Source organism: Rhizobium changzhiense (genome assembly GCF_013087625.1).
Taxonomy (GTDB): Bacteria; Pseudomonadota; Alphaproteobacteria; order Rhizobiales; family Rhizobiaceae; genus Rhizobium; species Rhizobium sophorae.
Window position 1 is genome coordinate 113,150 of record NZ_JABFCQ010000001.1, and the last position, 56,406, is coordinate 169,555.

General features: G+C 60.3%; 54 protein-coding genes, 3 tRNA genes, 2 pseudogenes and 1 riboswitch (2 of these 60 only partly in view). Of the genes and pseudogenes, 20 read left to right on the plus strand and 39 right to left on the minus strand.

Features of this window, described 5'->3' with window-relative positions:
- The 16 genes and pseudogenes from nuoK to G9X68_RS00645 all read right to left on the minus strand — a co-directional run.
- Window positions 1–284 carry the 5' portion of an NADH-quinone oxidoreductase subunit NuoK gene (gene nuoK, locus G9X68_RS00570; protein ID WP_027685143.1) on the minus strand. Its footprint begins 25 nt before the window's first position, so the window shows 284 of its 309 coding nt (coding positions 1–284); its start codon is at window positions 282–284; its stop codon lies beyond the left edge, outside the window.
- A gap of 23 nt (window positions 285–307) precedes the next feature.
- Window positions 308–922 (minus strand): NADH-quinone oxidoreductase subunit J, encoded by a 615-nt coding sequence (locus tag G9X68_RS00575; RefSeq protein WP_033180330.1) that lies wholly within the window; start codon window positions 920–922, stop codon window positions 308–310.
- Window positions 923–1,063: 141 nt separating this feature from the next.
- Entirely contained in the window at window positions 1,064–1,555 is a 492-nt protein-coding gene (gene nuoI / locus G9X68_RS00580; protein WP_003547385.1) for an NADH-quinone oxidoreductase subunit NuoI, read from the minus strand.
- Between the two features lie 40 nt (window positions 1,556–1,595).
- Entirely contained in the window at window positions 1,596–2,639 is a 1,044-nt protein-coding gene (gene nuoH, locus G9X68_RS00585; RefSeq protein ID WP_018241596.1) for an NADH-quinone oxidoreductase subunit NuoH, read from the minus strand.
- Window positions 2,640–2,651: 12 nt separating this feature from the next.
- Window positions 2,652–4,733, minus strand: coding sequence for an NADH-quinone oxidoreductase subunit NuoG (gene nuoG, locus G9X68_RS00590; RefSeq protein ID WP_171600871.1), 2,082 nt, complete (start codon window positions 4,731–4,733; stop codon window positions 2,652–2,654).
- Window positions 4,734–4,951: 218 nt separating this feature from the next.
- Window positions 4,952–5,671: a 5' DNA nuclease gene (locus tag G9X68_RS00595; protein WP_171600872.1), complete on the minus strand. Its 720-nt coding sequence runs from the start codon at window positions 5,669–5,671 to the stop codon at window positions 4,952–4,954.
- A gap of 2 nt (window positions 5,672–5,673) precedes the next feature.
- Window positions 5,674–6,978, minus strand: coding sequence for an NADH-quinone oxidoreductase subunit NuoF (gene nuoF / locus G9X68_RS00600; protein WP_003558451.1), 1,305 nt, complete (start codon window positions 6,976–6,978; stop codon window positions 5,674–5,676).
- 10 nt (window positions 6,979–6,988) lie between these two features.
- Window positions 6,989–8,155, minus strand: a complete 1,167-nt coding sequence (locus G9X68_RS00605; RefSeq protein ID WP_171600873.1) for an NADH-quinone oxidoreductase subunit E — start codon at window positions 8,153–8,155, stop codon at window positions 6,989–6,991.
- 16 nt (window positions 8,156–8,171) lie between these two features.
- On the minus strand, window positions 8,172–8,444 hold the full coding sequence (locus tag G9X68_RS00610) for a hypothetical protein (RefSeq protein WP_025394095.1): 273 nt from the start codon (window positions 8,442–8,444) through the stop codon (window positions 8,172–8,174).
- Window positions 8,444–9,634: an NADH-quinone oxidoreductase subunit D gene (locus G9X68_RS00615; protein WP_025394094.1), complete on the minus strand. Its 1,191-nt coding sequence runs from the start codon at window positions 9,632–9,634 to the stop codon at window positions 8,444–8,446. Before G9X68_RS00615 ends, G9X68_RS00610 begins: the two co-directional genes overlap by 1 nt.
- A gap of 60 nt (window positions 9,635–9,694) precedes the next feature.
- Window positions 9,695–10,080, minus strand: a pseudogene (locus tag G9X68_RS00620) (four helix bundle protein).
- A 46-nt stretch (window positions 10,081–10,126) separates the two neighbouring features.
- Window positions 10,127–10,729, minus strand: coding sequence for an NADH-quinone oxidoreductase subunit C (locus G9X68_RS00625; RefSeq protein WP_003558447.1), 603 nt, complete (start codon window positions 10,727–10,729; stop codon window positions 10,127–10,129).
- An 18-nt stretch (window positions 10,730–10,747) separates the two neighbouring features.
- Window positions 10,748–11,332 carry a NuoB/complex I 20 kDa subunit family protein gene (locus G9X68_RS00630; RefSeq protein WP_003547368.1) on the minus strand — a complete coding sequence of 195 codons (585 nt, stop codon included), beginning with the start codon at window positions 11,330–11,332 and terminating at the stop codon, window positions 10,748–10,750.
- Window positions 11,323–11,688 (minus strand): NADH-quinone oxidoreductase subunit A, encoded by a 366-nt coding sequence (locus G9X68_RS00635; protein WP_010055493.1) that lies wholly within the window; start codon window positions 11,686–11,688, stop codon window positions 11,323–11,325. Before G9X68_RS00635 ends, G9X68_RS00630 begins: the two co-directional genes overlap by 10 nt.
- Window positions 11,689–11,934: 246 nt before the next feature.
- Window positions 11,935–12,011 (minus strand) — tRNA-Asp (locus tag G9X68_RS00640).
- 84 nt (window positions 12,012–12,095) lie between these two features.
- Window positions 12,096–12,172 (minus strand) — tRNA-Asp (locus tag G9X68_RS00645).
- A gap of 404 nt (window positions 12,173–12,576) precedes the next feature.
- Here G9X68_RS00645 and G9X68_RS00650 point away from each other — a divergent pair.
- The 3 genes from G9X68_RS00650 to G9X68_RS32255 all read left to right on the plus strand — a co-directional run bounded on the left by G9X68_RS00650 (window position 12,577) and on the right by G9X68_RS32255 (window position 13,847).
- Window positions 12,577–12,652 (plus strand) — tRNA-Val (locus G9X68_RS00650).
- Window positions 12,653–12,753: 101 nt separating this feature from the next.
- The gene (locus tag G9X68_RS00655; RefSeq protein WP_171600874.1) at window positions 12,754–13,152 is read left to right on the plus strand and encodes a hypothetical protein; all 399 of its coding nucleotides are present in this window, start codon (window positions 12,754–12,756) and stop codon (window positions 13,150–13,152) included.
- A gap of 482 nt (window positions 13,153–13,634) precedes the next feature.
- Entirely contained in the window at window positions 13,635–13,847 is a 213-nt protein-coding gene (locus G9X68_RS32255; protein WP_342355307.1) for a hypothetical protein, read from the plus strand.
- Between the two features lie 111 nt (window positions 13,848–13,958).
- Here the strand turns inward: G9X68_RS32255 and G9X68_RS00660 are convergent, their stop codons facing one another.
- Complete coding sequence (locus G9X68_RS00660; RefSeq protein ID WP_064649098.1) at window positions 13,959–14,507, minus strand: glutathione peroxidase; 549 nt, start codon at window positions 14,505–14,507, stop codon at window positions 13,959–13,961.
- 133 nt (window positions 14,508–14,640) lie between these two features.
- Complete coding sequence (locus G9X68_RS00665; RefSeq protein ID WP_171600875.1) at window positions 14,641–14,994, minus strand: hypothetical protein; 354 nt, start codon at window positions 14,992–14,994, stop codon at window positions 14,641–14,643.
- Window positions 14,995–15,159: 165 nt separating this feature from the next.
- Between G9X68_RS00665 and G9X68_RS00670 the strand changes: the two genes are divergently transcribed.
- Complete coding sequence (locus G9X68_RS00670; RefSeq protein WP_171600876.1) at window positions 15,160–15,765, plus strand: class I SAM-dependent methyltransferase; 606 nt, start codon at window positions 15,160–15,162, stop codon at window positions 15,763–15,765.
- A gap of 109 nt (window positions 15,766–15,874) precedes the next feature.
- Here the strand turns inward: G9X68_RS00670 and G9X68_RS00675 are convergent, their stop codons facing one another.
- On the minus strand, window positions 15,875–16,276 hold the full coding sequence (locus G9X68_RS00675) for a (R)-mandelonitrile lyase (RefSeq protein WP_244956081.1): 402 nt from the start codon (window positions 16,274–16,276) through the stop codon (window positions 15,875–15,877).
- A gap of 235 nt (window positions 16,277–16,511) precedes the next feature.
- Here G9X68_RS00675 and G9X68_RS00680 point away from each other — a divergent pair, with 235 nt between their 5' ends.
- Entirely contained in the window at window positions 16,512–17,498 is a 987-nt protein-coding gene (locus G9X68_RS00680) for an aldo/keto reductase (RefSeq protein ID WP_171600878.1), read from the plus strand.
- A 75-nt stretch (window positions 17,499–17,573) separates the two neighbouring features.
- Here G9X68_RS00680 and G9X68_RS00685 read toward each other — a convergent pair whose 3' ends face one another.
- From G9X68_RS00685 to clpP, 6 genes are all read right to left on the minus strand, one after another.
- A complete protein-coding gene (locus tag G9X68_RS00685) occupies window positions 17,574–19,772 on the minus strand; it encodes an esterase-like activity of phytase family protein (protein ID WP_244956082.1) in 2,199 nt (732 codons plus the stop codon).
- A 95-nt stretch (window positions 19,773–19,867) separates the two neighbouring features.
- Complete coding sequence (ribN, locus tag G9X68_RS00690) at window positions 19,868–20,776, minus strand: riboflavin transporter RibN (RefSeq protein ID WP_425328632.1); 909 nt, start codon at window positions 20,774–20,776, stop codon at window positions 19,868–19,870.
- Window positions 20,777–20,859: 83 nt separating this feature from the next.
- Window positions 20,860–21,014: riboswitch (FMN riboswitch) on the minus strand.
- A 123-nt stretch (window positions 21,015–21,137) separates the two neighbouring features.
- Window positions 21,138–21,413 (minus strand): DNA-binding protein HupB, encoded by a 276-nt coding sequence (gene hupB / locus G9X68_RS00695; RefSeq protein WP_003558438.1) that lies wholly within the window; start codon window positions 21,411–21,413, stop codon window positions 21,138–21,140.
- 206 nt (window positions 21,414–21,619) lie between these two features.
- The gene (lon, locus tag G9X68_RS00700) at window positions 21,620–24,037 is read right to left on the minus strand and encodes an endopeptidase La (protein ID WP_003547341.1); all 2,418 of its coding nucleotides are present in this window, start codon (window positions 24,035–24,037) and stop codon (window positions 21,620–21,622) included.
- A gap of 404 nt (window positions 24,038–24,441) precedes the next feature.
- Window positions 24,442–25,719 (minus strand): ATP-dependent Clp protease ATP-binding subunit ClpX, encoded by a 1,278-nt coding sequence (gene clpX, locus G9X68_RS00705; protein ID WP_003547337.1) that lies wholly within the window; start codon window positions 25,717–25,719, stop codon window positions 24,442–24,444.
- A 303-nt stretch (window positions 25,720–26,022) separates the two neighbouring features.
- On the minus strand, window positions 26,023–26,652 hold the full coding sequence (gene clpP / locus G9X68_RS00710) for an ATP-dependent Clp endopeptidase proteolytic subunit ClpP (protein WP_003547334.1): 630 nt from the start codon (window positions 26,650–26,652) through the stop codon (window positions 26,023–26,025).
- A gap of 214 nt (window positions 26,653–26,866) precedes the next feature.
- On the opposite strand from clpP, the gene G9X68_RS00715 reads away from it, so the two are divergent.
- A complete protein-coding gene (locus tag G9X68_RS00715) occupies window positions 26,867–28,282 on the plus strand; it encodes a GGDEF domain-containing protein (RefSeq protein ID WP_171602122.1) in 1,416 nt (471 codons plus the stop codon).
- Window positions 28,283–28,341: 59 nt separating this feature from the next.
- Window positions 28,342–29,586: a cytochrome P450 gene (locus G9X68_RS00720; protein ID WP_171600881.1), complete on the plus strand. Its 1,245-nt coding sequence runs from the start codon at window positions 28,342–28,344 to the stop codon at window positions 29,584–29,586.
- Between the two features lie 95 nt (window positions 29,587–29,681).
- Here G9X68_RS00720 and pstB read toward each other — a convergent pair whose 3' ends face one another.
- The 7 genes from pstB to G9X68_RS00755 all read right to left on the minus strand — a co-directional run bounded on the left by pstB (window position 29,682) and on the right by G9X68_RS00755 (window position 37,608).
- The gene (gene pstB, locus G9X68_RS00725) at window positions 29,682–30,488 is read right to left on the minus strand and encodes a phosphate ABC transporter ATP-binding protein PstB (protein WP_171600882.1); all 807 of its coding nucleotides are present in this window, start codon (window positions 30,486–30,488) and stop codon (window positions 29,682–29,684) included.
- Window positions 30,485–31,342, minus strand: a complete 858-nt coding sequence (pstA, locus tag G9X68_RS00730) for a phosphate ABC transporter permease PstA (protein ID WP_171600883.1) — start codon at window positions 31,340–31,342, stop codon at window positions 30,485–30,487. Before pstA ends, pstB begins: the two co-directional genes overlap by 4 nt.
- 2 nt (window positions 31,343–31,344) lie before the next feature.
- Entirely contained in the window at window positions 31,345–32,322 is a 978-nt protein-coding gene (gene pstC / locus G9X68_RS00735) for a phosphate ABC transporter permease subunit PstC (protein ID WP_171600884.1), read from the minus strand.
- Window positions 32,323–32,407: 85 nt separating this feature from the next.
- A complete protein-coding gene (gene pstS / locus G9X68_RS00740; RefSeq protein ID WP_171600885.1) occupies window positions 32,408–33,430 on the minus strand; it encodes a phosphate ABC transporter substrate-binding protein PstS in 1,023 nt (340 codons plus the stop codon).
- Window positions 33,431–33,780: 350 nt separating this feature from the next.
- Window positions 33,781–35,910, minus strand: coding sequence for a bifunctional diguanylate cyclase/phosphodiesterase (locus G9X68_RS00745; protein ID WP_171600886.1), 2,130 nt, complete (start codon window positions 35,908–35,910; stop codon window positions 33,781–33,783).
- Between the two features lie 230 nt (window positions 35,911–36,140).
- Complete coding sequence (locus G9X68_RS00750) at window positions 36,141–36,485, minus strand: cupin domain-containing protein (RefSeq protein ID WP_425328637.1); 345 nt, start codon at window positions 36,483–36,485, stop codon at window positions 36,141–36,143.
- A gap of 553 nt (window positions 36,486–37,038) precedes the next feature.
- Window positions 37,039–37,608, minus strand: a complete 570-nt coding sequence (locus G9X68_RS00755) for a TetR/AcrR family transcriptional regulator (RefSeq protein ID WP_171600888.1) — start codon at window positions 37,606–37,608, stop codon at window positions 37,039–37,041.
- Window positions 37,609–37,885: 277 nt separating this feature from the next.
- Here G9X68_RS00755 and G9X68_RS00760 point away from each other — a divergent pair, with 277 nt between their 5' ends.
- Together G9X68_RS00760 and G9X68_RS00765 are read left to right on the plus strand one after the other, a co-directional pair.
- Window positions 37,886–38,413, plus strand: a complete 528-nt coding sequence (locus G9X68_RS00760) for a YkgB family protein (protein WP_171600889.1) — start codon at window positions 37,886–37,888, stop codon at window positions 38,411–38,413.
- Between the two features lie 140 nt (window positions 38,414–38,553).
- Window positions 38,554–39,501 carry a YeeE/YedE thiosulfate transporter family protein gene (locus tag G9X68_RS00765; RefSeq protein WP_342355308.1) on the plus strand — a complete coding sequence of 316 codons (948 nt, stop codon included), beginning with the start codon at window positions 38,554–38,556 and terminating at the stop codon, window positions 39,499–39,501.
- 140 nt (window positions 39,502–39,641) lie between these two features.
- On the opposite strand, the gene G9X68_RS00770 is transcribed toward G9X68_RS00765, so the two are convergent.
- Both G9X68_RS00770 and G9X68_RS00775 read right to left on the minus strand, forming a co-directional pair.
- A complete protein-coding gene (locus G9X68_RS00770; protein ID WP_171600890.1) occupies window positions 39,642–40,925 on the minus strand; it encodes an O-acetylhomoserine aminocarboxypropyltransferase in 1,284 nt (427 codons plus the stop codon).
- Window positions 40,926–41,042: 117 nt separating this feature from the next.
- Window positions 41,043–41,471, minus strand: a complete 429-nt coding sequence (locus tag G9X68_RS00775; RefSeq protein ID WP_171600891.1) for a CoA-binding protein — start codon at window positions 41,469–41,471, stop codon at window positions 41,043–41,045.
- 121 nt (window positions 41,472–41,592) lie between these two features.
- Between G9X68_RS00775 and G9X68_RS00780 the strand changes: the two genes are divergently transcribed.
- Together G9X68_RS00780 and G9X68_RS00785 are read left to right on the plus strand one after the other, a co-directional pair.
- On the plus strand, window positions 41,593–41,922 hold the full coding sequence (locus G9X68_RS00780; protein WP_171600892.1) for a hypothetical protein: 330 nt from the start codon (window positions 41,593–41,595) through the stop codon (window positions 41,920–41,922).
- 476 nt (window positions 41,923–42,398) lie between these two features.
- Window positions 42,399–43,236: pseudogene (locus G9X68_RS00785) on the plus strand (EamA family transporter).
- Here G9X68_RS00785 and G9X68_RS00790 read toward each other — a convergent pair.
- Together G9X68_RS00790 and G9X68_RS00795 are read right to left on the minus strand one after the other, a co-directional pair.
- Entirely contained in the window at window positions 43,237–44,067 is an 831-nt protein-coding gene (locus G9X68_RS00790) for an enoyl-CoA hydratase (RefSeq protein WP_171600893.1), read from the minus strand. It abuts the pseudogene before it with no gap.
- Between the two features lie 95 nt (window positions 44,068–44,162).
- On the minus strand, window positions 44,163–44,393 hold the full coding sequence (locus tag G9X68_RS00795) for a DUF1127 domain-containing protein (RefSeq protein WP_171600894.1): 231 nt from the start codon (window positions 44,391–44,393) through the stop codon (window positions 44,163–44,165).
- A gap of 73 nt (window positions 44,394–44,466) precedes the next feature.
- On the opposite strand from G9X68_RS00795, the gene G9X68_RS00800 reads away from it, so the two are divergent.
- From G9X68_RS00800 to G9X68_RS00835, 7 genes are all read left to right on the plus strand, one after another.
- On the plus strand, window positions 44,467–45,366 hold the full coding sequence (locus G9X68_RS00800) for a LysR family transcriptional regulator (protein WP_171600895.1): 900 nt from the start codon (window positions 44,467–44,469) through the stop codon (window positions 45,364–45,366).
- A gap of 313 nt (window positions 45,367–45,679) precedes the next feature.
- Window positions 45,680–46,144, plus strand: coding sequence for a 50S ribosomal protein L13 (gene rplM, locus G9X68_RS00805; protein ID WP_003558420.1), 465 nt, complete (start codon window positions 45,680–45,682; stop codon window positions 46,142–46,144).
- Between the two features lies 1 nt (window position 46,145).
- On the plus strand, window positions 46,146–46,613 hold the full coding sequence (gene rpsI, locus G9X68_RS00810; RefSeq protein ID WP_018241561.1) for a 30S ribosomal protein S9: 468 nt from the start codon (window positions 46,146–46,148) through the stop codon (window positions 46,611–46,613).
- Between the two features lie 306 nt (window positions 46,614–46,919).
- Window positions 46,920–48,107, plus strand: coding sequence for a CmlA/FloR family chloramphenicol efflux MFS transporter (gene cml, locus G9X68_RS00815; protein WP_171600896.1), 1,188 nt, complete (start codon window positions 46,920–46,922; stop codon window positions 48,105–48,107).
- Between the two features lie 222 nt (window positions 48,108–48,329).
- Entirely contained in the window at window positions 48,330–49,292 is a 963-nt protein-coding gene (gene speB / locus G9X68_RS00820; RefSeq protein WP_171600897.1) for an agmatinase, read from the plus strand.
- Window positions 49,293–49,352: 60 nt separating this feature from the next.
- A complete protein-coding gene (gene argC, locus G9X68_RS00825; protein ID WP_171600898.1) occupies window positions 49,353–50,285 on the plus strand; it encodes an N-acetyl-gamma-glutamyl-phosphate reductase in 933 nt (310 codons plus the stop codon).
- Between the two features lie 180 nt (window positions 50,286–50,465).
- On the plus strand, window positions 50,466–51,257 hold the full coding sequence (locus G9X68_RS00835; protein WP_171602124.1) for a sulfite exporter TauE/SafE family protein: 792 nt from the start codon (window positions 50,466–50,468) through the stop codon (window positions 51,255–51,257).
- Here G9X68_RS00835 and G9X68_RS00840 read toward each other — a convergent pair.
- The gene (locus G9X68_RS00840; RefSeq protein ID WP_171600899.1) at window positions 51,254–52,426 is read right to left on the minus strand and encodes an endonuclease/exonuclease/phosphatase family protein; all 1,173 of its coding nucleotides are present in this window, start codon (window positions 52,424–52,426) and stop codon (window positions 51,254–51,256) included. The two genes, G9X68_RS00835 and G9X68_RS00840, sit on opposite strands and share 4 nt — an antisense overlap.
- 137 nt (window positions 52,427–52,563) lie before the next feature.
- Window positions 52,564–53,667 carry a COX15/CtaA family protein gene (locus G9X68_RS00845; protein WP_171600900.1) on the minus strand — a complete coding sequence of 368 codons (1,104 nt, stop codon included), beginning with the start codon at window positions 53,665–53,667 and terminating at the stop codon, window positions 52,564–52,566.
- 114 nt (window positions 53,668–53,781) lie between these two features.
- On the opposite strand from G9X68_RS00845, the gene G9X68_RS00850 reads away from it, so the two are divergent.
- Window positions 53,782–53,991 carry a DUF2842 domain-containing protein gene (locus G9X68_RS00850; RefSeq protein WP_171600901.1) on the plus strand — a complete coding sequence of 70 codons (210 nt, stop codon included), beginning with the start codon at window positions 53,782–53,784 and terminating at the stop codon, window positions 53,989–53,991.
- 223 nt (window positions 53,992–54,214) lie between these two features.
- Window positions 54,215–55,456, plus strand: a complete 1,242-nt coding sequence (locus tag G9X68_RS00855; protein ID WP_171600902.1) for a GNAT family N-acetyltransferase — start codon at window positions 54,215–54,217, stop codon at window positions 55,454–55,456.
- Between the two features lie 107 nt (window positions 55,457–55,563).
- Here the strand turns inward: G9X68_RS00855 and G9X68_RS00860 are convergent, their stop codons facing one another.
- Window positions 55,564–56,406, minus strand: the 3' portion of a protein-coding gene (locus tag G9X68_RS00860) for an exopolysaccharide transport family protein (protein ID WP_171600903.1). It continues 1,332 nt past the right edge of the window; 843 of the gene's 2,175 nt are visible here — the last part of the coding sequence; its start codon lies off the right edge, out of view — the gene reads right to left on this strand; the stop codon is at window positions 55,564–55,566.

The window sequence follows — 56,406 nt, forward strand, 5'->3', positions numbered from 1 at the left end:
TCGACCGCGATCGAGCCGCGGTTGCGGTAGAAGACAACGAGAATTGCAAGACCGATCGCCGCTTCGGCAGCCGCGACCGTCAGGATGAACAGCGCGAAGACCTGGCCGACGATGTCGTTCAGGAAATGGGAGAAGGCGACCATGTTGATGTTGACGGCAAGCAGGATCAGTTCGATCGACATCAGGATGACGATGACGTTCTTCCGGTTGAGGAAGATGCCGAAGACGCCGAGCGTGAAGAGGATGGCGCTGACCGTCAGGTAGTGGGAAAGTCCGATGACCATGTTCTTTGTTCCTTGACCTGCCTTTAGACGCCCTGCCCGGGCTTGACCGAGACCACCTCGACGGCGGTGGCGGGCGTGCGGGCAACCTGCCGGGGAATATTCTGCCGCTTGATGTTGGTGCGATGCCGCAGCGTAAGCACGATCGCACCGATCATGGCGACCAGGAGCACCAGACCGGCGATCTGGAAGAAATAGACGTAGTTTGTATAGAGCACGTCGCCGAGGGCAGCCGTATTGGTGCGCTCGCTCAGCGCCGGGATCGGCATGGCGACGGACTTGGCGATCTCCGGCGAGATGACGCTGCCGCCGATGACGACGATCAGTTCGGCCGCCAGGATCACCCCGATCAGCCCGCCGATCGGCGCATATTCGAGAACCCCTGCCCTCAGTTCGGTGAAGTCGATATCGAGCATCATCACCACGAAGAGGAAGAGAACGGCGACGGCACCGACATAGACGACGAGCAGGATCATCGCCAGGAATTCGGCACCGGCCAGCAGGAAGAGGCCGGCCGCGTTGAAGAATACCAGGATCAGGAACAGAACTGAGTGAACCGGGTTCTTCGCCCAGATGACCATGAACGCCGACGCCACCGCGACAAAGGCGAAAAGATAGAAAAATAGAGCCTGCAGACCCATGTTGGTGCCTTTTTCATCTTCCCCCGGGCAGCCGGGAGTTTTTCTGCCCGATAGAACTTTGCGCGGCTGACCGGCAAAACTCCTGTGCATATTGACCGCGACCGAAGCGCTCAAGCTCCGTTACGGCATTTCAAAACTCGATCAGCGGTACGGCGAGTCGATCGCGATGTTGCGGGCGATTTCGCGCTCCCACCGGTCTCCGTTATCCAGAAGCCGCGCCTTGTCGAAATAGAGCTCTTCGCGGGTTTCCGTCGCGAATTCGAAATTCGGGCCTTCGACGATCGCGTCGACCGGGCAGGCTTCCTGGCAGAAACCGCAATAGATGCACTTCACCATGTCGATGTCGTAACGCACCGTACGGCGCGTGCCGTCGTTGCGGCGGGGACCCGCCTCGATGGTGATCGCCTGGGCAGGACAGATCGCCTCGCAGAGCTTGCAGGCGATGCAGCGTTCCTCGCCGTTCGGATAACGGCGCAGCGCATGCTCGCCGCGGAAACGCGGGGAGACCGGGCCCTTTTCGAAGGGATAGTTGATCGTCGCCTTCTGGCGGAAGAAATAGCGCATCGACAGAAAGAACGCGCCGACGAATTCCTTGAGAAACAGCGAGCTGATGGAGCCGGACAAGCTAGCCATCTTCAACCTCCAATTTTGCCGAAAACGAGAGCGGGCATCATCATGCCCAACCCGTCAGTTTCAGCACGAATGCAACGATGACGACCATGGCGAGCGACAGCGGCAGGAAAACTTTCCAGCCGAGGCGCATGAGCTGGTCGTAGCGGTAGCGCGGAACGAAGGCCTTGACCATCGCGAACATGAAGAACACCAGGCAGGCCTTCAGCGTGAACCAGATGATGCCTGGGACCCAGTTGAGGATCCAGATATCGACCGGGGGCAGCCAGCCTCCGAGGAAGAGGATCGTCGTCAGCGCACACATCAGGCAGACGGCCGCATATTCGCCGAGCATGAACATCATGTATGGCGAGGAGCCGTATTCGACCATGAAGCCGGCAACGAGTTCCGATTCCGCTTCCGGAAGGTCGAAGGGCGGACGGTTCGTCTCGGCAAGTGCCGAAATGAAGAAGATGATGAACATCGGGAACAGCGACAGCCAGTGCCAGTCGAGGAACGACGCCGGCAGGCCGAGCATGGTGCCGAGGCCGGTATGCTGCGCATTGACGATATCGGTCAGGTTCAGCGAGCCGACGCAGAGAAGCACGGTGACGATGACGAAGCCGATCGAGACTTCATAGGACACCATCTGCGCCGCCGAACGCAGCGCGCCGAGGAACGGATACTTCGAGTTCGAAGCCCAGCCGCCCATTATGATGCCGTAAACCTCGAGCGAGGAAATCGCGAAAATATAGAGGATGCCGACATTGATGTTGGCGATCACCCATCCGTCGGCAAGCGGCACCACCGCCCAGGTGGACAGCGCCAGAAGCACCGTCACCAGCGGAGCCAGCAGGAACACCGCCTTGTTGGCGCCGGCCGGAATGATCGGCTCCTTGAAGACGAACTTCAGAAGGTCGGCGAAGGACTGGAACAGGCCGAAGGGACCGACGACGTTCGGGCCGCGGCGCAGCTGCACGGCCGCCCAGATCTTGCGGTCGGCGAGCAGCACGTAGGCGATGAAGACGAGCAGGCAGACGAGAAGCAGCAGCGACTGACCGATCATGATGATCGCCGGCCAGACATAGGTCGAAAAGAAAGAATCCATAGTCCCCTGCCCTTACTCTGCCGCGACTTTGAAGTTGTTGCGGGCCAATGCCGAGCACTCCGCCATGACAGCCGAGGCACGTGCTATCGGGTTCGTCAAATAGAAGTCTTTCACCGGCGACGCAAACCCGGATTTGTTCATCTTGCCGGCTTTTTTCGCAACTGCGGCAATTTGGGCGCTATCGGTTTCGGCAATCTCGTCGATGGCAGCGAAATGCGGGAAAGCGGCATAGAGCCGGACACGCAATTCGCTGAGCGAATCGAAGGGAAGCTTCTTGCCGAGCACGTCGGAAAGGGCACGGATGATCGCCCAGTCCTCGCGGGCGTCACCCGGCGCAAAACCTGCGCGGTTGCCCATCTGGACGCGGCCTTCGGTGTTGACCCAGGTGCCGGACTTTTCGGTATAGGCTGCGGCCGGCAGGATGACGTCGGCATGATGCGCGCCGTTATCGCCATGCGAGCCGATATAGACGGTGAGCTTGGCCTTCTTGACGGTGAAGTCGAGTTCGTCTGCACCGAGCAGGAAGAGCACGTCCATCGCGCTCAGCATCTCGGCGGCATTGACGCCCTTGGCGCCCGGCACGAAGCCGAGGTCGAGGCCGCCGACACGCGAGGCAGCGGTATGGAGGACGGCAAAGCCGTTCCAGCCTTCGACGACCGCACCGACCGCGCCGGCAAGCTTGGCGGCACTGGCGAGAACGCCGGCGCCATCGGTGCGCGACAGCGCGCCCTGGCCGATGATGATCATCGGCTTGGCTGCGTTCTTCAGCACGTCCGCGAAGGCGTGGGTGCCGTCGACCAGATCCTTCAGCGTGTCGGGACCGCCGCCGAGGTAATCATAGTTGTAGCGCAGTTCGCCCGGCTCGCCGATCACGCCGATCGGGAACTTGCCGCGGCGCCAGCGCTTGCGGATGCGGGCGTTGAGGATGGCTGCCTCGAAGCGCGGATTGGCGCCGATGATCAACAGCGCATCGGCCTGGTCGATGCCCGATATGGTCGGGTTGAAGAGGTAGCTTGCACGGCCGAGCGACGGATCGAGTGCCGCCCCATCCTGGCGACAGTCGAGATTGACCGACCCCAGCGACTTCACCAGTTCGGAGAGCGCATACATTTCCTCGACGGAAGCAAGGTCGCCGGCGATTGCGCCGATCTTGTCGCCCGAGGTGGCGCCGACGGCGGCCTTGATGGCGCCAAAGGCTTCGGCCCAAGTGGCGGGCTGCAGGCGGCCGTCGCGGCGAACATAGGGCCGGTCGAGGCGCTGGGTCTTCAGGCCGTCCCAGATGAAGCGGCTCTTGTCGGAAATCCACTCCTCGTTGATCGCCTCATTGACGCGCGGCAGGATACGCATGACCTCGCGGCCACGGGTGTCGACGCGGATCGCCGAACCGACGGCATCCATGACGTCGATCGATTCGGTTTTGTTCAGCTCCCACGGGCGCGCGGTGAAGGCGAAGGGCTTCGAGGTGAGCGCCCCGACCGGGCAAAGGTCGACGACGTTGCCTTGCAGCTCGGAGGTCATCGCCTGTTCGAGATAGGTGGTGATCTCGGCATCCTCGCCGCGGCCGATCAGGCCGAGTTCGGAAATGCCGGCGACCTCGGTGGTGAAGCGGACGCAGCGCGTGCAGTGGATGCAGCGGTTCATCACCGTCTTGACGAGCGGGCCGATATACTTGTCCTCGACGGCGCGCTTGTCTTCCTGATAGCGCGAGGTGTCGATGCCGAAGGCCATCGCCTGGTCCTGCAGGTCGCATTCGCCGCCCTGATCGCAGATCGGGCAATCGAGCGGATGGTTGATCAGCAGGAATTCCATCACGCCTTCGCGGGCCTTCTTGACCATCGGGGTGTTGGTGAAGACCTCAGGCAGTTCGCCGTTCGGGCCGCCGCGGATATCGCGCACGCTCATGGCGCAGGAAGCCTGCGGCTTCGGCGGGCCGCCCTTCACCTCGACAAGGCACATGCGGCAATTGCCGGCAACCGACAGGCGCTCATGGAAGCAGAAGCGCGGAACCTCGGCACCGGCATCCTCGCACGCCTGCAATAGCGTGAAATGATCCGGAACTTCGATCTCGTTGCCGTCAATCTTCAGTTTTGCCATCGTCGCTCAGTCCTGTTTCCCGTTTGCCTGATGACGGCAAACAAACCTATTTTTGCAGCACTCTCATTGCCAAGCCGGATCTTTCGTCCTGCCGACATCTGATGTCGCCCAAATTCTCTGTCGCGCGTTCCAGGTCCGGAACCCGCACCGGCATCTTGAGGCCCCCGCCCGTCCGCCGATCTGCCCATTTTCCCGGCCGATTGACACGGCCGGACAGTTCATTTCTTTCTGCGGCCCCGCCCTGCCAGAACTTTCGCCTGGCCGGTCCAGTCGTCACGGCCGATACGGCCGTTGAAGCCGAGCTCGGCGTCGAACCGGGCGATTTCCTCGTCGGTCCAGGCGGCGATCGCAGCGAAGCTACGAATGCCCTTGGCGTTCAGCACCTGCTCCAGTTTTGGACCGATGCCGGCGATCAGCTTGAGATCGTCGGCCTTAACAGCCCGCGCAACCGGTTTCGCCTTCACGGCCGGCTTCGGCTGGCCGGGCTTCGTCTGGCTGACTGACTTCGTTTGGCTGACGGGCTTCGTCTGGCTGGCTGGGATCGGCTCGCTGACCGGCTTGACGACCGTCAGTGTCGGCCCTGCCTTCTTCTCTGCCGCCGGCTCGGTGAAAGCCTTGACGGCAGGGCGAATATTCTCCGGCCGGATATCGACATCGGCCGCCGGCTCGTCCGGCGGCGTGTCATCGAGGGCGGCAGCGACCTTGCTGGTGGCTTCCAGCGCGCTCTGCCAGGCCCCGAAGAAGGCGCCGGCCATCTGCGTCGAGAAACCGAAGCCGATCGCGGTTGCGGCGGCAAAGGCTGCAGCCGGATGCGCCATCAGCGGATGCACCGGCATTGCCTGTGCATTTTCAAGCATCTCGGCGGCAAGGCGGCCGAAACCCGCCGCGAAATCGGCGGCCTCTTCGTTTTTCCTACCCTTGGATGCAATGTCCGCCATGATTATTCAGCCGCCTCCAGAACCGCGCCGTGATCAAGCGCGCTTGCCGTATACTGGTCGATGCGCTTTTCGATCTCGGGACGGAAGTTACGGATCAGACCCTGCACCGGCCATGCGGCGGCGTCGCCGAGCGCACAGATGGTATGGCCTTCGATCTGCTTCGTTACCTGGAACAGCATGTCGATTTCGCGCTTCTGGGCATTGCCCTTGGCCATGCGTTCCATCACGCGCCACATCCAGCCCGTGCCTTCGCGGCAGGGCGTGCACTGGCCGCAGCTCTCATGCTTGAAGAAGGCGGAGATACGGGCGATCGCCTTGATGACGTCGGTGGACTTGTCCATAACGATCGCGGCGGCCGTGCCGAAGGAAGATCCGACGCCGCGCAGGCCGTCGAAATCCATCGGGCAGTCGATGATGTCCTTGGCCGGAACGATCGGGCAGGATGCCCCGCCTGGAATGACGGCAAGCAGATTGTCCCAGCCACCGCGGATGCCGCCGGCATGGCGGTCGACCAGTTCGCGGAAGGTGATGCCCATTTCCTCTTCGACCGTGCACGGCTTGTTGACGTGGCCGGAGAGCATGAACAGCTTGGTGCCGACATTGTTCGGACGGCCGATGGCCGAGAACCAACCGGCGCCGCGGCGCAGGATCGTCGGCGCAACGGCGATCGATTCGACGTTGTTGACCGTCGTCGGGCAACCGTAGAGGCCCATATTGGCCGGGAACGGCGGCTTCAGGCGCGGCTGGCCCTTCTTGCCCTCGAGGCTTTCGAGCAGTGCGGTTTCCTCGCCGCAGATATAGGCGCCGGCACCGTGATGGACGAAGATGTCCATATCCCAGCCGAGCTTGTTGTTCTTACCGAGCAGGCCATAGTCATAGCATTCGTCGATCGCCGCCTGCAGCGCTTCACGCTCGCGGATATATTCGCCGCGCACATAAATATAGGCCGCATTGGCGCCCATCGCGAAGCTGGCAACGACGCAGCCTTCGATCAGCGTATGCGGATCGTGGCGCATGATGTCGCGGTCTTTGCAGGTGCCGGGTTCCGATTCGTCGGCGTTGACGACGAGATAATGCGGGCGGCCATCGCTTTCCTTCGGCATGAAGGACCATTTGAGTCCCGTGGGGAAACCGGCGCCGCCACGGCCGCGAAGGCCAGACGCCTTCATCTCGTTGATGATCCAGTCGCGGCCCTTTTCGAGGATCTGCTTGGTGCCGTCCCAGTGGCCGCGGCTCATCGCGCCCTTCAGGGACTTGTCCTTAAGGCCGTAGATGTTGGTAAAGATGCGGTCTTTATCTTGTAACATGCTTCACCTCTTACCGCGGCTTCTTGCCGAAGACCTTGATATATTCCGCTTCCCCGCCCTTGGCGAGCGCCTTGGCCTGCTTGACCCAGTCATCGCGCTCGATGCGGCCGCGGAAGTTCAGATAGCCGTCGACCCATTCGCGTTCGGCCTTCTTCCAGCCTGCGACCTGCGCAAAGGTGAAGATGCCGATTTCGTTCAACGTTGCCTCGATCTTTGGGCCGACACCCGAAATCATCTTCAGATCGTCCGGCGCGGCGGGCTTTTCGATGCCGGCCGGACGGTTCTTGTCGGTCAAAGCAGGCTTTACCGTCGGAGCGGCTTCGGCCTTGACGGCAGCCTTCGGCGCCGGCTCGGCAGCCGCAGTGCCGGAGACCGGCTGCTCCTCGGCTGCCTTGGCGTTTTTCGCCGCCGCCTTCGGCGCCGTTGCCGGCGTCTTCAGGGCCGGGTTGGTCTCGGCATCCGTGCTCTTCGGGCGGGCGGCCTCGGAGGGCGGAACCGGCGCGGCGTCGACCGGAGCCGACACGGTTTCGGCATCGGCCTTCTTGGCGCGCGCCCTTACCTTCGGCTCTTCGGTCGTCAGCGAGGTCGGGCCGCCTTCAGGCGCCGAAAACACCCGGTCGATCTGCGTACCGGGCTTGATGCTGGCGCCATTGCCGGCGGCAAAAATGTCGATGATCTCTTCGAGACGCTCCGGCGTCAGATCCTCATAAGTGTCCTTGCCGATCATCACCATCGGCGCATTGACGCAGGCCCCGAGACATTCGACCTCTTCCCAGGAGAGCGTGCCTTCGGCATTACGCTCGAAGGCATGGGCATGGATCTTGCTCTTGCAGACCGACATCAGCGCTTCCGAGCCGCGCAGCATGCAGGGCGTCGTGCCGCAGACCTGCACATGGGCGCGGGTGCCGACCGGATGCAGCTGGAATTGCGTGTAGAAGGTCGCGACCTCGAGCACGCGGATATAGGCCATGTCCAGCATGTCGGCGATCTTTTCGATCGCCGCACGCGTGACCCAGCCGTCCTGCTCCTGCGCCCGCATCAACAGCGGGATGACCGCCGATTGCTGGCGGCCGGCGGGGTATTTCTGGATCGTCTTGTCCGCCCAGACCGCATTGTCATCGCTGAAGGCGAATGCGGCAGGCTGGAATTGATCTTCGGCTAATCGACGAACGGACATTCTTTCTCACGCCTTGTCAGTTTAGGGTTCCACACCGCGAAGCGGTCAAAGACTGCATTTCGCAGGCATAGGCCGACTGGTCTTTTTGCATAAACACCACGAATTTGCTGCCGTTCGGAATGGCAGCCTTGATCTGATAGCCCTTGGACAAAAGCTCGCCCATGGACGATTGCTGCGCCGGCGGCGTCTCCTCCTTGTGCCCCAGCGGCGTGCCAAGGCTATCGGACTCCTGAGCCGAAACCCCGGATGCCGAAAGAAGGATTGCGACGGCCAGCGGCAGAAGCTGCATCAGCGGTCCACCTCGCCGAAGACGATGTCGAGCGAGCCGAGGACAGCCGCGACGTCGGCAAGCTGGTGGCCGCGGCACATGAAGTCCATCGCCTGCAGATGGGCGTAACCCGGGGCGCGGATCTTGCAGCGATAGGGCTTGTTGGTGCCGTCGGAGACGAGATAGACGCCGAACTCGCCCTTCGGCGCCTCGACGGCGGCGTAAACCTCGCCAGCCGGCACGTGATAGCCTTCGGTATAGAGTTTGAAGTGGTGGATCAGCGCTTCCATCGAGCGCTTCATCTCGCCGCGCTTCGGCGGCACGACCTTGCCGTCGATCGACGAGAAGGGACCGGTCCTGGCATCCGAGAGCAGGCGGTTGACGCATTGCTTCATGATGCGGACCGATTCGCGCATCTCGATCATGCGGATCAGATAGCGGTCGTAGTTGTCGCCATTCTTGCCGATCGGGATGTCGAATTCGAGATCGGAATAACATTCATAGGGCTGGGCGCGACGCAGATCCCAGGCCGCACCCGAACCGCGCACCATGACGCCGGAAAAGCCCCAAGCCCAGCACTCCTCCAGCGAGACGACGCCGATATCGACGTTGCGCTGCTTGAAGATGCGGTTGCCGGTCAGCAGGTTGTCGATGTCGTCGAGCGCCTTCAGGAACGGGTCGCACCAGGCGCCGATATCCTGCACGAGCTGTTCGGGCAGATCCTGGTGGACGCCGCCCGGACGGAAATAGGCGGCGTGCATGCGCGAACCGCTGGCGCGCTCATAGAACACCATCAGCTTTTCGCGCTCTTCGAAGCCCCAGAGCGGCGGCGTCAGCGCGCCGACGTCCATGGCCTGCGTCGTGACGTTCAGGAGGTGCGACAGGATGCGGCCGATTTCCGAATAGAGAACGCGGATCAGCTGGCCGCGAATCGGGATCTCAATGCCGAGCAGCTTTTCGACGGCCATCGCATAGGCATGTTCCTGGTTCATCGGCGCGACGTAGTCGAGGCGATCGAAATAGGGCACGGCCTGCAGATAGGTCTTGGTCTCGATCAGCTTCTCGGTGCCGCGATGCAAAAGGCCGATATGCGGATCGACCCGCTCCACAATTTCGCCGTCAAGCTCCAGGACAAGACGAAGAACGCCGTGCGCCGCCGGATGCTGCGGTCCGAAATTGATGTTGAAGTTGCGGACGTTATGTTCGGTCATTTGCAACGCGCTCCGCTATTGCAGGCATAAGCCAGTGGGCAATAGGCAATAGTGTAGTTTTCAATTCTCATGTTCGTTCCGTCCATCCTGCAGGCGGCGAATGAGCGACCACAGCATCTTTCCTACTTCTGCGATCAAGGAAAGCGCCAACTGGGTTTGCGACACCGTGGCAATTCCTATTCGCGTCGAGAGTATCAGATGCGTTTCCAACTCCTTCAAAGACCCTTGGGCAATTTTCAAGTGGTGCACGTATCACCCGTTGATTCGCGTCCGTAACCTTCCGCGATGTTTGCCGCAATGGACGCTGCCGAACGTCTTACCTGGGAGGTAAGGCCATAAATTTCCTCTTTTGGAAATTCCTTTGTGAGGCCGTAACATTCAACCGCAAGATCCATGGACTGCTGCCACACCTTAAGATCCTGATAGGAATTAATCGCCGCCGCCATTCTCCCTTGTCACTACTGCCTGCTGGCTTCTGCCTGATGCCTAAGACTACTGCTTCGCCTTTTCATCCCCCGGCAGCACATACTCCGTGCCTTCCCAAGGCGACATAAAGTCGAAATTGCGGAATTCCTGTTTCAGTTCAACCGGCTCGTAGACGACGCGCTTTGCCGCGTCGTCGTAGCGTACTTCGACGAAGCCGGTGGTCGGGAAGTCCTTGCGCAGCGGATGGCCTTCGAAGCCGTAGTCGGTCAGGATGCGGCGCAGGTCCGGATGGCCGGTGAATAGCACGCCATACATGTCCCAGGTCTCGCGCTCGAACCAGTCGGCGCCGGGATAGACGGGGCAGGCCGAAGGAACCGGCGTATCTTCATCCGTTGCGACCTTGACACGGATGCGCAGGTTCTTCTTCGGCGACAGCAGGTGGTAGACGACGTCGAAACGCAGCTCGCGCTGCGGCCAGTCGACGCCGCAAATATCGATCAGGTTGACGAAACCGCATTTGGCGTCGTCGCGCAGGAAGGTCAGCAGCGCGACCAGGTTTTCACCCGTCGTCGTCAACGTCAGTTCGCCATACTTCATCTGCGATGCGGCGATCAGGTTGCCGCGCGCTTCGCCAAGGTAGGACGCAAGCTCAGTCAGGGCTTCACTCATATGCCTTGTCCTTAACCCTTAGCGTTCGATCGTACCGGTACGCCGGATCTTCTTCTGCAGCAAAAGCACGCCGTAAAGCAGCGCCTCTGCCGTGGGGGGACAGCCCGGCACGTAGATGTCGATCGGCACGATGCGGTCGCAGCCGCGCACGACAGAATAGGAATAGTGATAATAGCCGCCGCCATTGGCGCAGGAGCCCATCGAGATGACATAACGCGGCTCTGGCATCTGGTCGTAGACCTTGCGCAGAGCGGGCGCCATCTTGTTGGTCAGCGTGCCGGCGACGATCATCACGTCGGACTGGCGCGGCGAAGCGCGCGGTGCAAAACCGAAGCGCTCGACGTCATAACGCGGCATCGACAGCTGCATCATTTCGACGGCGCAGCAGGCAAGACCGAAGGTCATCCACATCAGCGAGCCGGTGCGGGCCCAGTTGATCAGCTCATCGGTCGAGGTGACGAGGAACCCCTTGTCGGCAAGCTCATTGTTGATCTCGCCGAAAAATGGGTCGTTGCTGCCGATCGGCTTGCCGGTCGAGGGATCGATAATCCCCTTCGGCTGCTGCGCAACAAGCGGCTGATTGCTCACAGGGGCTACTCCCATTCCAGGGCTCCCTTCTTCCATTCATAGATAAAGCCGATGGTCAGCACGAGAAGGAAGACCATCATGGACCAGAAGCCGAACCAGCCAATGGCACCGAAGGAGACGGCCCAGGGGAAGAGGAAGGCGACTTCGAGGTCGAAGATGATGAAGAGGATCGACACGAGGTAGAAACGGATGTCGAACTTCATGCGGGCGTCGTCGAAAGCGTTGAAGCCGCATTCGTAAGCCGAGAGCTTTTCCGAATCGGGCGCTTTGAAAGCCACGGCGAACGGCGCGATGAGCAGCGCCAGGCCGATGACAAGCGCGATAGCAATGAAGATAGCGATTGGAATATAAGAACTGAGCAGTTCAGTCATCATGTTCATCCCTGCTTGCCGGAGACGCCAGGCGGCGCATTTGGGCAAATGCCCGGCAAGCGAACGTGCGTTGCAACAAGCCGTGGTTAGCGCAGCCGAGGCCCCGGCGCAAGACTTTTACAGAGGCAATTCGACGCGTGTCGCGCGGACATTATCAAGCAGATGCAACGATGTCGCGACAAATCCGTGCAAGCCGTTTGAACCTGCATGCCTGACCATCGGAAACTGCATGGCTTTCGGAAGAAATGGCGCGAGTGACGGGGCTCGAACCCGCGACCTCCGGCGTGACAGGCCGGCACTCTAACCGACTGAGCTACACCCGCGCATTGACCGGCCATTTTGCGGCCGCGAGGATAAAGAGAACCGGACAAACGACAAATCACATCTGCGTTTTACAAGACTTGAAATGGCGCGAGTGACGGGGCTCGAACCCGCGACCTCCGGCGTGACAGGCCGGCACTCTAACCAACTGAGCTACACCCGCAATTCATTTCAAGCAGTCCGGATGCCTTCGCACCCTCTCCAAAACGGCTGCCCGTTTCGATGAGCGGCTAACTACGGGGTTCGCCTTTTAGTGTCAAGCAGGTTTGGAGACAAAACAATGACAGTCCGTGAATTGTTTCGGCGGGTTGGGCGCCATACGAACAAAAGCCGGCACTTCCGTCTTCCGCAGCCATGCTCAGGCGCAGACGCAGTGCCTTCGAAACGGAGAGGCTCGCTGCCCTCCCCTCACTTTTCCACAGCCGAGCCGAACCTACGTGGCATTGCAAGATACGGGACGGCCACCAAAAAAATCAAAAAATCTTCACAAACACTCTTGCGGTTTTGCCGCGATCCGCATAGATCACGGCCACCAACGCGGCAGGCCGATCCGGCTTCGTTTGCGATGGGCGATTAGCTCAGTTGGTAGAGCGCCTCGTTTACACCGAGGATGTCGGGAGTTCGAGTCTCTCATCGCCCACCATTTCCAAACTTTCCTGCTGCTTGTTCATCAGATTGAGGCTTCCGAATTAGCTCGCTAATCCGATCAGGATCTGCGCAAGGTGTTTTGTCAGGAGACACCTCATGAAAACCGTTGCGATTATCTCTACGCTGCTTCTCGCCAGCCTGGCTGCGCCGCCATGCATTGCCAGAGAGCCGGCGCAAGAGGTGTTCCTGTCTGCCGGGGATCAGGCGATTACAACCTCGGGAGAAACCCCGGCGCGTGAAGCCAGAACATATCTCCTGAGAATGCCGTCAGATCTGCCGATTAATTTTTCGGTCGATGCGGACAATTCGGCCTGCAGCTTGGAAATCAGCAAAGCCAGCCAGCGCGGCGTCTTAAGCACCATCAGCCGATTCCCCGCGTCTTTCAGAGACAGCGGTCAAAGTGGCGATAAATATACGTTTTCGTTTTTCCAAAACCGCGTTTCATTTATGAGCGGCGCCCGATGCGCCTTCTCATTTTCTCTGACGCAGATGTGACCATGTGATTGGGGTGATGGGCACGCCTTGCCGTCTGGCGGGCACTCATCGCCACCATCTCATCGCTTCGGCAGTTCTGGATTCACCGCCAACACCAGCCGCGAATCGTCCGCCGTTAGATCCGACGCAAAGCGAAGCGGTGATCGTTGCTAAATCCCACCCGCCGCCTATCGGTTCGTCACGACCCTCCCTATCGGGTGAACCGGCTGGCCGATGCCCCCGTGCGGCGGCACGCCACGGTCCGAGTTGTGGGCAGGACTGCGTTCTCTAGGCGGCATCCGGCAAGACGTTCCGGCGCAGCAAGGCTGCGCCCGGCGGCTTCAGATGCGCGCCGTCCGAAAGCCAGCGCTCCATAAAACGGACTACTCCCAGCCGCCGCACCACCTCCTATTGGGCGAATGGATAGAGGCCAGCAAAAGTGGGAGAATTCGTCGCCCGGAAAGTCTCCGCGCTTGAAGGTTCATCACGCCTGGAGGTGTGCCATGAGGACCCTGCGCTCCGCATTGACGCTGTGCATCACGATTGCCCTTGGCACGCCAAGTGCCATATACGTCGCCCTGCCCGGATATGCATTCAAGACGAATCCGCAATGCCAGCGCCACGAACCAAAGACGAAATTCGACAAGAGGTGCGACTGGCCGAGAGTGGGCTTCAAGGACTTTACGCCCCCGCTTGTGACCGTGCTTGGGATCTGAGGATCTTGGAACGGCACCGGATGCGTTTTCTCATTTTCTCCGACTGAGATGTGAGAGCGTGATCGGGGTAATGAGCATCCCGTTGTCCGGTGGGTGCTCATCGCCCACCATTCATCCCTTCGCCAGTTCTTTATCCACCGCCGAAACCAGCCGCGAATCGTCTGCCGTCACATCCGGCGCGAAGCGGGCGGCGACTTTGCCGTCGCGGCCGATCAGAAATTTTTCGAAGTTCCAGAGGATGTCGTCTTCGTCACCGCCTGTCATGCCGTGGGATTTCAGGCGTTCGCGCATCGGGCCGTCGCCCGTCGTCGCGACACCCGATTTGGTCAGCTGCCGATAAAGCGGGTGCTGGGCCTCGCCCTTGACCGAGATCTTCGAGAAGATCGGGAATGTGACGTCGTAGGTGCTGGTGCAGAAATCGAGGATCTCGGCGTCGGTGCCGGGCTCTTGGCCCTTGAAGTCGTTGGCGGGAAAGGCGGCGATGACGAAGCCGCGCTCGCGCTTTTCCCCATAGAGCTTTTCCAGTCCCTCATATTGGACGGTCAGCCCACATTTCGAGGCGACATTGACGACCAGGAGCACCCTGCCCTTGTATTCGTTCAGCGTGGTCTCGCGACCATCCACAGTCTTGACCGGGATATCCAGCACATTGCCCGTCACGGGAACCTCCAATTTCGTAAGGATATGTTTCGCCCAAGCTTAGCAATATCGCCGCCGTTGTCATCAGCGTCGGGATCAACTTGGCTTCCACAGGACGCCGGTGCGGCTTCCGGCCGCACCGGGCCTCAGCACCTCAGGCGGGAGACGTTTCCTTCACGTCGTCGAGCAGGAAGTGCACGACGAGATAATCCGTCTTGTAATGGCGACCGCTGTCCGACACGGAATCGACGCTGCCACCGTCCTTCGGGTGCCAGGCATGGTAATGGGGATTGGTGGTGATCAGGGTGATGGCCTTGCCATCTCTTTCGCCAAGCCGGAAGCGCATCTCGGCGAGCGGCCAGATCCGCTCGTAATCCTGCATGGTGATTCGCGCCTTCAGCGCCTTCCGCTGCAGCGGCGCTTCGCCGGCCTCGGCTGGTGTTTCCAACATCACCTCCTCAGCGCTGCTGATGATGGCGTTGAATTCTTCAGGCCACATGCGTCTCATGAAATCGCTCCTCCCGAGGCTTTTTCGTCAGTTCACAGATGGAACTTAGCGGTTTGTCCGAAAGAAGCAAATTCCTGTCATGCGGTTGTCATCGGTGCCGGCTGCTCCTACCTTCCCCTCGAACCGCATCAGGGCCGTCAGTCGCCCGCAATCCTGAGATCAGAGATGAAGACACGTGAAGACAGGCAGGCGCTCCGGGCGAGCATGCCGCGCACTCCGCTCAGCGCCCATCATATGGAAAACGCCCGTCTGCTGCCGGACCGCGGCGAGCTGCTCTACCGGATCCCAAATGGCGGCATCGGCGTCGAAGTGGGGGCAGCCTTCGGCGAATATACGGCGGAGATCCTGGAAAAGAATCGCCCGGCGCAGCTCTATCTCATCGATCCCTGGTCGATGGATCGCTACAGCTCCGGGCTTGACGCGATCCACACGAATTTCGCCGCCGAGATCGAGGCCGGCCGGCTGCATCTGATGCAAGGCACGTCGCTCGACAAACTTGCCGAATTCGAGGACGATTTCCTCGACTGGGCCTATATCGACACCGACCATTCCTTCGAGCTCACCTGGCAGGAGCTGCTGCTCTGCGAAAAGAAAGTGAAGCGGACGGGGCGCATTGCCGGGCATGATTTCTGCACCGGCAATACGGTGAAGCCGATCGTCTATGGCGTCGTCGAGGCGGTCACCAAGTTCTGCAAGGATTACGGCTGGCAATTCGAGTTCCTGACGGTCGAATCGCACGCGCATTTTTCCTATTGCCTGAAGAGGCTCTGATCAGTCTAAAGCGCGGCGCGATCTTTCAGATTCGCTTCACGCGCTTTAGGCCTTTGGTTTTGCGCATGTCTTTACCGCAAAACCGCTGCACACTTTTGCGTGACATGCTTTACGCTTGGCCGGAATATTGCTCGTCGCTGACCTTTTCCATCCAGTCGACGTGATTGCCGTCCAGCGCCTCATGAATGGCGATGTGCGTCATCGCCGTATCCGGGGCAGCACCGTGCCAATGTTTTTCGCCCGGCGCGAACCAGACGGTATCGCCGGCACGGATTTCGCGGATGTCCCCATCCCAACTTTGGGCGAGACCCTTGCCTGATGTCACGATCAGCGTCTGGCCGAGCGGATGCGTATGCCAGGCCGTCCGGGCGCCGGGTTCGAAGGTGACGGAGACCGCCCTCGCCCGGGCCGGCGCCGGCGCTTCCATCAGCGGATCCTGGCGAACGGCGCCGGTGAAATAGTCGGCCGGTGGCTTCGTCGAGGGGCGAGAGCCGACGGGTTTGATCTCCATGATCTTTCCTTTTCCATCCATGCGGTTGAAGCCTTGTAGCAGAACGATATTTCATCGGGGCGACCAATCAAAGCCGGATCGACAATTGCCGCAAAGTCACCCGGCTGATAGTGCCAGTGTCTTTCATCAGCGCGTCGCATCTTGCTTGAATCATGCGACGCGCTTTGGCTCTTTGTTTTTATGCATGTCGTTGTCCCCGCACACTTCCGGGCGACATGCAGTAGGAAGGATTTTCATGAAACACCATGCTTTTGGCCGCATGCCCTTCACCGTCACCAATGTCGGCTTCGGCGCCTGGCAGATTGGCGGCTCCTGGGGCGATATCAGCGAGGCGGACGGACGCGCGGCACTGAATGCCGCCCTCGATGCCGGCATGACCTTCATCGATACGGCTGACGTCTATGGCGACGGCCGCTCGGAAAAGATCATCGCCGACGTGCTGAAGACGCGCAGCGGCGAACGGCCGATGGTCGCCACCAAGGCGGGCCGCCGCCTCAACCCGCATGTCGCGGAAGGCTATACCAAGGCTAATCTTGAAGGCTTCATCGACCGCAGCCTCACGAATCTTGCCGTCGACAGCCTCGACCTCGTGCAGCTCCATTGCCCGCCGCGCGACGTGCTTTACCAGCCCGAGGTCTTCGAGGGCCTGAGCGAACTGCAGAAGGCCGGCAAGATCAAAGGCTACGGCGTCAGCGTCGAAAAGGTCGAGGACGGCCTGAAGGCGATCGAATATCCCGGCGTCGTCAGCATCCAGATCATCTACAACATCTTCCGTCAGCGCCCCGATCACCTGTTCTTCCAGGAAGCGCGCCGCAGGAATGTGGCGATCATCGCCCGCGTGCCGCTCGCCAGCGGTCTTCTCTCCGGCAAGATCACCCGAGACACACATTTTGCCAGCGACGACCACCGCAATTTCAACCGCAACGGCGAAGCCTTCGATGTCGGCGAGACCTTTGCCGGCGTTCCCTTCGAGGTCGGCCTGCAGGCGGTGGAAGAGGTGCGCAAGCTGGTGCCCGAAGGCGCGACCATGGCCGCCTTCGCGCTCCGCTGGATCCTGATGAGCGATGCCGTCACCGTCGTCATCCCCGGCGCCCGCAATCCCGAGCAGGCCAAGGCCAACGCGGCCGCCGCCGACCTTGCGCCGCTTTCGGCCGATGTCATGTCGGCAACGCGCGAGATCTACGAGCGGCTGATCGCGCCGCATGTGCATCAGCGCTGGTAGGCATCCAATACTCCGAAACGAAAAAATGGCCGGGTTTTCGCCCGGCCATTTTCATGTGGTGGAACCGTCAGAAGCTCAGTTCGTGCCGACCAGGTCGACCGGGAAGAACAGGGTCTCGCCGGAGGAATCGCTGACGCCGTCATTGTCGGTGACTGCGTAAGGTTTGCCCGATGCGTCGAAGGTGAAGCCTTCGAGCTTGTCCAGGACATAGCCATGGGTCGCGGTCTTGAGCTCACCGAGGAAGTCATGGGCTTCGGTTTTCTTGACGACCGGCAGCTCGGCCCCGAGCTTGGCGGGCTTCAGCTCCGAAATCGCGACCTTGTAGAGCTTCTTCAGCCTAGCCGCATCGCCGACGAGGTTGTCACGCTCGATGATGTAGACGCTGTCGCCCTGGGCAGAGATTTCCGACAGACCGACCCAGCCGCTTTCCGTCTTGTCGAGCGGATAGCGAACGGCACCCCATTCCTTCTTCTTCGGATTGTAGGAGACGAGCTTGACGAAGCCCTTCTCGTCGTCGCCCCACTCGCGCTGGACCGCCATCCAGAGCGTGGTGTCGTCGCCGGTGCCGACAATGGTCACGCCTTCGAAGCCGTAGCGGATTTCGTTGGCGACGAGCTCCTTCGGCAGGGCGATCTCAGCCTTGATGTCGCCCTTGGCATTGACGTTGTAGAGCGCGTGCGGAACGAGACGCTCGCTATAGCCTTCCGAGGCGAGCCAGAAGGAGCCGTCGGCGGCAGCCGCAATGCCTTCGATGTCGAGCTTCTGGGCCGGGGCGCCGTCACGCTTGACGACGAGGGCGTCGGTGACGACGGCCGGCTTCTTGCTGGCGTCGATCGTGTAGATCGTCGGCTGCGAGCCCAGAACGCTGTCGCTGACGGCGTAGAGCATGCCCGGCTTGCCCGGAACGGCAGCGAGACCCGAAAGGGCTGCGAAGCCGATCGGATTGCCGTCCTTTTCGGCGGAGACGATCTGCGGATAGGCCTTCTCGCCTTCCGAGCGCTCGTAGATCATCACATGCGAACGCGCGCCGCCGTCCTTGCCGAGATCGAGCTCGTTGGCGGTCGCAAGAAGATTGCGGGCGGGAATGGCGATCGCGCCTTCCGGCGAAATGCCTGATGGAAGCAGCTGGACGAGTTCGGGATCGGCGCCGGTATCCTTATAGACGCCGACGACCGAGGCGCGCTCGGCGAGCAGGAAGAAATATTGCTCATCGCCGAACTTGGCGGCTTCGAGGCCTTCGGGCTCGACGCCCTTCGATCCAGAGCGGCTTTCCGGATAGTGGCCGATATGGGCGACGGCGCGTTCGAAGGATGCGCCCGATTCGTAGAGAAGCTTGCCCGTCTTGTCGAAGATGGTGAAGCCGCGCGAGCCGCCCTGGTAGTCGCCTTCATTGGCGACGACGAGGCGGTTGTCGTCCAGCCACTTCACGGCGTCCGGTTCGCGCAGCACGCCTTTGGCTTCGCCTGAGAATTTCAGGGCGCCGTCACGCTTGGTGTCGATACCGGTGAGATCGACGCTGCCGGCGGAGAAATGCGTCTTCACTTCAGCCGTGTTGGCGTCGATGATGACGATCTCGTTATTTTCCTGCAGCGTCAGGGCAATCTCGTTCAGGCTGTTGAAGGCGACGAATTCCGGCTCCGGATCCTCCGGGGCGACGCCGGCAAGCCCGGTCAGCGCCACGTGCTTGATGGTGCCGCAATCGACAGTGCCGTTCTTGAGCTGGAAGACGACGAGGTCGCCGGCCGGCATCTGCGGGATCTTGCCGTCATTGACGTCTTCGTCGCGCTCGTTTTCGATTGCGATGGTGCCGAGCGTCCTGTCCTTGTTGAGGGCGATCGAATCCGGCTGGCCGCCGAGATCGCACGTGTTTTCGATCTTCTTGGTCGCCACGTCGACGATCGCGAGGCGGCCCGAGGGCTTGGCCTTGCTTTCGGAGGTGTTGACGGCAACGAGCGCCTTGCCGGCGCTCGAGGTGACCGAGGTCGGCTCGCCGTCCATCATCAGCGCGCCACCGGCCTTGGGGGCCTTGGCATCGGTAATGTCGATAAAGCCGATCGCGCCGAGCGGGCTGTCGCTATAGATCAGCGTGTTGCCGTCGTCGGTCGCGGTGATGATTTCGGCGGAGCTCACCGAAAGCTTGTCCTTGTCAACAGGCAGGTTCTCTGCGACCGGGAAGGACGCGATGCGGTTGAAAACCGGCTCGGCCGCGGCCGGAAAAGCAACGGATGCGAGAAGCACGGCAGCAAGCGCTGCCTTGCGCGATGAAATTGTCATGAAATCCCCCATGTGTCGAACATTCGAAACATGAGTTTTCTGCGGGAGCGGCATGACAAAGGCATGACAGATGCGGCATTTTGCGTCAGATCATGTCAGGCGAGTTTCCGCTCCCGGCGCATCTCGTTTCGCATGATGAACAGCGAAGCAGACAGGATGAGAGCAGCTCCCAGCCAGAGGTAGCCCGCCGGCGCATAACCGAAGAACAGCCAACCGGCCAGCACGTTCAACGGCAGCTTCAGATCGTCAAACGGCTGGACGTAGGCGGCATCCGCTGCGGCATAGGCAAGCGTCAGGAAATACTGCGCTACGGCAGTCAGCAGCCCCGCCAGCAGGAACAGGGCAAGGGTTGCGCCCGTCGGCACTGCAAAGCCTGCCGCAAGCGCCAGCCCGCCATTTATCGGCGTCAGCAGAACGAGCAGCCAGACGGTGATCGTCTCCGGCCGTTCGATCCCTGTCAGGCTCTTGGTGATCAGCGACGAGGCGCCCCACAGCAGCGCCGAAAGCACAGGCAAGAGAGCCGCCCAACCAAAGCCGTCCGACCATGGCTGCAGGATGATCATCGCCCCGGTGAAGCCCGCCGCCGTCGCAGCCCAGCGGGCCGGGCCGACGCGCTCACCGAGGAAAAGCCGGGCGCCCAGAATGATGAAGAAGGGCGAGGTCATCACCAGTGCGATCGCCTGCCAGATCGGCACTGTGGCAAGGCCGGCGACCCAAGCCTCGACGCCAAGCGCGGCAAGCACGACGCGCGCGAGGTGACGCCAGGGATAGCGCGTCCGCATCGCCGCAAGGCCGAGCCTCTTCAGGAACGGCAGAGAAAACAGGAAGGCGAAACCATATTGCCAGAAGGCTGCCGAGGCCGAGGGGAAGGCAAGCTTCATCGTCAGCCATTGGGTGACGACGTTGAGAAGCGAAAAAGCAATGCCGGCAAGGACCATCCAGAGTGCACCGACAACGGCACGGGACGGCGAGACTGCAAGGGAAGTCTGATTCATGTCTTTCATCCAGAACAGGGACCAACATAAATCAGGACGTATGAACCCCGACCAAGCGACACAGGGCAACCCCTGCCCTTCGCATGGCCGACACTCATTCTCTTCCATCCGGACTTTAACCGTCGGCTCCGGAATTGCACCGGATCTGCTGACCCTTCCTCCGCATGGGCGCGGAAGGAGGCGCTCGCGGGCTCAGGCCGAAACCCTTACCGCCGGTGGGGAGTTTCGCCCCGCCCTGAGAACAGAAATGTCGTAGATCAAAGCCCGCGCTGCGGCAATACCTGCCAAACGCAAAAGGGGTCCGGCAAAGCCGAACCCCTCCCAAATCCTGCACAACCGGTCTCGTTTCCGGCTGGTGGATAATCTCAGATCAGCCGTTGACGGCGTCCTTCAGGCCCTTGCCGGGCGTGAATTTCGGCACGTTGCGAGCCGGAATGTCGACTTCAGCGCCCGTCGACGGGTTACGGCCCTTCGTTGCGGCACGATGAGAAACGGTGAAGCTGCCGAAACCCGCGAGGCGGATGTCGCCCTTGTTCTTGAGTTCAGCCTGGACAACGTCAAAAACCGCGTCAACAGCGGAAGCCGCGTCAGACTTCGTCAGTCCTGCCTTTTCGGCTACTGCGGACACGAGTTCATTCTTGTTCATGTTTCCACCCCTTTCTAAATGGTATGAAACGACTCAAAAGTAAGCTAGGCGCAGAATAGGTTTCATCAGGCCCGCCGAAAACCCAAAAGCCCTGCAAATCAAGGAAAAGCAAGCGTCTACATGACGTTTTCACAAAAAAGGCTGACGTTTCCGCCAGCCTTTTTCCGTGTTTTGCGCCAATTGGGCATAAATGTGGCAAAGGCCACTCAATGCGCTATGGTTGCGCCTGTCTCGTCGAGGCCTTCGACCGATGTGATGACCGGCGTTTCCACCGTACCGTCCCATTCGATCGGCTCCGGCCGCCGGATCAGTGCGTGCTTGATCACCTCGCCCATGCGGGATACCGGGATGATCTCCATATTGTTCTTCACGTTGTCAGGAATCTCCGCCAGGTCCTTGGCGTTTTCCTCCGGAATCAGCACCTTCTTGATGCCGCCGCGAAGCGCTGCGAGCAGCTTTTCCTTGAGACCGCCGATCGGCAGCACACGACCGCGAAGGGTGATTTCACCGGTCATGGCCACATGCCTGTCCACCGGGATACCGGTCATGATCGAGACGATCGCGGTTGCCATGGCAACGCCGGCCGAAGGGCCATCCTTCGGCGTCGCACCTTCCGGCACGTGCACGTGGATATCGCTCTTGTCGAAGCGCGGCGGCTCGATACCGAAATCGACGGCGCGCGAGCGGACATAGGAGGCCGCTGCCGAGATCGATTCCTTCATGACTTCCTTCAGATTACCGGTGACCGTCATGCGGCCCTTGCCCGGCATCATCACACCTTCGATGGTCAGCAGCTCGCCACCGACTTCCGTCCAGGCAAGACCGGTCACAACGCCGACCTGATCCTCGCCCTCGGCTTCGCCATGGCGGAAGCGCGGGACGCCCAGATAGTCGGAGATGTTGGCGGCCGTCACGTGAACGGCCTTCGTCTTGCCCTTGATGATCTCGGTGACCGCCTTGCGGGCGAGTTTCATCAATTCGCGTTCGAAGTTGCGGACGCCGGCTTCGCGGGTGTACTGCTGGCTGATCGCCATCAGGGCGTCGTCGCTGACCGAGAATTCTTCCGGCTGCAACGCATGTTCCTTGATGGCCTTCGGCAGCAGGTGCCGCTTGGCGATTTCGCGCTTTTCATCCTCGGTGTAGCCGGCGATACGGATGATCTCCATGCGGTCCATCAGAGGCGCTGGAATGTTCAGCGTATTTGCCGTCGTGATGAACATCACATCCGACAGGTCGTATTCGACTTCCAGATAGTGGTCCATGAAGGTCATGTTCTGGGCCGGATCGAGGACTTCGAGCAGGGCCGAGGACGGATCGCCGCGATAGTCCTGGCCGAGCTTGTCGATCTCGTCGAGCAGGAAGAGCGGGTTGGACTTCTTCGCCTTCTTCATCGACTGGATGACCTTGCCGGGCATCGAGCCAATGTAGGTGCGGCGGTGACCGCGGATTTCGGCTTCGTCACGAACGCCGCCAAGCGCCATGCGGACATACTCGCGGCCGGTCGCCTTGGCGATCGACTGGGCGAGCGAGGTCTTGCCGACACCCGGAGGACCGACGAGGCAGAGGATCGGGCCCTTGATCTTGGTGGCACGGGCCTGCACGGCCAGATATTCGACGATACGCTCCTTGACCTTGTCGAGACCGAAGTGATCGGCTTCGAGGATCTTTTCGGCATTGTTGAGATCGGCCTTGATCTTCGACTTCTTGCCCCAGGGGATGCCGAGCAGCCAGTCCAGATAGTTGCGCACGACGGTGGCTTCCGCCGACATCGGGCTCATCTGGCGCAGCTTCTTCAGCTCCGCATCGGCCTTTTCACGGGCCTCCTTGGACAGCTTGGTCTTGGAGATGCGCTCTTCCAGTTCGCTCATCTCGTCGCGGCCTTCCTCGCCGTCACCGAGTTCCTTCTGGATCGCCTTCATCTGTTCATTGAGGTAGTATTCGCGCTGGGTCTTTTCCATCTGGCGCTTGACGCGCGAGCGGATGCGCTTTTCGACCTGCAGCACCGAGATCTCGCCTTCCATGAAGCCAAGGGCCTTTTCGAGGCGCTGCTTGACGCTGGTGGTCTCCAGCATCTCCTGCTTCTCAGTGATCTTGATCGACAGATGCGAGGCGACCGTATCGGCGAGCTTGGAATAGTCGTCGATCTGGCTGGCGGCGCCGACCACTTCGGGCGAAATCTTCTTGTTGAGCTTTACGTAGCTCTCGAATTCGGAGACGACCGAACGCGACAAGGCTTCCAGTTCGACCGGATCATCGTGCGGCTCCTCGAGCACATGGCCGAGCGCCTCATAGAAATCCTCGCGGCTGGTATAGGTGTCGATCTCGGCGCGGGCGCGGCCTTCGACCAGAACCTTCACGGTGCCGTCGGGCAGCTTCAAGAGCTGCAGCACGTTCGCCACGGTGCCGACATTGTGGATCGCGGAAGGATCCGGATCGTCATCGCTGGCGTTGATCTGCGTCACCAGCATGATCTGCTTGTCGGAACCCATGACCTCTTCGAGCGCACGGATCGACTTTTCCCGTCCGACGAACAGCGGCACGATCATATGCGGGAAAACCACGATGTCGCGCAGGGGCAGAACAGGGTAGGCAGTGCTGCTCGCTACAGACGTTTTCTTCGTCATTTTATGTCCTTTCCATCGTCCCGTTGCCGGGCTCTCTGCACGGCCGCTTGGGACCGGCCGGCACTCTCACTTGTTGCTACAAGTGGAGGTTCTGACTACGCTTTTCAAGCCACGCAAACGCCCGCGTCCCTCGGATGTGACAGCTTTATTACAACGGAACGCCAACACTATGAAGCGCGTGGCTGGACCGGCGCTTACCACTTCCGACCCGGCTAAAATACAAACGCCAGCAAGAGGCTTACGGAATTATTGCATCATTGCCAAGCACGACCCTTTGCGCAACATCGGCAAAGGCAATTTCGGTTCCCACGGGTAAATACTAACAGGGCCTCGCATGGTTTTTCAAATAGAAAGGGGCCCGCCTATGGCAAGCCCCCAAAATAATCACGCGAAAGCCGTAAAGATCACGCCGAAGCGTTGGCTTTTTCTTCCTGGCGATCGGCATAGATGTAAAGCGGACGGGCCGAACCGCGCACCACTTCCTCGGAGATGACGACCTCGCGCACGCCTTCCAGCGTCGGCAGTTCGAACATCGTGTCGAGCAGGATCTTCTCCATGATCGACCGAAGGCCACGGGCGCCGGTCTTGCGCACGATCGCCTTGCGGGCGATTTCGCGTAGAGCGTCCTCGTGGAAGTTCAGTTCCACGTCTTCCATCTCGAACAGCCGCTGATACTGCTTGATCAGCGCGTTCTTCGGCTCGGACAGGATCTGGATCAGCGCGTCCTCATCGAGGTCCTCGAGCGTCGCCAGAACCGGCAGACGGCCGATGAACTCGGGGATGAGGCCGAACTTGACCAAATCTTCCGGCTCCAGTTCGCGCAGAACCTCGCCGACGCGGCGGTCATCCTGCGACTTGACAGAGGCGCCGAAGCCGATCGAGGTCTTCTCGCCACGGGCAGAGATGATCTTGTCGAGGCCGGCAAAAGCGCCGCCGCAGATGAACAGGATGTTCGTCGTGTCGACCTGCAGGAATTCCTGCTGCGGGTGCTTGCGACCGCCCTGCGGCGGAACGGAAGCGACCGTGCCTTCCATGATCTTCAGCAGCGCCTGCTGCACGCCCTCGCCCGAGACGTCGCGGGTGATCGACGGGTTGTCGGACTTGCGCGAAATCTTGTCGACTTCGTCGATGTAGACGATGCCGCGCTGCGCACGCTCGACATTGTAGTCAGCCGACTGCAGCAGCTTCAGGATGATGTTTTCGACATCCTCGCCGACATAACCGGCCTCGGTCAGCGTCGTCGCATCGGCCATGGTGAAGGGAACGTCGATGATGCGGGCGAGCGTCTGGGCAAGATAGGTCTTGCCGCAGCCGGTCGGGCCGACGAGCATGATGTTCGACTTCGCCAGCTCGACTTCGCCGTTCTTGGAGGCGTGCGCCAGGCGCTTGTAGTGGTTGTGAACGGCAACCGACAGGATCTTCTTCGCCTGCCGCTGGCCGATGACATATTCGTCGAGGACCTTGATGATGTCCTGGGGCGTCGGAACGCCGTCGCGGGACTTGACCATCGAGGACTTGTTCTCCTCTCGGATGATGTCCATGCACAATTCGACGCATTCATCGCAGATGAAGACGGTCGGTCCGGCAATCAGTTTCCGGACTTCGTGCTGGCTCTTTCCGCAGAACGAACAATAAAGCGTGTTCTTGGAGTCGCCGCCGTTGCTGCCGCTGACCTTGCTCATATCACTTTCCTTCCAGCACGCCGCATTTCAAGGCGAAATCGCGGTCCACTCTATCAGCTCCTGGCGGCACTCCGTTTCCGGAGCCTTTGCCGAGAAGGGCTTCAGGGGGTACCAACCGGGGCCAATCAATCATGTCCTGGTCCCGGCGGCAACGAACTCCCCTTCGAATGCCGAATGCTATGTCATAAAAATTCAACATAGCATTAATAGCTACTATTAGCGTCTTCGTCGCCGTATGAAAGCCCTTGTTCAATCACAAATGGGATAGAACTGTGGCGAGGAAAACACCATCCCTATTAATTACTAGGCCTGTTCGCCTTCCATTTCGAGGCGCGACGTCAGAACCTTGTCGATCACGCCCCAGCTCTGCGCTTCGTCCGCATCCATGAAATGGTCACGATCGAGCGTCTTTTCAACTTCCTCGTAGGTGCGGCCGGTGTGCTTGACATAGACCTCGTTCAGGCGACGCTTCATCTTGAGGATGTCGCGGGCATGACGCTCGATGTCTGAAGCCTGACCCTGGAAGCCGCCCGAGGGCTGATGCACCATGATGCGGGAATTCGGCGTGGCAAAGCGCATGTCCTTGTGGCCGGCCGCGAGAAGCAGCGAGCCCATGGATGCGGCCTGGCCGATGCAGAGCGTCGAAACCGCGGGCTTGATGAACTGCATCGTATCGTAGATCGCCATGCCGGCGGTGACGACGCCACCGGGCGAATTGATGTAGAGGGCGATTTCCTTTTTCGGGTTTTCGGCCTCGAGGAAGAGGAGCTGGGCGCAGACGAGCGTCGCCATGTGGTCCTCGACAGCACCTGTCAGGAAGATGATGCGTTCCTTCAACAGGCGGGAATAGATGTCGTAGGAGCGTTCACCGCGGTTGGTCTGTTCCACGACCATCGGAACGAGGGCCATTGCGGTATCGACTGGGTTTCTCATGTGCGTCCTTTGTCAACGTCTCGCCGGCCGGCGCCGGGAATCAAAGAAAAATGTCTTACCCCTACATAGAGTGTCCCGGCCCTCCTCTTCAAGACACGCATGAGGATAACGTTAAGAAGGCGGGGCAAGGCGGCTCCTGTTAGCCTCTTTCCCCCAAACGCCTGTTAACGGCGAGCCCTTGGTACGGTCTCCCCCGGCTTTTCTCCATGACAGGATGAAGGAAGGCTTACTCTATTCGACTGTGCTCATACACGTTTACCCGACGGAAAGCCTACCGGCAGATATCGGCCTAAAACAATGCCGCAGCGCAGCGACATTAAGGAAGTGGCGAGCTTCCTCGGCAAGGATGCGAACGGACAGACGAGGGGTTGCTGCCGTGTTCAATTTCGCTACAGGTCTCGCCATCTGGTGTTCCGAGGCCATGACGCTCGCTTTGGTGCTGTTCGTCGCCTGGCGCCACAACGTCAGGAACGAGGCCTATCTCTATTGGGGCCTGGGCTTCCTGCTGACCGGCATCGGCTTTGCGATGGTCGCGCTGCGCGGCGAAATCCCCAGCGTGCTTTCAGTAGAGGCGGGCAATGCCATCGCCCTGCTCGGCCAGAGCGCCTGGGTGGCTGGTTTTCTGGCACTCGACCGCAAGCGGATCGAATGGTGGGCACTGCTGCCGCCGGCAATCTGGCTCGCCGGTGTCTTCCTGCCCTGGGTCAACAGCGATTATTCAAACCGGGTGGTGCTCTACAACCTTGCTTCGGCGACGGGTGCGACGGCACTCGCCATGGCGGTGGCCGCCGGCGACATGCGCCGTGAGCGTACCCGCATCAAGCTGATGGGTGTGTTCATCCTCCAGGGCTGCCTGTGCTTTGGCTCGGCGCTGACGATGGCATTGACGATGCCAAGCGATATCGAGGCGACCAATCTAGGCGGTGCCTCCGCCATGGCCAGCGCCTTCCTGCTGACCATCGCCTTTGCGTTCACCTGCCGGCTGATCATGGAGCGCTCTGAACGGCACCTGCGTGCCCTCACCCTGACTGACTCGCTGACCGGCGTGCTCAACCGCCGCGGCCTGCTCGGCTATTTCGACGGCATCCAGGAACGTGCTCATAACGAGCAGCGCCAAGTCGCGGTGATCCTTTTCGATCTTGACCATTTCAAGCGCGTCAACGACCGTTTCGGCCACCAGTCCGGCGATGCCGTGCTGACCGCCTTCGCGCGCATGGCCCGCCAGTATATTCCGAACAACATCTTCGGCCGCATGGGCGGCGAGGAATTCGCCGCATTCGCCGCCGTCGCGGACCAGACGGAAGCCGAGGCGATCGCCGAAGCGATCCGCACCGAATTCTGCCGTCTTCCCGTCAGCACCGGCGAAGCGATCGTTCCGGTCACCGTCAGCATCGGCATCGCGCTCGCCTCCTCGATCGAAGCCAATATCGACAAGCTGATCTCGGCCGCCGACCGGGCGCTCTATGCGGCGAAGGGCGCCGGCCGCAACTGCACGGTCACCTTCGGCGAAGCGGAGGCCGCTGCCCCTGCACCGGCCACGCCGAGCAGCACTGCCGGCGAACTCGTGCCGACGATCGACGACCAGGTGGAAGCGCTGCGACGCATGGGCACACTGTCACGGGCCGGGTAGTCCGGGATCGCTTGCCCCACATCTTTCCGAGGTCCGGCAAATCCGATAAGGCTCGGGGCATGATGATCCCATCCTTTCTCTCGATCGACCGCGCCAACCGTCATGTCTCGCTGGACAGCCGCAACCCGGCCTTCTACGGCAGCCCGAATGCCGTCTATGCCGCACTTCACGCCCATTGCCCGACCTTCTACTGGAGTGAGCAGAAGCAGTGGTTCTTCACGGGTTACGACCATGTGAACAGCCTGCTGCGCGACCGCCGTTTCGGCCGGCAGATCCTGCATATCGCCAGCCGCGAAGAGCTCGGCCTTGCCGAGCCGATGCCGCATCTTGCCAGTTTCGATCTCTCGGAACGTTATTCCCTGCTCGAACTGGAACCGCCAGAGCACACGCGGCTGCGCACCCTCGTCAACCGCGCCTTCGTCTCCCGCCATGTCGAAAAGATGAAACCGGAGCTTGCCGAACTCGCCAACCGGCTGATCGACGACTTTGCGGAGAAGCGAGAGGTCGAGCTTCTCTGCGCCTTTGCCGACATCATCCCGGTTACGATGATCGCCCGCATGATCGGCATTCCCGAGGAGATGGGGCCGCAGCTGCTTGAGTGGTCGCATGCCTATGTCCGCATGTACATGTTCGGCCGCACGCGCGAGCAGGAGGAAGAGGCCGAACGGGCGGCGAAGGAATTTTCCGACTACGTCAAGACGGTGATCGCCGAACGCCGTGCGACCCCACGCGACGACCTGCTCACCCACATGATCCATACCGAACACAAGGGCCAGTATCTGACCGAAGAGGAGCTGGTTTCTACGACGATCGTGCTGCTCAATGCCGGGCATGAGGCGACCGTGCATCAGATCGGCAACTCCGTGCGCACTATTCTCGACAGCGGCTGCGATCCGGCAGAACTCTTCCGGGACGAAGCGACGACAGAGCGCACTGTCGAGGAAACCCTGCGTATCTGCGCGCCGGTCCACATTTTCCAGCGCTGGGCTCTGGAGCCCGTCGAAATCGACGGCATCTCCTTCAAGCGCGGCGACAAGGTCAGCCTCATCCTTGCTGCCGCCAATCTCGACCCGGCGAAATTCACCGATCCCCTGACCTTCAAGCCCGACCGCAACGAGGCGGCAAATCTCTCCTTCGGCGCCGGCATCCACTTCTGCATCGGCGCACCGCTGGCGCGGCTGGAGCTCAACGTCGTGCTGCCGATCCTGTTCGAGCGGCTTGCCGGCCTGAAGCTGGCAAAGACACCTGTGGTCAAGGACGTCTACCATTTTCACGGGCTGGACCGGCTGGATCTGCAATGGTGATCCACCCCTAAAGCGCGTTGCGCTTCAGCTTTTATGTCAACGCGTGTCGTTATAGCAAAACCGCTGCACAGTTTTGCGCGACATGCTTTGGCGGATCAACCGTAACGGCCGGTGATGTAGTCTTCCGTGCGCTTGACCTTCGGCGACTGGAAAATCTCAGCGGTCGGGCCGTATTCCACCAGTTCGCCCAGATACATGAAGGCGGTGTTGTCGGAGATGCGGCTTGCCTGCTGCATGTTGTGGGTGACGATGACGATGGTGAAATCCGTATTCAGCTGGGCGACCAGCTCTTCCACCTTCGCAGTCGAGATCGGATCGAGGGCGGAGGTCGGCTCGTCGAGGAGAAGCACCTCGGGGCGAAGCGCTACGGCACGTGCGATACAGAGGCGCTGCTGCTGGCCGCCGGAAAGGCCGAGGCCGCTGCCCTTCAGCTTGTCCTTGACCTCTTCCCAAAGCGCTGCCGAGCGTAGCGCCTGCTCGACGCGGACGTCCATCTCGGCCTTGGAGAGGCGCTCGTGGTGGCGGATACCGTAGGCGATATTGTCGTAGATCGACATCGGGAACGGCACCGGCTTCTGGAAGACCATGCCGACCCGGGCGCGCAGTTCGTTCATCGAATAGCCGGGGTCAAGGATATTCTGACCGTCGAGCGTGACGGAGCCGGTGGCACGCATCTTCGGGTAGAGCATGTAGATGCGGTTCAGGATACGCAGCAGCGTGGACTTGCCGCAGCCGGACGGGCCGATCAGGGCCGAGACCTGGCGTTCCGGAAAGCTCAGGGTGACATCGCGGATCGCGTGGGCATCGCCGTAGTAGAAGTTGACGCCGGTCAGCGCCATCTTGTCGACTGTTATGACCGGGTGGGCCGGGCGAGGTTCGAAGGCTTTGTTCTCAAGCATCATTTCGCATTCCTGCGGGTGAGGATGGCGCGGGAGCCCACGCTGAGGAGAAGCACGATCGCCGTCATGACGAAGGCGCCTGCCCAGGCAAGATTCTGCCATTGCTCATAGGGGCTCATAGCGAACTGGAAGATGACGACGGGAATATTCGCCATCGGCTGCGACATGTCCAAGCTCCAATATTGGTTGTTCAGAGCCGTAAAAAGGAGTGGCGCGGTTTCGCCCGAAATGCGGGCGATCGCAAGGAGGATACCGGTCAGGATGCCTGTGGAAGCGGCGCGGTAGAGTACGTTGACCGTTACCTTCCAGCGCGGGATGCCGAGCGAAAGTGCTGCCTCACGCATGACATCCGGAACCAGCCGCAACATCTCATCGGTGGTGCGCACCACGACCGGCAGGAAGATGAAGGCGAGCGCGATTCCGCCGGCAAAGCCGGAGAAGCGTGACGTCGGGCGGACGACCAGTTCATAGACAAACAAGCCGATGATGATCGACGGCGCCGAAAGCAGGATATCGTTGACGAAGCGGATTGCCTCGCCAATCTTCTTGCCGCGGCTGAACTCCGACAGGAAGGTGCCGGCCAGCACGCCAATCGGCGTGGCGATGATAACAGCCAGAACGACCATCAGCAGGCTGCCCATGAAGGCGTTGGCGAGACCGCCGCCATCTTCACCGGGCGGCGGCGTCATTTCCGTGACGAGACTAGGGCTGAGCGCAGACAGGCCGTGTATCAGCGTCGTCCAGAGGATCCAAACCAGAAAGACCAGGCCGACCACGGTCGCGATGCCACAGAGCGACAGTGCGATCATGCTGCCGATCTGGCGGCGGCGGTAAATGGAACCCGAATGGGTGGCCATGACTACTCTCCCCTCTGTCTTGCCATGCGCACCAGCATGAGCTTGGCGGCCGCCAGAACGATGAAGGTGACAACGAAGAGGATGAGACCGAGCGCCGAGAGCGACGACCTGTAGAGATCATCCGAAGCTTCGGCAAACTCGTTGGCGAGCGTCGCAGCGATCGACGTGCCGGGCTCCATCAGCGACGCCGCGATGTTATGGGTGTTGCCGAGTACGAAGGTGACCGCCATGGTCTCTCCGAGCGCGCGGCCGAGACCAAGGAAGATGCCGCCGACGACAGCGGTGCGGGTGTGCGGAATGACGATGTCGCGCACCACTTCCCACTGGGTCGAACCAAGCGCATAGGCCGATTCCTTCAGCTGTGCCGGGACGACCAGGAAGACGTCGCGCATGACCGAGGAGACGAAGGGGATGATCATGATCGCCAGCACGATGCCTGATGTCAGCATGCCGATGCCGAGCGGGGCGCCGGTGAACAATGCGCCGATTATCGGGATGGGGCCTAGCCAGTCGATCAGCACCGGCTGAACGTAATCCGACATGAAGGGAGCAAACGTGAAGAGACCCCACATGCCGTAGATGATCGAGGGGATACCGGCGAGAAGCTCGATGGCGCCGCCGATCGGACCGCGAATGGAGCGCGGCGCAACTTCGGTAATGAAAACGGCGATACCGAGGCTCACGGGAACGCCGATGATCATGGCGAGCGCCGAGGTGACCAGCGTGCCGTAAATCGGCACAAGGCCCGAGAACCGCTGGGCAACCGGATCCCATTCCATGCCGGTCAGGAAGCCAAAGCCGAAGGTCCGGAACGCGAGAAACCCGTCCCAGACCATGGAGAACGCCGCTGCGAACAGTGCGACCAGAACAAACAGGCCGCAGCCCAAAACTATCCAATAAAAAATACGATCGCCTGCCGCGCCGTCGCGGCGCTTGGCGCCCGCGGTTGTAGCGGGCAGCGATGCCATTGCTTCGCTCATATCCGTCCGCTCTGCTGCTTTGAGGATGTCAAAGGATTCGGGGCCGAAAGCCAAGCTTCCCGCCCCGGCCGCAGTTTCGCCAGGATCAGCCCTTGAATGAGGCTGTCCAGTAATCTTCGATCTGCTTCACCAGGGTCTCCGGAAGCGGAACGTAGTCGAGCGAGGAAGCTTCCTTCTGGCCGTTTTCGAGCGCCCATTTGAAGAAGGCGAAGGCAGCCTTGGAGCGCGCCGCATCCTTCGGCTCCTTGTACATGATCGCCCAGGTCGTGGCGGTCACCGGCCAGGCCTTTTCGCCCGGGGCGTTGGTCATGATCAGGTAGAAGTCCTGAGCCTTGGTCCATTCGGCGCTCGCAGCTGCAGCCGAAAAGCTTTCCGCGTTCGGCTTCGGATACTGACCGGCGGCGTTCTGGATCAGCACGTAAGGCAGCTTGTTCTGCAGGGCGTAGGCGTATTCGACGTAACCGATCGAATCCTTGACGCGGGTGACGTATGCGGCAACGCCTTCATTGCCCTTGCCGCCGATGCCGACCGGCCAGTTGACGGCCGTGCCTTCGCCGACCTTGCTCTTCCAGTCTTCGTTGACCTTGGAGAAGTAGTTGGTCCAGTTGAAGGAGGTGCCCGAACCGTCCGAACGATGGACGACGGCGATCTGGCTGTCGGGCAGCTTCAAGCCGGGGTTCAGATCGGCAATCGCCTTGTCGTTCCATTTCGTGACGTTGCCGAGGTAGATGTCGGCGAGAACCTTGCCGGTGAGCTTCAGTTCGCCCGACTTGATGCCCTTGACGTTGATGACGGGCACGATGCCGCCGACGACGAGCGGGAACTGGCCGAAGCCGCCAGTCGTCAGGTCTTCCGGCTTCATCGGGGCGTCGGACGCGCCGAAGTCAACCGTTGCAGCCTTGATCTGGGCGATGCCGCCGCCCGAACCGATCGACTGGTAGTTCAGCTTGTCGCCGGTCTGCTTGTTGTAATCCGCAGACCACTTGGACAGGACAGGATGGACGAAGGTGGAGCCGGCGCCGGTGATATCGGCGGCGGAGGCCGAAACCGCCAGCGCGGCGACCAAGCCCGCACCGAGGCAGGCCGAAAGAAGTTTCTTGGTGAGCATATGAGCGCTTCCCTAATGGATTTGAAAAACAACGAGGCCAGCGCCATGGAGGGGGTGTCCATTGTCGGGGCGCTGAAATTCTCGTCACATCAGGCGGGCTAGGCGCGTTTTATTACAGTTTGATGACGGTTTTTGACCGCCGAAACCGAATGCAGGGCCGCGCATCAAACGCTCGACTTACGGCCTTTCGATTGAATCGCGGATTTAACAAAGCCTTAGCAAAAACATTGGGATAGATTGACGCATGGCTGTGGTGGATTGCCGCAGCGATGCCTGCAAATGTCGTTTTCAGGGTTTCGAAATGCCGGGCTCGTGCCCGATACCGAATTCGTGCGATGGCCTTTACGAGATCATGCGACCGACTCTTCTCGCAGCCTGCTGGATATGTCGCATGCCGACATGGGTTTTCCGAGCATATACCCTTGAAGCTGGTCGCAGCCGGCGTCTCGCAAGATCGCCGCCTGACGGGTATTCTCAATACCTTCGGCGGTCACGGGAATCTGCAGAGCAGTCGCCAAGGAGATGGTTGCCCGAAGAATATCGGCGCCATTTGCGGTTACATCGAGAGCGGACACGAGCGAGCGGTCGATCTTCATGCGATCAAACCCAAATTGACGCAATGCACCGATGCTGGCGTAGCCGCAGCCAAAATCATCAAGAGCAAACTTTATGCCGACGCGCTTGAGCTGGTCTATCGAGCGACGGGCCTGATCCGGATTTGTCATCAGAACGCCTTCGGTGATTTCCAGTGTCAGGCGGTTTGGATCGAAATCCAGCTCCTGCAGGATCGCGATCACTTGGGCAGCAAATTCCGGATTGCAGAGCTGGATCGGCGAAACGTTCACCGACAAAGTCAGACCGGGCCAGCTCTTGGCATGCCCGATCGACGTTCTCAGCATATGGACGCCAAGGGCATCGATGAGGCCGCACCTTTCAGCAAGAGGGATGAATATTTCCGGGCTGACGTTTCCCGTTGCAGTTTTCCAGCGCGCCAATGCTTCAAGACCGGTGACAGCGCCGGTCGAAGCAGAGACGAGAGGCTGGAATACGGCTTCGATTGCGCCGCTGCCGATGGCGTTTTTCAAGAGACCTTCCAGCTCGGCGACCCGTATGCGTTCCCGGTCCAGTTCGGGGTCGTATTCAACCGCCTGACCTTTGCCATTTGCCTTGGCACGATAGAGGGCCATGTCGGCTCTGCGAAGAAGCTCCAAAGGCGATATGTCTCCATCGCGCGCCGCAGCTCCGATGCTTGCGCCAACTTCGATCGTTCGCCCGTCAATTTTGAAGGGCTCGGCAAACAGCGCCAGAATCGCCTCTTCCATTTCTTCGCGTGCGGTGGATCCGACGTGCACCAGCGCGAATTCGTCGCCTCCGAGCCGGGCCGCGGCCAGGACTTCGGGATGACTGATCATCAGCGCGTTCGAGACGATCCGGATCAAATCATCCCCAACCGCATGCCCCCAAGCATCGTTGACCGCCTTGAAGCCGTCGAGATCAACCAAGTAAAGCCGCGGTGACGAAGGATCCGGGCTCTCCAGATCCTCCAGTAGGCGGAGAAGCCCCTGTCTGTTCAACAAGCCACTCAAGCTGTCATGGCTCGCTTCGAAGCGAGCCGTTTGCGCCAGTTGGCGCAGGCGCCGCGCCTCGGATGCGCCAACCAACAGAACGCCGATCAAGAATAGCGAAAGGATGACGGTAGAAGCTGCAAGATAAGGATAGACCTGCTGAAACACGGCGCTTCCGGGCGCTTTGCTGGGCCAAACGAGATAGCCGATCACGGCTCCCTTCATGTCGGTGATCGGCGTGTTCAGAAATCCCGGCTTGGGCGTCGTCTCGAGGCTCAGCCCCTCGAGTTCATGTTCGTTGGAGAGCGTGTCGAGAACTTCCGACGTAAAAGCTTTGTAGAAGCTCAGCACGCTGAACTTCGGAACCTCGGCGGCGGCCTCGAACGGCTGGATCGCCTGCGAGGCGATCAAAGCTATACCGCTTTCGGTCTTAATGAAATTGACCACCGGCGCCTTGGCCGGAGCTGCAGCCGCATTGATCTGCTGATAAAAGGCTTCCCCGAAAAACGTGCCCGGCTGGAAGGACTTGCCTTTGGCATAGGCCGAGACGATCGAGGACCCGTCAGGGCCGGTCACGATCGCGCCGTCATAAAGCGCATAGTCCTCGCTGGTTTTTCCCCAATTCTCATAGGCCCAATCCGCAGCGCCTGGAGATGAGACAGCACTATAGGCATCGTCCCATATGGCGTTGTCCGTCGTTGTCCCGCTCAAGCGAGCCACAAAGGCTGCGACCGCCGCGCGGGCGGCGCGACTGGCCCTGGCATCGTCGATCTCGTTCGCTGACCGGGTCATCGTGACGACGACATGCGCCATAAGGCCGGTCAATACGAGGGCGACGACAAGGAAGCAGACGGTTGTCGTAATGATGGAAGACGTTTGAGTCCGAACGTGCCTGGCTGCAAGATTCGACGACATGCAAATTCCGCAAGATTAATTGCAAGGCCATGTCTGGGGGACGGCAGGAGACATCATGTCCGCAATGCGCTGCAGATAAGGTTTAGCATTTGCCGATGTAGGCCCGATTAATGGGTTTGGTTAAAAGCGTGCTATCCGGGAAAGAGGCGCCGCCATTCGCGGAAAGACGGGCCGTGATCGCCGCAAATCGGGACAGGCCCGCCATCGTTAGCGTCGGTCTGCTGGCCCGCTCAAACCTTGATCACATAGTCCTTGCGAGTCGTTTCAACGACTTCCCACGTTCCTTTGAAGCCGGGTCTGAGGATCATCCGGTCACCCGCCTTCAGATGAACCGGCTCACCGCCATCCTCCGTCACGATCGAATGGCCGGCCAGCAGGCTGAAATATTCCCATTCCTCGTAGACGATCCGCCACTTGCCGGGTGTCGCCTCCCAGATGCCGGAATAAAGGCCGCCTTCTCTCTCCTCCAGGTTCCACGTACGGAATTGCGGATCGCCGGAGATGATCCGGCCAGGCTCCGGGGCGCCGAACTCCGGTTCGACGCCGTCGATGCCGAAGGTGATGAAATTTGCCATCGTCGTCATGGACCTCTCTGATGTCAGTCTCCTTCGCGGCCAATGCCTGCGTGGGATTATTTGAAATCATTAGCGATTTTGTATCCCGTCGCATAGATCTTCGTGCTGGTGTTGCCGTGCTCCTCGTTTTCGCCGATAAAAATGCATGCTGGAGTATTTCTCGTGGAATCTCTGATGCAAACTCGTGGACCGCTGTTCGAGCCGCTTCAGTTGTCTTGCGGTTTGACGGTGAACAATCGAATTGCAAAATCCCGCGATGTCGGATTCGCTGGGCGACGGAACCGGCCATCCCACAGCTGCTCAAATGTCTTTATCAACGCTGGGCCGCAGGCGGGTTGGCCGTTTCCATAATCGGCGAGGTACAGCTTATGGAAATGTCCGGATATGACTACGTCACCATTGTCGACGTTCTGCCTTTGCGCAGGTCATCGATCAGCTCACGGTCATGCCGAGAGCGATCAACGGCGGCGATCTGTCTGGTCTTCGGCAAGCCAGTTCGGGAGGACACACCTCCCATACGCCTTTACGCGTGACAGCACAGTCTCGTTTCAGACTAACCGCGATCCATCGTTGAAAGGAGCGCCGTTGCCATTCGTTTAGCCTGACCGGCAGGCTCCGCTGAGCGAACCATTTGGGCTACCGCCGTTGCTCCTTCATGGAGAAGATTGATTTCATCCGCCACAAGCCGAGGGTCGCGGAATCGCACAGCATGAGCCAATTCTTCGAAGTAGGCGAGCGCCAAGCGCTTGTGCATCTCCGCGGCTCGGAACACGGGATCAGCGATGTCCTTGTGTTCCCCAGCCGCAGCCATAAATCCACAGCCTCTAAAATCCTTGTCCTTGAACCAGAGTTCCAGAAAGTCGAACGTCGACAGAATTCGTTCCATCGGATCGGTCGCACGCTTCTCGACAAACTCGCGCATCTTACGGCGATCCTCTTCGTCGCGCCGCTCGAGCGCCTTGAGGATCAGGTCCTCCTTTGTCTCGAAGTGTCGGTATAGGGTCGTTTTCGCTACGCCACTTTCCGCGATAATCAAGTCAATGCCGGTCGCATGGTAACCATGCTCGTTGAACAGGCGCAAAGATGTTTCGAGCAGATGGTCCCTGATCTCCGATCGCCGCATTATCCCTCACCAAAAAATACTGATCTGTAGTGATACTTAATCACTCTTCGGATGGTAAGCAATGGCTTGTTGGCTGGGAACAGAATACGGCTGCAGCGGATAGTTACGCGCAGGTCGCCGCGCTGCACCGTCAATCGGAAGCGACATGGATCGCGATTTCGTGATTTGAGAACAATACAGATCGGTAGTATTAATTCAACAGCGATACAGATCTGTATCGTTCTGGATTTGGGTCGTCGAATTGACCGCAAAGTCCAGACATCAATGGGAGAAGGAAATGACCCAACTTATCGATCATGTCGGCATCCAGCCGAAATCGAAACGCATCGCAGGCATCCTGCATCTAGCAGAGACCCATGGCCGCACGGCAACCACCGGTGGCCTTTATGTATCAATCATCGTGATCTATGCTTGGTTTGGCGGCATGAAATTCACAGCCTACGAGGCCCAAGGACTGGTCGATCTGGTCAGCAACAACCCTCTTGTAAGCTGGATGTACTCCATCTTGAGCGTGCGAGGCTTTTCGAGCTTCCTGGGAGTCCTCGAACTCAGCATCGGCGCACTTATAGCCGCAAGACTTGTCAGCCCGATTTATTCGCTTGTGGGAGGCGTCCTGTCGTCCGGACTGTTTGTCACCACCATCAGCTTCATGATTACGACCCCTGGCGTGATTGTTCCCGAACTCGGGTTCCCGGCCATCTCGGTCGCTCCTGGCCAGTTCCTGCTCAAAGACGTCGGCCTTCTGGCGCTATCACTCTGGATTGCAATGGATTCCCTTACCGCAATCCGCTTCACGAGATCCTAAATCCGGAAGCTCGGCACATCTGCCATTCGTGCGAACGCCCCGATCCAAGCCTGGATCGGGGCGTTCGCCATTCACTAAGTTCCAAACTCGTGTCATTGTGCCCGCGATCTTCTTCACTGAACGTACGGAGGATTGGTGCCGTGAACGGGTTGTCCCACGGCATTGGGGTGGCAGACTTCGAGACATGGGCCAGTTTCGGTTTGATTGGAGGGCTGGGCTTCGTCCTCGGCTTTGCGATGAACCACGGGTCAATCTGCACCTTCATCGCTACGACGGAATTGATTTCCCAACGCAGACCCGCGCGATTTCTCGCTCTGGCCGAATGCGCAGTGTGGGCCGCGATCGCCTATATCATCCTCGACAAGTTGCCGACCATGAATGGTGGATGGTCTCCTTTGATTCACATGGTCGGCGCAGCCATCCTTTTTGGTGTCGGCGTATATGTAAACGGTGCCTGCATTTTTGGATCGGTAGGGCACCTTGGTAACGGAGAGATGGATTTCGGTTTCACCTTCCTCGGGATTCTTGTGATCCTGTCCCTCGATTCTGTGTTCAATCTGCGCGGGGAGCCGATGCCAATCAGCGCTTCACCGCCGCTTGCGCTAGAAGCCTTGTTGGTGGTTTTGTTCGTGTTCCTACTCCTGAGACTCGGCGTCTCCATCAAATCGGAGACCAACTTCCGTCGGCTGACATTGGCAATGGGTACTATTGGCATAACTTCGGCCACCTTATCGGCGTTCGCCCCTCGCTTCTCAGTCACGACCTCGGTCGGATCGATGCTTTCGATCCCGGTGACGAGTTCACTCATCTTTGTCTGCATGTTTAGCGGCAGTCTCGTCTCGGCGAGAATTCGCCGGCATCAGTTTTCACTGAGCTGGCCGCCGACATGGAAGAGCGTGTCGCGAAGAACAATTGGAGGCTTGCTGATGGGCTTTGGGGCGCTCCTTATCCCTGGTGGAAATGACACTCTCCTGCTTGTCGGTCTCCCAATGGGAGCGTGGCAGGCCTTCGTCGCCTATCTTATCATGGTGGCAGCGCTTGCCGTGCTGATCGCTAGATTTGGTTCAACAGCGCGATCGTGGTCTTGAACCCTTCCCCAAAGTCCGAGCGCGCTCACGCTTGATCGTTACGACCGTATGGCTGCGCGATCGTCGCCTCGGCGCTGATTTTATGGCTGTATGCCGACAGACATCATCTGCGAAATTAAAAACTTTTGTTGCGAACGACATCAGATCTTCGAGAGCGCCTGTTCAAGATCGGCGATGATGTCCTTGACGTCTTCGATGCCGACGGAGAGGCGCACCACGTCAGGGCCTGCGCCGGCCGCGACCCTCTGCTCGTCGGTCAACTGCCGGTGCGTCGTCGAGGCCGGATGGATGACGAGCGAACGGGTGTCGCCGATATTGGCAAGATGGGAGAAGAGCTCCAGCCCCTCGACCAGCGTCTTGCCGGCCTCATAGCCGCCCTTGAGGCCGAAGGTGAAGACGGAGCCTGCGCCCTTCGGCGAATACCGCTGCTGCAGGGCGTAGTTCGGGTCGTCGTCGAGGCCGGAATAATTCACCCAGGCGATCTTGCTGTGCGCCTTCAGCCACCTCGCGACGGCGATCGCATTGTCGCTGTGGCGCTGCATCCTCAGCGGCAGCGTCTCGATGCCGGTCAGGATCAGGAAGGCGTTGAAGGGCGAGATCGCCGGCCCGAGGTCGCGCAGGCCGAGCACACGGGCGGCGATCGCAAAGGCGAAATTGCCGAAAGTCGCGTGCAGGACCATGCCGTTATATTCCGGCCGCGGGCTCGACAGCATCGGGTAATTGCCGGATTTCGACCAGTCGAAGGTGCCGCCGTCGACGATGAGGCCGCCCATGGAATTGCCGTGGCCGCCGAGAAACTTCGTCAGTGAATGCACGACGATGTCGGCGCCGTGTTCGATCGGGCGGATGAAATACGGTGTTGCCATCGTATTGTCGACGATCAGCGGCAGGCCGTTGCGATGCGCGACGTCGGCGATGGCGGCGATATCGACGAAAGTGCCGCCGGGATTGGCCAGGCTCTCGATGAAGATGCCGCGCGTCTTGTCGTCGATCTGGCTTTCGAAGCTTGCCGGATCGGCGGCATCGGCCCAGCGCACCTGCCAGCCGAAATTCTCGAAGGCATGGCCGAACTGGTTGATCGAGCCGCCGTAGAGCTGGCGGCCGGCGATGAAATTCTCGCCGGGGCGCATGATGTTGTGGAAGACGATCACCTGCGCCGCATGGCCGGAGGCGACGGCAAGGGCCGCCGTGCCGCCCTCGAGCGCTGCGACGCGCTCCTCGAGCACGGCCTGTGTCGGGTTCATGATGCGGGTGTAGATGTTGCCAAAGGCCTGCAAACCGAAGAGGGCGGCGGCATGATCGGAATCATTGAAGACGAAAGCGGTCGTCTGGTAGATCGGCGTGACCCGCGCTCCCGTCGCCGGGTCGGGCTGCGCACCGGCATGGATCGCCAACGTGTTGAATCCCGGATCGTTCTTGGCCATGTCGTCCTCCAGTTGTTGCTGACGGGCAGGATCATAGCCGGTCGCTTGCGAAAGTTAATCGCGATCCGTTTCAACCCGTGGGCGTTCGGTGGAAAATCCGTCTCAGCGGACTGCAACTCAGGCAATAAGACGCGGATACTCGATCGCCGGGCAGCGGTTCATCACCACCTGGATGCCGGCGGCCTCCGCCTTTGCCGCAGCCGCATCGTCGCGCACACCAAGTTGAGACCAGATGACCTTCGGCAGCGGCCTCAGCGCCAGCGCCTCTTCGACGACCCCATCCAAATATTCGGAGGCGCGAAAGACGTCGACCATGTCGATCGGCACGGGGATGTCGGCGAGCCGGGCATAAACGGTACGGCCCTGGATCTGTTTGCCCGCCTGCCCCGGATTGACAGGAATGACCTCGTAGCCGCGCGACAGCAGATAGCCCATGACGCCGTTGCTCGGCCGGGCCGGATTGGGCGAAGCGCCGGTCAGCGCGATGGTCTTTACCGAATGCAGGATTCCGGCGAGGTAATCATCCGTGTAGGCGTCGTGATTCATGTCCATTTCTCCACTCCCGAAAGCCCTTCGGCGCGGCCGGCATATTTTTTTTGCGTGTGCGTGAAACCGACTGAGCATCTTTTCCGTATATATGAATTGGATACTCCGTGAGGATGATTCGATGAAAAAAGTCGCTCTTGCCCTCATGCTAATGCTCGTGCTCGCCGCATCGCCGGCGTTGGCGATTTCGCGCTACAATCCGCTCACCATGAGCTGTGCCAGCGTTCGCGCCGCCATCCACAATCAAGGCGCCGTCATCTTCCGCTACCAGTCTCCCCGTGGCTTGCCGCTCTACGATCGCTATGTCCGCAACAGCAATTATTGCGACGCGACCGATTATGCGGAATGGACGCATATCCCTTCGAAAGACACTCCCCGTTGCCAAGTGCTGAACTGCCAGAACATCGACAACCTTGACGGGATGCTCTTCGTTCCGCATCATCAGCTTTGATGTTTTTCACCGTCATGGCGGACGCAGGAACTGTACGCCTTTCGCGCTTGCGAAAGGTTTGGGCTCAATTCCGCGCTGCGATTTCCTGAAGATTGCACAATCAGAAGCTTCAATTTTCCCCTATGTCAAAGCTATAGAATAATATCTATATTTCAGCAGCATAGAATAACTGGCTCCGTCATTCCTGCGGATATTTTCTTTTTTTGTTCCCGATGGTTTCCCTCTTTGTTCTTCCATCCATTAGAAACATCTCATAGTTGAAAGGATCGCCTGGATTGAACGCATGTCGCGCGCACGTAGAAATTGCTCCGGGGCACCGCCATTGTTCACATACTGAAAGGATGTTATTTGAGATATGAACGCATAAGCGACCGCAGCCGCACATTTTCGTGCAAATCCCAGTTGTCTTTTCAGGAATTTGAAACGCCAAAGGCGAGGCGTGTTCCGCTTCCTCTCATCCTTTCCGGATTACTCCCTTGCCTCTCGACGTCATCCTGCTCGTTCTCTTCGGCGCACTGCTGCACGCGACATGGAACGCCATCATCAAGGCGGGGGAGCGATAAATCCCTCGATGCGGCGCTGATCTCGGCCGGTGGCGCGGTTTCGGCACTGCCGTTCCTGCCATTCCTGCCGTTGCCGCACGCCTCGGCCTGGCCGTTCATCGGCGCCTCTGCCATCCTGCAGTTTGCCTATTTCCAGCTGGTCGCCGCCACCTACCGGGCCGGCGATATCGGCCTCGTCTATCCGCTGATGCGCGGCTGCGCACCGTTGCTGATCGCCGCGACAAGCGGTTTCATCCTAAAGGAAAATCTTTCCGGCGGCGCCCTTGCCGGCACGATGACGATCTCGGCCGGCGTGCTGACGCTCGCCCTGGAGGCGCGACGCGGCAGCAGCCGCGCCGTCATCCTCTCGCTTGCCAATGCCTGCGTCATCGCCAGCTACACCTATGTCGACGGAATCGGCGCGCGCATCTCCGGCAATGCGGTTTCCTACACTTTGTGGATGTCGCTGCTGCCGCCGGTGCTGCTGTTTTCCTGGGCAGCGTCCCAGCGCGGCGCTTTCGCACTAATGCGTCACGTTCGCCGCAACTGGTGGCGCGGCTTTATCGGCGGCGCCGGCTCGATCGCTTCCTACGGGCTGGCACTCTGGGCGATGACGAAAGCCCCGGTCGCAACCGTCGCAGCCCTGCGCGAAACCGCGATCCTCTTTGCGCTGGTGATTTCGGTGGTCGTCTTCAAGGAGAAAGCCAGCATCTGGCGCTACGTCGCGGGCGTCGTCATCGCAATCGGCGGGCTGATTCTGAAACTGGCGTGATTACTCACCCTTCCATTCCGGCATGCGCTTGCCGAGGAAGGCGCCGATCCCTTCCTCGGCATCCTCAGTCAGCATGCTTTCGACCATCACCCTGGCGGTATAGTCATATGCGGCCTCCACCGGCAGTTCGAGCTGCCGGTTGAAGGCTTCCTTGCCGATCCTCAGCGCCTGCGGCGACTTGCTGGCGATCACCGCCGCATATTTGGACACCACCTGCATCAGATACTGTTTCGGCACGATGCGGTTGACGAGGCCGAAATCCTTCGCGGTCGAGGCGTCGATCGTCTCGCCGGTCAGCAGCATTTCCATTGCCTGCTTGCGGTGCGCGGCACGAGAAACGGCCACCATTGGCGTCGAACAGAACAGGCCGATATTGACGCCCGGTGTGCAGAATGTCGAACTGTCCGTGCAGATCGCCAGATCGCAGGAAGCAACGAGCTGGCAGCCCGCAGCCGTTGCAAGCCCGTCGATCTCGGCGATGACAGGCTTCGGCAGATGCGTGATCTTGAGCATCAGATCGGCAGCGAGCCGAAAGGTCTTTTCGAAGAAACCGGCACCCTGATCTTCATCGGCGCGATGGGCCGTAAGTTCCTTGAGATCATGTCCGGCGGAAAAGACATTGCCGGTCGAGGCGATGACGACGACGCGCACATCCGGCTCCGCCCCGGCCGTCTCGAGCTCTTCCATCAGCGCTTCGAGAAGCGCGATCGAAAGCACATTGGCCGGTGGGTTGTTGAGCACCAACCGCAGCACACCGTCGCGCAGCGAGCGGGTCAGCAATCCGCCCTCTTCCGCTCTGGCAGCGTCCGGGAAGGATACAATTTCGGCCATGATGATGCTCCCTGCGCTCGATTCCAGGCAGACGTTTTGCCACAAGGCGCCGGAAATTTCGAGCAGGATCCGCACTCCCGTAGAGACCGTTGCCGTCAGGACCAGAACCAGGACTTCGATGTTTCTGCCCTTGCCTGCTCCCGGGTCAGACCGACATCGCAAAGCTCGTCGTCGGTGAGTTCTAAAAGCGTGCGACGGCTGCGGCGCTTTTCGAGGTGATGTTCGATCGTCATAAGCAGCCGCAGGCTCCAGCGCGCCGTCCCGTGGAGTCTCGATCGAACGATATCGCGAGGTGTGTCAAGGATCCCGCTTAATTCCAAGGCCATCGCTTCTTCCTTTCTTCAGCGGATGAAAGATGCGCTGGAAGATGCCCCGGAAGAAGCTTATGGATATTATGATATGCATAAGGATTTCTTTTGTATGCCTCTCCACCTCGATCAGCTTGCCGCCTTCGTCAATGTCGCCGATCTCGGAAGCTTTACGGCTGCGGCCGACAAGGAAGGCCTGACGCAGCCGGCCGTCAGCCTGCAGGTCAAGGGGCTCGAACAGCGGCTCGGCGTCCGGCTGATCGAACGCGTCGGGCGGCGGGCGCAGCCGACCGCGGCAGGCCTCGACCTGCTCGTGCATGCAATGCGGCTGCTTCGGGAATCGGCCGCCGCGGAAGAAGCGATGATGCCGTATAGAGATGGCGCCAGCGGCCGCGTGCGCATCGGAAGTGGCGGCACGGCATCGATCCATCTGCTTCCTCGCGCCATCGCCGTTGCCAGAAAATCCATGCCCGGCCTCGAAATCACCGTGCGCATCGGTGATGCCGACGACATTCTGCGCGATCTGGAGGCCAACAGCCTCGATATCGCCGTCGTCGCCCTGCCGGCATCCGGACGGAACTTCGAGATCGAACCGTTCTACGAGGAGGAATTGCTGGCCGTCGCCCCCGCGGGCAGCCTGATGCCCGAAGGCGGGCCGGACGCCGCCTTCATGCGCGACAGGACCCTGCTGCTTTATGAGGGCGGCAATACCAGGCGCGCAATCGACGCGTGGCTGGCTGCACCGGATACCAGGATCCGACCTGCGATGGAGTTCGGCAGTATCGAGGCGATCAAGGAACTGGTGGCCGTGGGGCTCGGCTGGTCGATCCTGCCGGGCCTGGCGCTGAAGCGCGACCGCGCCGGCCTCGTGACGACTGCATCGCTGAACCCGCGGCTCACGCGCCGCCTCGGCATGGTTCTGCGCCGGGACAAACATCTGACACGCGGCCTTCGCGAAATGATGAAATGCCTGCGCGCGTTCAAAGGTTGAACTGCTTTCGACCGTCAGACGCTATTTCAAACCGGTAGAGGCGACGTGAAAAACGTCAGGCACAGCAGTCCGCGATCTCGGAAATATGAGGTATCAAAATACCACATAATTAAGTAATTGTTTTTACTTAATTTTTTTTCCAAACCTTCGGGAAGTCGATATTGACCCAATGTCATATTCCCTTTATACACCGCGCCAGAACGCAGCCTGTCCGGGCTGCTTTCTTTTTGGCATGCCTCGAGCATGCCAATCCAAGCAACAAGAAACGCCCTTCAAGCCTTCGGGCCAAGGGTCCCAAAAGAGAGTATTCACTATGGCAACCTTCTCCCAGAAGCCTGCAGAGGTGGAGAAGAAGTGGGTGATCATCGACGCCGAAGGGCTGGTCGTTGGCCGTCTCGCTTCCATCATCGCTATGCGCCTGCGCGGCAAGCACAAGGCAACCTTTACGCCTCACGTTGACGACGGCGACAACGTCATCGTCATCAATGCCGAAAAGGTCGTTTTCACCGGCAAGAAGTATTCCGACAAGGTCTACTACTGGCACACCGGTTATGCCGGCGGCATCAAGGAACGCAGCGCACGCCAGATCATCGAAGGCCGCTTCCCGGAGCGCGTCCTCGAAAAGGCCGTCGAACGCATGGTTCCGCGTGGTCCGCTCGGCCGTCGCCAGATGAAGAACCTGCGCGTTTACGCCGGCTCCAACCATCCCCATGAAGCCCAGCAGCCGGTCGCCCTTGACGTTGCCGCGCTCAACAAAAAGAACGTAAGGAGCGCCTGATATGGCTGACCTCTCCTCCCTGAAGGATCTCGGCACGGCTTCCGAAGCTGCTGCTCCGGCCCACGTCCGCAAGGTCGATTCGCTCGGCCGCTCCTACGCGACCGGAAAGCGCAAGAACGCCGTCGCCCGCGTCTGGGTCAAGCCGGGCTCCGGCAAGATCATCGTCAACGGCAAGGAATTCGCGGAATATTTCGCCCGTCCGGTGCTGCAGATGATCCTGCGCCAGCCGATCGTCGCGGCTGCCCGTGACGGCCAGTTCGACATCATCGCAACGGTTGCCGGCGGCGGCCTCTCCGGCCAGGCCGGTGCGGTTCGCCACGGCGTGTCCAAGGCGCTCACCTACTTCGAACCGGGCCTGCGCGCGGTGCTGAAGAAGGGCGGCTTCCTGACCCGCGACAGCCGCGTCGTCGAACGCAAGAAGTACGGCAAGGCAAAGGCCCGCCGCTCGTTCCAGTTCTCCAAGCGTTAATCGCTTCGGACAGACGGAATTTACGAAGGCCGGGGCAACCCGGCCTTTTGTTTTGCGCCGTTTAAACCAATCGGAAGCGTGCCGGCGCGCCATTGTCGCATTCCAACTCTGCTGGTAGAAACTTGGCAAAGCGCTTCGCGAATGGACGAAGCCGCAGTCAAGGTCGCATCATGGGAATAACCAAGTCCGCAGACAAATAAGCCGCAACAACTCTGCCCTGTTGTTGCGGCGTCTGTCCGGCCAATCCCGATACTGTTGAAGAGACAGATCGCCGCCGAATGAAATCATTTGAGCGGGTTCTTTCCCATGTTTTATCCCAAAATCCAGCAATGGACCTATTCCCTGCCGGCAGCCTTGCTGCTGATGGCACCATTCGACATCCTGGCCTCGCTCGCCATGGATATCTATCTGCCGATCGTGCCGGTCATGCCGGCGGCGCTCGGCACTTCGCCGGCGGTCATCCAACTGACCCTCAGCCTCTACATGCTCGTGCTCGGTGTCGGCCAGATCGTCTTCGGCCCAATTTCCGATATTGTCGGACGACGGCCTGTCCTGCTTGGAGGTGCTGCACTCTTTGCCGCCTCATCCTTCCTGCTTGCCGGTTCCTCGTCGGCGACGATCTTCGTGGTCTTGAGATTGCTGCAGGCAGTCGGCGCGTCGGCGACCCTCGTCGCAACTTTCGCAACCGTGCGTGACGTCTACGCCGGGCGTCCCGAAAGCAGCACGATCTATAGCCTTCTCGGCTCCATCCTCTCTTTCGTGCCGGCACTCGGCCCGATCATCGGAGCCTTGATCGCGGATCGCTTCGGCTGGCGCGCCATCTTCCTCGTCATCGGCCTCCTTTCGGTTGCCGCCCTTTTCAACGCCGGCATGCGGTGGCACGAAACCCGCCCTGCCGTCACCGCGAAGATCGCACTCCGCCCGATCCTTACAAGCCTTCCCTTCTGGGTTTATACGGGCGGCTTCAGCACGGCGATGGGCGCCTTCTTCGTCTTCTTCTCGACGGCACCCCGTATCCTGATCGACAAAGCCGGTTTTTCCGGCATCGCCTTCAGCTTCATCTTTGCCACGGTGGCGCTGGTGATGATCGTGACGGCGCGTTTCGCCAAACGTTTCGTCATGCGTTGGGGCATTGCAGGCAGCCTTGCCAGAGGCATCGCAATGCTGCTTCTCGGCGCCGTGCTGCTTGCTTTTGGACAGCTGTTTCTGCAGCCCTCCCTGGTCAGCTTCGTCGTGCCGATGTGGATCATCGCGATCGGTATCGTCGTTGCGACGGCGGTCACCGCCAACGGCGCGCTCGACGCCTTTGGCGATACGGCCGGGACGGCGGTCGCGCTCTATTCCTGCGTCGCGAGCATCATCGTCGGCTTTGTCGGAACCTTCTTCGTGATTCTGCTCGGCAGTGACAGCGCCTGGCCGCTCGCGAGCTATGTCTCAGCGACCGCGCTGACGACGCTGGCTGGATTGTGGTGCCTGTGGAAGCCGGCCCGATAGGCAGCGGAAAAATGACGGTCGCTCGACGATAACGAGCGGCCGTCGTCCGAACGATTGCTTGAAATCCGTCCGCACCTCGCCTACCCCTTTCTGCGCGCGGGGATCGGCCAATTCCTTGGCGAGAGACCTGCCGCCCGACGCTCTGGCGTCGAACGGCGATCCTGCAATGCAGCGTCCGTATCGAACGCGACTATGATTTTGCGACCGAAAAAGGAGCATGATTTGGCGAACAGATCGATTGACCACGCCTTTACGGCGACCAGCCTCACCTCCGCTGCCAGCGATCCGACCTTTGCCGGCGCGCTGTCCTTCATGCGCCGCCGCTTCACCAAGGAGCTCGCCGGCGTCGACGTCGCCGTCTGGGGCATCCCCTTCGATGCCGCGACATCGAACAGGCCGGGCACACGCTTCGGGCCGCAAGCAATCCGGCGCGCCTCGGCGATCTTCGACAATGATGCGCAATATCCCTTCAACCGCGATCTCTTCGCCGAAATGGCCGTGATCGACTACGGCGATTGCCTGCTCGACTATGGCAATCATCAGGACACGCCATCCGCTATCGAACGACAGGCGAATGTCATCCTCGACAGCGGCGCCTTCCTGTTGACGCTCGGCGGCGATCATTACGTCACCTGGCCGCTGCTAAAAGCCCATGTGGCAAAACATGGGCCGCTGGCGCTCGTGCAGTTCGACGCGCACCAGGATACCTGGTTCGACGAGGAACGCCGCATCGACCACGGTTCTTTCGTGGCGCGGGCAGCGCGCGAAGGTATCATCGATCCCGACCGCTCGATCCAGATCGGCATCCGCACCCATGCGCCTGAGGATTGCGGCGTCAATATTCTCTACGGTCATCAGGTCGAGGAGATGAGCGCCAGCGATATCGCCTCGGCGATCATCTCCCATACGCGCGGGGCGCCGGCCTATCTCAGCTTCGATATCGATTGCCTCGATCCGGCCTTTGCGCCGGGCACCGGCACGCCGGTAGCCGGCGGGCCGTCGAGCGCCAAGATCCTCTCGGTGCTGCAGCGTCTGCACCAGCTCGATATCCGCGGCGCCGACGTCGTCGAGGTATCGCCGCCCTACGATCATGCCGACATCACCGCCATTGCGGGGGCAACGGTGGCGATGTATATGCTGGGGCTTCATGCCGAGCGACGCGCCATCGCCGTGTCACAAGGCTGACCTATCATCCTCAAACTGAATCCGGAAACCTTCAGAACCCATTGAAAGCGCAGGTTTAACATGGCACCGAAAATCTTCATCGACGGCGAACACGGCACGACGGGTCTGCAGATCCGCACGCGCATGGCAGGCCGCCGCGATGTCGAACTTCTGTCCATACCCGAAGCCGAGCGTCGCAACGCCGCCATGCGCGAGGACATGCTGAACGGCGCCGACATCGCCATTCTCTGCCTGCCCGACGATGCGTCGAAGGAAGCGGTTCAAATGGTTTCGGCCAACAACAATGTGCGCGTCATCGACACTTCGACCGCCTTCCGCGTCAATCCCGGCTGGGCCTATGGTTTTGCCGAAATGGACAAACAGCAGGCCGACAAGATCGCTGCCGCTCGTTTCGTCGCCAATCCCGGCTGCTATCCCACCGGAGCGATCGGCCTTATCCGGCCGTTGCGCGCTGCCGGCATTCTGCCGGACGGCTATCCCGTCACGGTCAACGCGGTCTCCGGCTATACCGGCGGCGGCAAGCAGATGATCGCGCAGATGGAAAACCCGGATCACCCGGATGCGATCACCGCACCGCATTTCCTCTACGGCCTGCCGCTCACCCACAAACACGTGCCCGAGATGACCGTGCACGGCCTGCTCGACCGCGCGCCGATCTTCTCGCCGTCGGTCGGCAAGTTCGCGCAAGGGATGATCGTGCAGGTGCCGCTGCATCTCGACGATCTCGCCGAGGGCACGACGATGGAGAGCATCCATGCGGCCCTCGTCGCCCATTATGCCGGCCAGGATATCGTAACCGTCGTGCCGCTGGCCGAAAGCAAGGCCCTACCTCGCGTCAATGCCATCGAGCTCGAAGGCAAAGACACGATGAAGCTCTTCGTCTTCGGCACCCCGGGCGCGTCGCAGGTCAATTTGGTGGCGCTGCTCGACAATCTCGGCAAGGGCGCTTCTGGCGCCGCCGTCCAGAACATGGACCTGATGCTCGCCTCGTAAGGCGGGATCCGCGGCATCGACGTGATGCCGCTCGAGCTTCATGTCGATCTCATCATCATGAAATCGCGGTCGCCTGCCTCGGCGACCGCAGTATCGCTTTCGCGCTCGATCATCGATGACGATTGGGCTATGAAACCGCATCCTTCCTCGCTGCCCATCCCGAATCACGGAGCCGATGTCATGACGCTGGATGCGCTTATCGCTGGCGTCGGCGCATGGTTTGCCGCAGCCTTGCCCGATCATGGCATCTATGCGCTGATGGCGTTTGCCTTTATCGCCGGGCTTGCCCGCGGATTTTCGGGTTTCGGCGCCGCATTGATCTTCATTCCGCTCGGCGGCGCGATTGTCGGGCCGAAGCTGATCTCACCGATCCTGCTCGTCATCGACGGCATTGCCACACTCGGGATGATCCCACCGGCCTGGCGCGGCGCCAACCGATCTGAGGTTTTCGTCATGGCGGCGGGTGCAGCGCTCGGCGTGCCGGCCGGCACGGCGATGCTGGCGCTGCTCGACCCGATACTGCTGCGCTGGAGCATCACGATCATCGCCATCTGCCTGTTGGCGCTGCTGGTATCGGGATGGCGTTATCACGGGGAGGCGTCCGCACCGCTCACCAGCGGCGTCGGGCTGATCGCCGGACTTTTCAGCGGCGCTGCGCAGCTCGGCGGGCCGCCGGTTGTCGCCTACTGGCTCGGCGGCAAGAGCGATTTCACCCGCGTTCGGGCGAATGTCGTGCTCTATTTCTCGATTTCGTCCGTCTTCAGCGCCATCAGCTATTATTTCGGCGGACTGTTCGTGCCTGCCGTCTTTGCGCTCACCGTCGTCATCCTGCCGAGTTATGTGGTCGGGCTCTACGGCGGCTCCAAACTGTTCGGGCTTGCCGAGGAACGAACTTTCCGCATCGCCTGCTACGTGCTGATCGCCGCCGCCGCGATCATCGGCATGCCGCTGCTCGATGGCGTGCTGCGTTAGACCGGCTTCGGTCCTGGCGGCCCGCCGGCTGCAATCGTCTGAAGATAGCTCTCGGTGAAATCGGTATCGATCTCCAACCATAGCGGGGCATGATCCGACATTTGCCATGTCCGCCATTTCTCGTAGAGCGCCTCGGGGGTCTTTGCCTTGAATTTCGGATCGGCTTCCGGATCGCTCTTCGGCAGGAATTCCGCATAGAGCGCCCTGTCCTCGTCGGTGGAGCGGAAGACGTCGGCATAAAGATCGATCAGTCCGCCGGTTATAACCTTGAAGCGCTTGTCCTTCACGCGCACGGCAATCTGGTCGTAAAAATGGTCGCCCAGCTTTCGCACCTTCTTGCCGTCGATCTCGGCCGGAACCATGAAGCCGTGGCTCTTCAGGGCCTTCATCGTCTCATGTTCGGGGCTGACGACATTGAAATCGCCAAGCAGGATGTAGTTTTCAACGGCGCCGCTGACGTCGAGTTCCTGGCTGCTGGCTTCATCCTGCCGGTCGGCGAAAAATTCGACGAGCTGCTTGATCTCCCCGATCCGCCGTTTCAACTGCTCGCCCGAATCCGCACCGTAGTAGATATGCACGGTACAGAGGCTGAAACGGAACCAACCGGACTGGAATGCCACGAGAAATGGGCTGCGGGCGAATTGCTGCTCCATCTCGACAGTCTTCGGCTCGACATTGGGCTGGCCTTTCGGCGCCTTCACCTTCTTGCTGGAAACGACGAGATGACCTTCCGGCAGCACGACTTCGCCGGCTATCTTGCGGAACCAGACCTTTTCAGTGTTGTAGACGAAGGCCATGCGCTCGGAATTGCCGCCGGAACCGGCCGTCGTATCCGTTGCGATATAATCCCATTCCCGGCCGAGGATTTTCATCACCTTTTCCAGCGCCGAAAGGTCGCGGTTGACCTCCTGGATCGCCACCAGATCGAAGCAGGCGATCATCTCGGCGATATAATAAAAGGTCTCCGGAAGGCGTGGACCGAAGCCGAATTTATTCGAATCAAAATCGCGAATGTTCCAGGTCGCCAGCAGCAGCGAGCTGTCTTTCTTCTGGGTGCGCAATGGCGTTAGCGTCTTGCGAATGTCGAGAAGGCGTTGCGCGCAGCGCTCGATCGTTCCCTCCGGTTGTCCCTGCAATGCCCTGCGCATTCCGGCATAATTATTGGACATCGCCCCTCCACGCTGTCGCCGTTTGCCGAACCTAACCCAGCTGCATATATCGACGCAATATTACACGTTTAAGTCAGTAAGCGCCCGTTGGTCGTGAACGACTACATCCGTGCGCGGCGCCACGGTGAGGCCAGGCTTCAATCGCGCTCGGCGATCATCGTCCCGTGCGGATATTCGCCGTAAAAGCCGCGCCAATTGGCGACGGCGAAGCCGAAGACGACAAGCGCGCCGGCCTGATGCAGCAGGCCCCAGTGAAGCGGCACCTGCATCAGCAGCGCCGCGATGCCGATCGCTGCCTGCAGCGTCACCAGCACGAAGAGTAGAATGGCGCGGCGTGCGTGGGTGGTCCAAGGTGCTGCACGAAGGGCGATCACCATGTTGATCAGCGTCAATGCGAAGAGCGTATAGGCGCCGATGCGGTGAATGAACTGCACCGTCTTCGGGTTCTCGAAAGCATTGATCCAGAAGGGCTGCTGGATCAGCAGATCGGACGGGATGACGGCGCCATCCATCAGCGGCCAGGTATTGAAGGAGAAACCGGCATCAAGCCCCGCCACCAGCGCGCCGAGATAGATCTGGAACAGTGAGAAAATGGCGATCGCGGCGGCAAAACCGCGCGAGCTTCGTGCTGGCGGCGGATCGTCGGAATGCGGTGAGAGACCACGCATGATCCACATGCAGCCGGCAAAGATTAGGCAGGCCATGACGAGATGCGTCGCCAGCCTGTACTGGCTGACGTCGGTGCGGACGGAAAGGCCCGAAGACACCATCCACCAACCGATAAACCCCTGCAGGCCGCCAAGCGCCAGAATGCCAACGAGCGGCCAGCGCAGGCGCTTTTCGATCCGCCCCGTCAGCCAGAAATAGATGAGCGGCAGCGCAAAGATCACGCCGATGGCACGCGCGATCAGCCGGTGCGCCCATTCCCACCAGAAGATGCCCTTGAACTCATCGACGGTCATGGAACTGTTCAACTGCTGAAATTCGGGAATGCGCTGGTAGAGGCGGAATTCCTCCTCCCATTCGGCGGCCGACAGCGGTGGGATGACGCCGTGGATCGGCTTCCACTCGGTGATCGACAGGCCGGAATTGGTCAGCCGCGTGGCGCCGCCGACGAGCACGAGACAGAAGAGCGCCAAAAGCACGAAGCCGAGCCAGAGGCGCAAGGCGCGGCGGTCGCGATTCTGCTTGCGCACTTCGCTCAGGATCGCCTGTTCCGTGATCGGGTTTGCGACGGCCATGATGTCTCCTTCTATCCGGCAGTTGATTTGCCCCAGCGGCTCATGCAAAACAAGCCCCGAACCTTTGCGGCATGCCGTCGCGCCGGTTCGCCCATCCATGCCGAGAGATAACCGATGCCCGTCCGCCTCCGCAAATTCATCGGCACGATCCTCATCATCGTGCTCGTGCTCCTCTATGCGCTGGTGGCCAATACGATCGCGGTGGCAACGCTCGGCAACGCGCCCTGGTGGGGACATCTGCTCTATTTCCTGCTCACCGGCCTGCTCTGGGTATTGCCGGCGATGGTGATCATCAAATGGATGGCCGGGCCACCGCAGCGCTAAAGCGCGTCGCGATCTTTCAGATTCGCTTGTCGCGCTTTAGGTCTTTGTTTTTTACGCATATCGTTGTCGCAAAACCGCTGCACACTTTGCGCGACATGCTTTAGGGCCATTAACGGCCGAATAACCGTGATACGCGGAAAACCTCGCCCATCGCCTGCGGTTAAACCAAATATACGTCTGCCATACCTACCTTCCCGTTCAGCATTCTTGACCGGAGAAAACCGTGCAGACGCAACCGCTCGATGTCCATGAACAGCCGTCCGACGACGTGACGCTGGCCGATACGGCCATTTCGCGCCTGCGCCAGCTGAGCATGAAACTCGCCATGGCCCAACTCGACATCGAAGTCTTCGAGGCGATGCAGCCGCTGGAGGATGACTGGCGGGCGCTGGAGCGCGACAACCTCCAATCCCTGCATCAGAGCTACGACTGGTGCGCTGCCTGGGTGAGCGCCTTCCAGCGGCCGCTTGCGATCCTCAAAGCCACTCATGCGGGTCAGACCGCCTTCATTCTGCCGGTCGAGATCGTCAAGTCTCGCGGCCTCAGGACGGCGAAATTCATTGCCGCCGATCACAGCAATATCAATACGGGCCTGTTCGCAGAGAGTTTTGCCGAAGCAGGCAGGACCATCGACCCGCATGAGTTCGCCGGCCAGTTCCGGCATGCGCTGAAGGGCCGCGCCGATCTGCTGCTGCTGCAGAACATTCCGCTCGAATGGCGCGGGCGAGAGAGCCCGCTCGCCGGGCTGCCGATGGTGCAGAACCAGAATCATGCCTATCAGCTGCCGTTCCTTTCCGCTTTCGAGGACACGCTGAAGCAGCTCAACGCCAAGAACCGGCGCAAGAAATTCCGTGTTCAGTCGAAGCGTCTCGAGGCGGCCGGCGGCTTCGAATACGTCATTCCCGAGACATCGGCAGAACAGCATGGCATGCTCGATATCTTCTTCCGCCTGAAAAGCGCCCGCTTCGCCAGCCTCGGTCTGCCCGACGTCTTTGCCGACAGGGAGACGCAGACCTTCCTGCACGGTCTCATCGACAAGCAGGACGACACCAGGCAGTACTCCGGGTTGCAGATGCATATGCTCCGGCTCAAGGGCGAGCATGAGGGTAAGATCGCCGCGATCTCAGGGATTTCGCGTAAGGGCGACCATATCATCTGCCAGTTCGGCGCGATCGATGAAGAGCTCGTGCCGGAAACGAGCCCCGGCGAATTTCTCTATTGGCAGACCATCTCGGGATTGCATGGCAAGGGCGTCGCGCTGTTCGATTTCGGCCTCGGCGACCAGACCTACAAGCGTTCCTGGGCGCCGGTCGAGACCGCGCATTACGACGTGGTGCTGCCGGTATCGCCGTTCGGCGTCGTCGCCGGCGCCGCCCACCGGCTCGTCACCCGCGGCAAGGCGCACATCAAGGTGCGCCCGAAGCTCTATAAATTCGCCCAGGGCATCCGGGCACGGATCGGTTAAAGCGCGTCGCGATCTTTCAGATTCGCTCCTTGCGTTTTAGCTCTTTGTTTTACGCATGTCGTTGCCGCAAAACCGCTGCACACTTTTGCGCGACATGCTTTAACCGTTCAAGCGGCCCGGCCGAGTGCCTGCTCGACCCCTTCGCCGCCCGACATCAGCACGACGCGCTCATAGCCGGCAGCCTGGAATTCCGTCATCAACGCAACGAAAATGGTCTCCTCGACCTCAGGCAGCGAGAGGATGATCTCGACGTCCCGGCTGCGCGTCAGCCGCGAGACGCCGGCGACATCGGCCGAACCGCATTCGACCACCACGAGATCGTAGGCGGCGGCGAGCGCATCGAGCAGCAACGAGAGCCGGTCGACACCGCGCATGGCGCGGCGCACGTCGCTCTGGCCCTGGGGAATGAGATGGGCATCGGAGAGGCGGTCGCCGTGGATCGTGTCGCCGAAGGCGGCCTCGCCGCAAAGCAGATCGGTGACGCCAAGGGCGGCCGGGTCCTCGGCCATCAGTTCCGTGGGGTAGCCGGAGCCGGTCATATCGATCAGGATGACGCGGTGGCCGGCATCGGCGAGCATGCGGGTCAGCGAAACCGTCGCCGCCGAGCCGTTGTCACCGGTCGGGGATATGGCGATTGCCAGCGGCGCGCGGCTGCCGGTGAGATAATCCGCAACTGAGGCGACGGAGAATTCATTGTCATCCTCCGGCTCGTCCTCTGGCGCCTCATCGGCACCCTTAACGTCCTCGATCGTATCCTCTTCGTCCGCGACGACGGCGAGCATGCTCGGCTGAACGGGTTTTCCGGCGGCGGCGATCGGAGCGGCCTGCGGCACATGTTTCTCCTCGACTGCTTCTGCCTCGATTGTCTCTGAAGCCGCATCTGTCGGGCGGAGTGCCCGGCCACTGAAGAGTTCGGCCAGCATGATGACGATGGCGCTCATGATCAGCGT

Coding starts and splice junctions, on each gene's coding strand:
- G9X68_RS00575 (WP_033180330.1), bottom strand. CDS start 922: ATGGGTCTGCAGGCTCTATTTTTCTATCTTTTCGCCTTTGTCGCGGTG.
- nuoI (WP_003547385.1), bottom strand. CDS start 1,555: ATGGCTAGCTTGTCCGGCTCCATCAGCTCGCTGTTTCTCAAGGAATTC.
- nuoH (WP_018241596.1), bottom strand. CDS start 2,639: ATGGATTCTTTCTTTTCGACCTATGTCTGGCCGGCGATCATCATGATC.
- nuoG (WP_171600871.1), bottom strand. CDS start 4,733: ATGGCAAAACTGAAGATTGACGGCAACGAGATCGAAGTTCCGGATCAT.
- G9X68_RS00595 (WP_171600872.1), bottom strand. CDS start 5,671: ATGGCGGACATTGCATCCAAGGGTAGGAAAAACGAAGAGGCCGCCGAT.
- nuoF (WP_003558451.1), bottom strand. CDS start 6,978: ATGTTACAAGATAAAGACCGCATCTTTACCAACATCTACGGCCTTAAG.
- G9X68_RS00605 (WP_171600873.1), bottom strand. CDS start 8,155: ATGTCCGTTCGTCGATTAGCCGAAGATCAATTCCAGCCTGCCGCATTC.
- G9X68_RS00610 (WP_025394095.1), bottom strand. CDS start 8,444: ATGCAGCTTCTGCCGCTGGCCGTCGCAATCCTTCTTTCGGCATCCGGG.
- G9X68_RS00615 (WP_025394094.1), bottom strand. CDS start 9,634: ATGACCGAACATAACGTCCGCAACTTCAACATCAATTTCGGACCGCAG.
- G9X68_RS00625 (WP_003558447.1), bottom strand. CDS start 10,729: ATGAGTGAAGCCCTGACTGAGCTTGCGTCCTACCTTGGCGAAGCGCGC.
- G9X68_RS00630 (WP_003547368.1), bottom strand. CDS start 11,332: ATGGGAGTAGCCCCTGTGAGCAATCAGCCGCTTGTTGCGCAGCAGCCG.
- G9X68_RS00635 (WP_010055493.1), bottom strand. CDS start 11,688: ATGACTGAACTGCTCAGTTCTTATATTCCAATCGCTATCTTCATTGCT.
- G9X68_RS00655 (WP_171600874.1), top strand. CDS start 12,754: ATGAAAACCGTTGCGATTATCTCTACGCTGCTTCTCGCCAGCCTGGCT.
- G9X68_RS32255 (WP_342355307.1), top strand. CDS start 13,635: ATGAGGACCCTGCGCTCCGCATTGACGCTGTGCATCACGATTGCCCTT.
- G9X68_RS00665 (WP_171600875.1), bottom strand. CDS start 14,994: ATGAGACGCATGTGGCCTGAAGAATTCAACGCCATCATCAGCAGCGCT.
- G9X68_RS00670 (WP_171600876.1), top strand. CDS start 15,160: ATGAAGACACGTGAAGACAGGCAGGCGCTCCGGGCGAGCATGCCGCGC.
- G9X68_RS00675 (WP_244956081.1), bottom strand. CDS start 16,276: ATGGAGATCAAACCCGTCGGCTCTCGCCCCTCGACGAAGCCACCGGCC.
- G9X68_RS00680 (WP_171600878.1), top strand. CDS start 16,512: ATGAAACACCATGCTTTTGGCCGCATGCCCTTCACCGTCACCAATGTC.
- G9X68_RS00685 (WP_244956082.1), bottom strand. CDS start 19,772: ATGACAATTTCATCGCGCAAGGCAGCGCTTGCTGCCGTGCTTCTCGCA.
- ribN (WP_425328632.1), bottom strand. CDS start 20,776: ATGAAAGACATGAATCAGACTTCCCTTGCAGTCTCGCCGTCCCGTGCC.
- hupB (WP_003558438.1), bottom strand. CDS start 21,413: ATGAACAAGAATGAACTCGTGTCCGCAGTAGCCGAAAAGGCAGGACTG.
- lon (WP_003547341.1), bottom strand. CDS start 24,037: ATGACGAAGAAAACGTCTGTAGCGAGCAGCACTGCCTACCCTGTTCTG.
- clpX (WP_003547337.1), bottom strand. CDS start 25,719: ATGAGCAAGGTCAGCGGCAGCAACGGCGGCGACTCCAAGAACACGCTT.
- clpP (WP_003547334.1), bottom strand. CDS start 26,652: ATGAGAAACCCAGTCGATACCGCAATGGCCCTCGTTCCGATGGTCGTG.
- G9X68_RS00715 (WP_171602122.1), top strand. CDS start 26,867: ATGAAGGAAGGCTTACTCTATTCGACTGTGCTCATACACGTTTACCCG.
- G9X68_RS00720 (WP_171600881.1), top strand. CDS start 28,342: ATGATGATCCCATCCTTTCTCTCGATCGACCGCGCCAACCGTCATGTC.
- pstB (WP_171600882.1), bottom strand. CDS start 30,488: ATGATGCTTGAGAACAAAGCCTTCGAACCTCGCCCGGCCCACCCGGTC.
- pstA (WP_171600883.1), bottom strand. CDS start 31,342: ATGGCCACCCATTCGGGTTCCATTTACCGCCGCCGCCAGATCGGCAGC.
- pstC (WP_171600884.1), bottom strand. CDS start 32,322: ATGAGCGAAGCAATGGCATCGCTGCCCGCTACAACCGCGGGCGCCAAG.
- pstS (WP_171600885.1), bottom strand. CDS start 33,430: ATGCTCACCAAGAAACTTCTTTCGGCCTGCCTCGGTGCGGGCTTGGTC.
- G9X68_RS00745 (WP_171600886.1), bottom strand. CDS start 35,910: ATGTCGTCGAATCTTGCAGCCAGGCACGTTCGGACTCAAACGTCTTCC.
- G9X68_RS00750 (WP_425328637.1), bottom strand. CDS start 36,485: ATGGCAAATTTCATCACCTTCGGCATCGACGGCGTCGAACCGGAGTTC.
- G9X68_RS00755 (WP_171600888.1), bottom strand. CDS start 37,608: ATGCGGCGATCGGAGATCAGGGACCATCTGCTCGAAACATCTTTGCGC.
- G9X68_RS00760 (WP_171600889.1), top strand. CDS start 37,886: ATGACCCAACTTATCGATCATGTCGGCATCCAGCCGAAATCGAAACGC.
- G9X68_RS00770 (WP_171600890.1), bottom strand. CDS start 40,925: ATGGCCAAGAACGATCCGGGATTCAACACGTTGGCGATCCATGCCGGT.
- G9X68_RS00775 (WP_171600891.1), bottom strand. CDS start 41,471: ATGAATCACGACGCCTACACGGATGATTACCTCGCCGGAATCCTGCAT.
- G9X68_RS00780 (WP_171600892.1), top strand. CDS start 41,593: ATGAAAAAAGTCGCTCTTGCCCTCATGCTAATGCTCGTGCTCGCCGCA.
- G9X68_RS00790 (WP_171600893.1), bottom strand. CDS start 44,067: ATGGCCGAAATTGTATCCTTCCCGGACGCTGCCAGAGCGGAAGAGGGC.
- G9X68_RS00795 (WP_171600894.1), bottom strand. CDS start 44,393: ATGGCCTTGGAATTAAGCGGGATCCTTGACACACCTCGCGATATCGTT.
- G9X68_RS00800 (WP_171600895.1), top strand. CDS start 44,467: ATGCATAAGGATTTCTTTTGTATGCCTCTCCACCTCGATCAGCTTGCC.
- rplM (WP_003558420.1), top strand. CDS start 45,680: ATGGCAACCTTCTCCCAGAAGCCTGCAGAGGTGGAGAAGAAGTGGGTG.
- rpsI (WP_018241561.1), top strand. CDS start 46,146: ATGGCTGACCTCTCCTCCCTGAAGGATCTCGGCACGGCTTCCGAAGCT.
- cml (WP_171600896.1), top strand. CDS start 46,920: ATGTTTTATCCCAAAATCCAGCAATGGACCTATTCCCTGCCGGCAGCC.
- argC (WP_171600898.1), top strand. CDS start 49,353: ATGGCACCGAAAATCTTCATCGACGGCGAACACGGCACGACGGGTCTG.
- G9X68_RS00835 (WP_171602124.1), top strand. CDS start 50,466: ATGACGCTGGATGCGCTTATCGCTGGCGTCGGCGCATGGTTTGCCGCA.
- G9X68_RS00840 (WP_171600899.1), bottom strand. CDS start 52,426: ATGTCCAATAATTATGCCGGAATGCGCAGGGCATTGCAGGGACAACCG.
- G9X68_RS00845 (WP_171600900.1), bottom strand. CDS start 53,667: ATGGCCGTCGCAAACCCGATCACGGAACAGGCGATCCTGAGCGAAGTG.
- G9X68_RS00850 (WP_171600901.1), top strand. CDS start 53,782: ATGCCCGTCCGCCTCCGCAAATTCATCGGCACGATCCTCATCATCGTG.